This is a genomic window from Geomicrobium sp. JCM 19037, assembly GCF_000698105.1.
Taxonomy (GTDB): domain Bacteria; phylum Bacillota; class Bacilli; order Bacillales; family Marinococcaceae; genus Geomicrobium_A.
The window spans coordinates 56476-114146 of the sequence record NZ_BAWZ01000003.1 but is presented as its reverse complement, the minus strand read 5'-3'; the positions used below and the strand labels follow the sequence as shown (position 1 = coordinate 114146).

The 57671-nt window shown below is 43.7% G+C and carries 51 protein-coding genes, 20 pseudogenes and 1 riboswitch (2 of these 72 only partly in view); of the genes and pseudogenes, 5 read left to right on the top strand and 66 right to left on the bottom strand.

All coding sequences use genetic code 11. The features are described from left to right. The 44 genes and pseudogenes from JCM19037_RS02815 to JCM19037_RS02630 form a co-directional block, all read right to left on the bottom strand. Positions 1-112 carry the beginning of a protein-glutamate O-methyltransferase CheR gene (locus JCM19037_RS02815; RefSeq protein ID WP_042397608.1) on the bottom strand. Its footprint begins 674 nt before the window's first position, so the window shows 112 of its 786 coding nt (coding positions 1-112); its start codon is at positions 110-112; its stop codon lies beyond the left edge, outside the window. Positions 113-169: 57 nt separating this feature from the next. Next, a pseudogene (gene ndk / locus JCM19037_RS02810) lies at positions 170-570 on the bottom strand (nucleoside-diphosphate kinase). Positions 571-652: 82 nt separating this feature from the next. Next, positions 653-1534, bottom strand: a complete 882-nt coding sequence (gene hepT / locus JCM19037_RS02805; RefSeq protein ID WP_307189710.1) for a heptaprenyl diphosphate synthase component II — start codon at positions 1532-1534, stop codon at positions 653-655. Positions 1535-1639: 105 nt separating this feature from the next. Continuing rightward, complete coding sequence (locus tag JCM19037_RS02800) at positions 1640-2497, bottom strand: menaquinone biosynthesis protein (RefSeq protein WP_052363479.1); 858 nt, start codon at positions 2495-2497, stop codon at positions 1640-1642. Beyond that, complete coding sequence (locus JCM19037_RS02795) at positions 2494-3090, bottom strand: UbiX family flavin prenyltransferase (RefSeq protein WP_042397602.1); 597 nt, start codon at positions 3088-3090, stop codon at positions 2494-2496. The genes JCM19037_RS02800 and JCM19037_RS02795 overlap by 4 nt, the downstream gene beginning before the upstream one ends. Then, positions 3087-3944 (bottom strand): annotated as a pseudogene (locus tag JCM19037_RS02790) (UbiA-like polyprenyltransferase). The gene JCM19037_RS02795 and the pseudogene JCM19037_RS02790 overlap by 4 nt, the downstream one beginning before the upstream one ends. Then, positions 3937-4666, bottom strand: a pseudogene (locus tag JCM19037_RS02785) (demethylmenaquinone methyltransferase). The pseudogenes JCM19037_RS02790 and JCM19037_RS02785 overlap by 8 nt, the downstream one beginning before the upstream one ends. 5 nt (positions 4667-4671) lie before the next feature. Next, positions 4672-4809 (bottom strand): hypothetical protein, encoded by a 138-nt coding sequence (locus JCM19037_RS25480; RefSeq protein ID WP_193744638.1) that lies wholly within the window; start codon positions 4807-4809, stop codon positions 4672-4674. Continuing rightward, complete coding sequence (locus JCM19037_RS02780; RefSeq protein WP_042397599.1) at positions 4806-5474, bottom strand: heptaprenyl diphosphate synthase component 1; 669 nt, start codon at positions 5472-5474, stop codon at positions 4806-4808. The genes JCM19037_RS25480 and JCM19037_RS02780 overlap by 4 nt, the downstream gene beginning before the upstream one ends. 55 nt (positions 5475-5529) lie before the next feature. Next, complete coding sequence (gene mtrB, locus JCM19037_RS02775) at positions 5530-5751, bottom strand: trp RNA-binding attenuation protein MtrB (RefSeq protein WP_042397597.1); 222 nt, start codon at positions 5749-5751, stop codon at positions 5530-5532. Between the two features lie 28 nt (positions 5752-5779). Beyond that, positions 5780-6346: a GTP cyclohydrolase I FolE gene (gene folE, locus JCM19037_RS02770; RefSeq protein WP_042397592.1), complete on the bottom strand. Its 567-nt coding sequence runs from the start codon at positions 6344-6346 to the stop codon at positions 5780-5782. A 154-nt stretch (positions 6347-6500) separates the two neighbouring features. Beyond that, a pseudogene (gene spoIVA, locus JCM19037_RS02765) lies at positions 6501-7981 on the bottom strand (stage IV sporulation protein A). A 184-nt stretch (positions 7982-8165) separates the two neighbouring features. Further along, on the bottom strand, positions 8166-8891 hold the full coding sequence (locus tag JCM19037_RS02760; protein ID WP_052363478.1) for a hypothetical protein: 726 nt from the start codon (positions 8889-8891) through the stop codon (positions 8166-8168). A 20-nt stretch (positions 8892-8911) separates the two neighbouring features. After that, positions 8912-9112, bottom strand: a complete 201-nt coding sequence (locus JCM19037_RS02755; protein WP_042397589.1) for a DUF2768 domain-containing protein — start codon at positions 9110-9112, stop codon at positions 8912-8914. Positions 9113-9379: 267 nt separating this feature from the next. Beyond that, positions 9380-9637, bottom strand: a complete 258-nt coding sequence (locus tag JCM19037_RS02750; protein ID WP_042397587.1) for a stage VI sporulation protein F — start codon at positions 9635-9637, stop codon at positions 9380-9382. Between the two features lie 83 nt (positions 9638-9720). Then, positions 9721-10760: pseudogene (locus JCM19037_RS02745) on the bottom strand (NAD(P)H-dependent glycerol-3-phosphate dehydrogenase). A gap of 31 nt (positions 10761-10791) precedes the next feature. After that, complete coding sequence (gene plsY / locus JCM19037_RS02740; RefSeq protein ID WP_042397583.1) at positions 10792-11430, bottom strand: glycerol-3-phosphate 1-O-acyltransferase PlsY; 639 nt, start codon at positions 11428-11430, stop codon at positions 10792-10794. 23 nt (positions 11431-11453) lie between these two features. Beyond that, positions 11454-12772: pseudogene (gene der, locus JCM19037_RS02735) on the bottom strand (ribosome biogenesis GTPase Der). A gap of 67 nt (positions 12773-12839) precedes the next feature. Then, positions 12840-13448: a hypothetical protein gene (locus JCM19037_RS02730; RefSeq protein WP_042397580.1), complete on the bottom strand. Its 609-nt coding sequence runs from the start codon at positions 13446-13448 to the stop codon at positions 12840-12842. Positions 13449-13581: 133 nt separating this feature from the next. After that, a pseudogene (gene rpsA / locus JCM19037_RS02725) lies at positions 13582-14737 on the bottom strand (30S ribosomal protein S1). A gap of 77 nt (positions 14738-14814) precedes the next feature. Next, positions 14815-15399, bottom strand: a complete 585-nt coding sequence (locus tag JCM19037_RS02720) for a 1-acyl-sn-glycerol-3-phosphate acyltransferase (RefSeq protein ID WP_042397578.1) — start codon at positions 15397-15399, stop codon at positions 14815-14817. Beyond that, on the bottom strand, positions 15396-16070 hold the full coding sequence (gene cmk / locus JCM19037_RS02715) for a (d)CMP kinase (protein WP_373900266.1): 675 nt from the start codon (positions 16068-16070) through the stop codon (positions 15396-15398). The genes JCM19037_RS02720 and cmk overlap by 4 nt, the downstream gene beginning before the upstream one ends. A 138-nt stretch (positions 16071-16208) precedes the next feature. Further along, positions 16209-17462, bottom strand: coding sequence for a YeeE/YedE family protein (locus JCM19037_RS02710; protein WP_042397574.1), 1254 nt, complete (start codon positions 17460-17462; stop codon positions 16209-16211). 1696 nt (positions 17463-19158) lie between these two features. Beyond that, positions 19159-19482 (bottom strand): PepSY domain-containing protein, encoded by a 324-nt coding sequence (locus tag JCM19037_RS21930; RefSeq protein WP_052363477.1) that lies wholly within the window; start codon positions 19480-19482, stop codon positions 19159-19161. Next, positions 19475-20236, bottom strand: a complete 762-nt coding sequence (locus JCM19037_RS21925; RefSeq protein ID WP_255357834.1) for a PepSY1/2 domain-containing protein — start codon at positions 20234-20236, stop codon at positions 19475-19477. Before JCM19037_RS21925 ends, JCM19037_RS21930 begins: the two co-directional genes overlap by 8 nt. After that, positions 20220-20513: a PepSY1/2 domain-containing protein gene (locus JCM19037_RS21920; protein ID WP_052363475.1), complete on the bottom strand. Its 294-nt coding sequence runs from the start codon at positions 20511-20513 to the stop codon at positions 20220-20222. Before JCM19037_RS21920 ends, JCM19037_RS21925 begins: the two co-directional genes overlap by 17 nt. 11 nt (positions 20514-20524) lie before the next feature. Continuing rightward, positions 20525-21310, bottom strand: coding sequence for a cell wall hydrolase (locus tag JCM19037_RS21915; protein WP_373900263.1), 786 nt, complete (start codon positions 21308-21310; stop codon positions 20525-20527). Beyond that, a complete protein-coding gene (locus JCM19037_RS29820) occupies positions 21258-21518 on the bottom strand; it encodes a peptidoglycan-binding protein (RefSeq protein WP_373900261.1) in 261 nt (86 codons plus the stop codon). Before JCM19037_RS29820 ends, JCM19037_RS21915 begins: the two co-directional genes overlap by 53 nt. 190 nt (positions 21519-21708) lie before the next feature. After that, the gene (locus tag JCM19037_RS26160; RefSeq protein ID WP_238544511.1) at positions 21709-22689 is read right to left on the bottom strand and encodes a hypothetical protein; all 981 of its coding nucleotides are present in this window, start codon (positions 22687-22689) and stop codon (positions 21709-21711) included. 11 nt (positions 22690-22700) lie between these two features. Then, positions 22701-24620: a pullulanase-associated domain-containing protein gene (locus tag JCM19037_RS26155; protein WP_202963211.1), complete on the bottom strand. Its 1920-nt coding sequence runs from the start codon at positions 24618-24620 to the stop codon at positions 22701-22703. 291 nt (positions 24621-24911) lie between these two features. Then, positions 24912-25262 carry a hypothetical protein gene (locus JCM19037_RS21910; RefSeq protein ID WP_052363474.1) on the bottom strand — a complete coding sequence of 117 codons (351 nt, stop codon included), beginning with the start codon at positions 25260-25262 and terminating at the stop codon, positions 24912-24914. A 46-nt stretch (positions 25263-25308) separates the two neighbouring features. Continuing rightward, on the bottom strand, positions 25309-26616 hold the full coding sequence (locus JCM19037_RS21905; RefSeq protein ID WP_052363473.1) for an alpha-amylase family glycosyl hydrolase: 1308 nt from the start codon (positions 26614-26616) through the stop codon (positions 25309-25311). Further along, positions 26607-26828, bottom strand: a complete 222-nt coding sequence (locus tag JCM19037_RS21900) for a hypothetical protein (RefSeq protein WP_052363472.1) — start codon at positions 26826-26828, stop codon at positions 26607-26609. Before JCM19037_RS21900 ends, JCM19037_RS21905 begins: the two co-directional genes overlap by 10 nt. 26 nt (positions 26829-26854) lie before the next feature. Further along, positions 26855-27499 carry a pullulanase-associated domain-containing protein gene (locus tag JCM19037_RS21895; protein ID WP_052363471.1) on the bottom strand — a complete coding sequence of 215 codons (645 nt, stop codon included), beginning with the start codon at positions 27497-27499 and terminating at the stop codon, positions 26855-26857. A gap of 848 nt (positions 27500-28347) precedes the next feature. Continuing rightward, positions 28348-30188: pseudogene (locus JCM19037_RS29815) on the bottom strand (bifunctional homocysteine S-methyltransferase/methylenetetrahydrofolate reductase). Between the two features lie 10 nt (positions 30189-30198). After that, entirely contained in the window at positions 30199-31320 is a 1122-nt protein-coding gene (locus JCM19037_RS02665; protein WP_042397571.1) for a methionine biosynthesis PLP-dependent protein, read from the bottom strand. Positions 31321-31402: 82 nt separating this feature from the next. Continuing rightward, positions 31403-31505, bottom strand: a riboswitch (SAM riboswitch). Between the two features lie 62 nt (positions 31506-31567). Then, entirely contained in the window at positions 31568-31732 is a 165-nt protein-coding gene (locus JCM19037_RS25475; protein WP_193744228.1) for a hypothetical protein, read from the bottom strand. A gap of 12 nt (positions 31733-31744) precedes the next feature. Beyond that, complete coding sequence (gene prsW, locus JCM19037_RS02660; protein WP_042397569.1) at positions 31745-32410, bottom strand: glutamic-type intramembrane protease PrsW; 666 nt, start codon at positions 32408-32410, stop codon at positions 31745-31747. Between the two features lie 19 nt (positions 32411-32429). Beyond that, positions 32430-33403: pseudogene (locus JCM19037_RS02655) on the bottom strand (asparaginase). 11 nt (positions 33404-33414) lie between these two features. Next, positions 33415-34407: a YpdA family putative bacillithiol disulfide reductase gene (locus tag JCM19037_RS02650; RefSeq protein ID WP_042397568.1), complete on the bottom strand. Its 993-nt coding sequence runs from the start codon at positions 34405-34407 to the stop codon at positions 33415-33417. Positions 34408-34419: 12 nt separating this feature from the next. After that, on the bottom strand, positions 34420-35727 hold the full coding sequence (locus tag JCM19037_RS02645) for a Glu/Leu/Phe/Val dehydrogenase (protein ID WP_042397566.1): 1308 nt from the start codon (positions 35725-35727) through the stop codon (positions 34420-34422). 102 nt (positions 35728-35829) lie between these two features. After that, positions 35830-36450, bottom strand: coding sequence for a genetic competence negative regulator (locus JCM19037_RS02640; RefSeq protein ID WP_042397564.1), 621 nt, complete (start codon positions 36448-36450; stop codon positions 35830-35832). A gap of 110 nt (positions 36451-36560) precedes the next feature. Continuing rightward, a complete protein-coding gene (locus tag JCM19037_RS02635; protein WP_052363470.1) occupies positions 36561-37310 on the bottom strand; it encodes a metallophosphoesterase in 750 nt (249 codons plus the stop codon). A 6-nt stretch (positions 37311-37316) separates the two neighbouring features. After that, positions 37317-37951, bottom strand: a pseudogene (locus JCM19037_RS02630) (NAD-dependent deacetylase). Positions 37952-38107: 156 nt separating this feature from the next. Between JCM19037_RS02630 and JCM19037_RS25470 the strand changes: the two are divergent. Both JCM19037_RS25470 and JCM19037_RS02625 read left to right on the top strand, forming a co-directional pair. Then, positions 38108-38281: a hypothetical protein gene (locus JCM19037_RS25470; RefSeq protein ID WP_193744637.1), complete on the top strand. Its 174-nt coding sequence runs from the start codon at positions 38108-38110 to the stop codon at positions 38279-38281. 123 nt (positions 38282-38404) lie between these two features. After that, positions 38405-38605: a hypothetical protein gene (locus JCM19037_RS02625; protein ID WP_042397562.1), complete on the top strand. Its 201-nt coding sequence runs from the start codon at positions 38405-38407 to the stop codon at positions 38603-38605. Here the strand turns inward: JCM19037_RS02625 and JCM19037_RS02620 are convergent, their stop codons facing one another. Together JCM19037_RS02620 and JCM19037_RS02615 are read right to left on the bottom strand one after the other, a co-directional pair. After that, on the bottom strand, positions 38606-39037 hold the full coding sequence (locus JCM19037_RS02620; RefSeq protein ID WP_042397559.1) for a DUF2663 family protein: 432 nt from the start codon (positions 39035-39037) through the stop codon (positions 38606-38608). It lies immediately after the preceding gene. 50 nt (positions 39038-39087) lie between these two features. Further along, the gene (locus JCM19037_RS02615; RefSeq protein ID WP_042397557.1) at positions 39088-39342 is read right to left on the bottom strand and encodes a hypothetical protein; all 255 of its coding nucleotides are present in this window, start codon (positions 39340-39342) and stop codon (positions 39088-39090) included. 155 nt (positions 39343-39497) lie between these two features. On the opposite strand from JCM19037_RS02615, the pseudogene JCM19037_RS02610 reads away from it, so the two are divergent. Both JCM19037_RS02610 and serA read left to right on the top strand, forming a co-directional pair. Beyond that, a pseudogene (locus JCM19037_RS02610) lies at positions 39498-39745 on the top strand (ferredoxin). 95 nt (positions 39746-39840) lie between these two features. Then, positions 39841-41429 (top strand): annotated as a pseudogene (serA, locus tag JCM19037_RS02605) (phosphoglycerate dehydrogenase). A gap of 65 nt (positions 41430-41494) precedes the next feature. Here serA and JCM19037_RS02600 read toward each other — a convergent pair. From JCM19037_RS02600 to JCM19037_RS02550, 11 genes and pseudogenes are all read right to left on the bottom strand, one after another. Further along, positions 41495-41881 (bottom strand): hypothetical protein, encoded by a 387-nt coding sequence (locus JCM19037_RS02600; RefSeq protein WP_042397554.1) that lies wholly within the window; start codon positions 41879-41881, stop codon positions 41495-41497. A 23-nt stretch (positions 41882-41904) separates the two neighbouring features. Next, positions 41905-42087 carry a hypothetical protein gene (locus JCM19037_RS02595; RefSeq protein WP_042397551.1) on the bottom strand — a complete coding sequence of 61 codons (183 nt, stop codon included), beginning with the start codon at positions 42085-42087 and terminating at the stop codon, positions 41905-41907. A gap of 64 nt (positions 42088-42151) precedes the next feature. Then, positions 42152-42714 (bottom strand): annotated as a pseudogene (locus JCM19037_RS02590) (cob(I)yrinic acid a,c-diamide adenosyltransferase). Positions 42715-42738: 24 nt separating this feature from the next. After that, positions 42739-44503 (bottom strand): annotated as a pseudogene (locus JCM19037_RS02585) (ATP-binding protein). Further along, positions 44500-45221 (bottom strand): annotated as a pseudogene (locus JCM19037_RS02580) (response regulator transcription factor). Before JCM19037_RS02580 ends, JCM19037_RS02585 begins: the two co-directional pseudogenes overlap by 4 nt. Positions 45222-45322: 101 nt before the next feature. Next, positions 45323-46527: pseudogene (gene ccsB / locus JCM19037_RS02575) on the bottom strand (c-type cytochrome biogenesis protein CcsB). A gap of 44 nt (positions 46528-46571) precedes the next feature. Continuing rightward, complete coding sequence (locus tag JCM19037_RS02570; RefSeq protein WP_307189712.1) at positions 46572-48215, bottom strand: cytochrome c biogenesis protein ResB; 1644 nt, start codon at positions 48213-48215, stop codon at positions 46572-46574. A gap of 109 nt (positions 48216-48324) precedes the next feature. After that, positions 48325-49044 (bottom strand): pseudouridine synthase, encoded by a 720-nt coding sequence (locus JCM19037_RS02565; RefSeq protein ID WP_042397545.1) that lies wholly within the window; start codon positions 49042-49044, stop codon positions 48325-48327. Between the two features lie 149 nt (positions 49045-49193). Next, positions 49194-49729, bottom strand: a pseudogene (locus JCM19037_RS02560) (spore maturation protein). An 8-nt stretch (positions 49730-49737) separates the two neighbouring features. Next, positions 49738-50327 (bottom strand): annotated as a pseudogene (locus tag JCM19037_RS02555) (nucleoside recognition domain-containing protein). Between the two features lie 4 nt (positions 50328-50331). Then, on the bottom strand, positions 50332-51456 hold the full coding sequence (locus tag JCM19037_RS02550; RefSeq protein WP_042397542.1) for a D-alanyl-D-alanine carboxypeptidase family protein: 1125 nt from the start codon (positions 51454-51456) through the stop codon (positions 50332-50334). Between the two features lie 139 nt (positions 51457-51595). Here JCM19037_RS02550 and JCM19037_RS02545 point away from each other — a divergent pair, with 139 nt between their 5' ends. Beyond that, positions 51596-52318 carry a DUF421 domain-containing protein gene (locus JCM19037_RS02545; protein ID WP_042397540.1) on the top strand — a complete coding sequence of 241 codons (723 nt, stop codon included), beginning with the start codon at positions 51596-51598 and terminating at the stop codon, positions 52316-52318. Positions 52319-52814: 496 nt separating this feature from the next. Here the strand turns inward: JCM19037_RS02545 and spoVAE are convergent, their stop codons facing one another. From spoVAE to lysA, 9 genes and pseudogenes are all read right to left on the bottom strand, one after another. Then, positions 52815-53165 (bottom strand): stage V sporulation protein AE, encoded by a 351-nt coding sequence (gene spoVAE, locus JCM19037_RS02540; RefSeq protein ID WP_042397537.1) that lies wholly within the window; start codon positions 53163-53165, stop codon positions 52815-52817. 3 nt (positions 53166-53168) lie between these two features. Next, on the bottom strand, positions 53169-54044 hold the full coding sequence (locus JCM19037_RS02535; protein ID WP_307189706.1) for a stage V sporulation protein AD: 876 nt from the start codon (positions 54042-54044) through the stop codon (positions 53169-53171). Positions 54045-54174: 130 nt separating this feature from the next. After that, complete coding sequence (gene spoVAC, locus JCM19037_RS02530) at positions 54175-54654, bottom strand: stage V sporulation protein AC (RefSeq protein WP_042397534.1); 480 nt, start codon at positions 54652-54654, stop codon at positions 54175-54177. A 16-nt stretch (positions 54655-54670) separates the two neighbouring features. Continuing rightward, the gene (locus JCM19037_RS02525) at positions 54671-55171 is read right to left on the bottom strand and encodes a YhcN/YlaJ family sporulation lipoprotein (RefSeq protein WP_042397530.1); all 501 of its coding nucleotides are present in this window, start codon (positions 55169-55171) and stop codon (positions 54671-54673) included. Positions 55172-55274: 103 nt separating this feature from the next. Continuing rightward, positions 55275-55448: pseudogene (locus tag JCM19037_RS28120) on the bottom strand (SMC-Scp complex subunit ScpB); the annotation flags it as partial. Between the two features lie 37 nt (positions 55449-55485). Then, entirely contained in the window at positions 55486-55860 is a 375-nt protein-coding gene (locus JCM19037_RS21890) for an SMC-Scp complex subunit ScpB (RefSeq protein WP_052363469.1), read from the bottom strand. Between the two features lies 1 nt (position 55861). Next, positions 55862-56611, bottom strand: coding sequence for a segregation/condensation protein A (locus JCM19037_RS02515; RefSeq protein ID WP_042397528.1), 750 nt, complete (start codon positions 56609-56611; stop codon positions 55862-55864). Positions 56612-56669: 58 nt separating this feature from the next. Further along, positions 56670-57035 carry a GNAT family N-acetyltransferase gene (locus tag JCM19037_RS02510; RefSeq protein WP_042397525.1) on the bottom strand — a complete coding sequence of 122 codons (366 nt, stop codon included), beginning with the start codon at positions 57033-57035 and terminating at the stop codon, positions 56670-56672. 164 nt (positions 57036-57199) lie between these two features. Continuing rightward, positions 57200-57671: pseudogene (gene lysA, locus JCM19037_RS02505) on the bottom strand (diaminopimelate decarboxylase) (it continues 814 nt past the right edge of the window).

The window sequence follows — 57671 nt, the reverse complement described above, 5'->3', positions numbered from 1 at the left end:
GCTCATAAAAGTTTTGTAGGCGTCGCTTCATTTGCTTCTCTTTGTATAGGGTTAGGTCCAACCCTGTCTTTTGTTTCACAACGTATTGGAAACGCGCATAATCCTCCGTCATGTTTGGCCCCTTATGTAAAAACCGGCCAATTCCCATTGACCGGTTTTCTTGCTTTCTTTACTTGCCAAAAAATAGTTCAATTTCGCGCGTTGCGCTTTCTGGTGAATCTGAACCGTGAATAACGTTTTGGCCGACGTTCACTGCGAAGTCACCACGGATCGTCCCAGGTGTTGCATCTTTCGGATTCGTAGCACCCATCATCGTGCGGGCATTAAGAATAACATTCTCGCTTCCCAAATCATCGCGAACGCAGGACCAGAAGTGATAAAGTCAACGAGTTCACCAAAGAATGGCTTATCGCTATGCTCACCGTAGTGTGATTCTGCTGTTTCTTTAGAGATGTTCATGAGCTTCGCTTCTTTTAAAACGTAGCCACGAGCTTCAAAGCGGCTGACAATTTCACCGATAAGTTGACGCTTTACGCCATCCGGCTTAACCATAATAAATGATTGTTCCATGTTGTATTGCACTCCTCTTTTTCTTCTGTACAGGCTTTCATACCCGTTCTAGTATACCATCAGTTGTTGACAGATTAAACCTCTAAAAACGCCTGGAACCAATGTATGTAGCAATTTCGGAGAGAGAATGTACAGCAGGTATTTGCGGCAAGGTTTCAAGTGTCTGATACGCTTTGTTTAAGTAACGCTCACTTAGTTCTTTAGCGTATTCAATACCTCCGCTGTTTTTAACGAGCGTTAGCAGTTCAGCGAGCGTTTGTTCATCAGGTTCTCCATCCATAAATGCACGCGTAATACGTTCTTTTACACTCGGATCATGATGCATCGCGTAGAGCGCAGGCAACGTGACATTCCCTTGAAGTAGATCCCCTCCTGCTGGCTTACCGAGCTCTTCTTCCGTACCTGTGAAGTCGAGCACATCATCAATAATTTGATAAGCCATGCCCACTTCATAGCCATAACGATAGAGTGCGCGCTGAGAGGATTCAGGTGCACCGACGGCGATCGCACCAAGCTCACAGCTACCGGCAATGAGCAGTGCTGTTTTTCGCTTAATTCGGCGAAAGTACGTCTTTATATCTTGGTCCCATTCATACTGATAGCGGATCTGTTCAATTTCGCCAACGACCATTTCGTGGATGACACGAGACATTGCTTGATGAAGTTTCGGCTCATCGAAAAATGCCGCACTCTCAACCGCTTTCGCAAAAATATAGTCTCCTGTATACATTGCCACTCGGTTGTCATATTTCGCTTTAACCGTTTCTTGGCCTCTTCTCAACTCAGCGTCATCGATCACATCATCATGGACGAGCGAAGCCATGTGAATGAGTTCTAACGACACCCCAATATGCTTGAGTCGATGAATATCATAAGCGCCAAACTTGCCAGCAAGCAATACAAACACCGGTCGAATTCGTTTTCCACCTGCTTGCAACAGCTGAAGCGTCGCATCTTCTAGCACAGGATGAGCGCTTCAACCGCTTGTTTCATTTCTTGTTCAATTTTGTGTATATCCGCTCGTAAATACATATAAAGGTCTGCAAGCTTCATGACCATCAGGTCCCCTTCAAGTTATGGAGTGTATCCCAACACCGACATCCCAAACTTTTAGTTCGTCGGCTTTATCGTGCAAATATCCTTCTTCGTAAAGAAGTGTGTAGAAATGAAGCAGACCCTTTTGGTCTTCTTCTTGAAATTGGTAACGGAGATTCGTAAAGTATTGCTTCCAAAACGATGGAGGTCCACCATATTCTTTCGAAACGTGGGCTGCGAGCTCTTCATAGCCATCACGTCTCGTTTTTGCCTCACTGGATTTCCATTCCTGTAAAAGTTGCTCCATGCCTTCCGGCTCTTCGGCGAGCTTGTCTTTTCTCATGGCAAAAACAGCAAACGTCATCGGCAAAGACGTGTTAGCCGTCCATAGATTGGCAAGATCATATACGTACACTTGGTGTTCTTCTCTTCTCTTTGCTTCAATGGCATCATCACCGATCAATAAACACGCATCATGATTTGACATCATCTCATCATAAATGGGCGGGACCGTATGATACGTATTCCCACGATGCTCGTAGAACCTACGCATAATAACCTTAAGCAAGTGGATAGACGTAGCTGAACTATGCGTAAGCGCAATGCTTTTATCGTTTAATTGTTCAATCGGGACCTTTGAGAAAAGAAAAATTGAACCGACCTCTCCTTTTGCCGCTACGGCAAGGTCAGGCATTAGCACGTAATCTTCGTGATTTTGTGCATAGGCGAATGACGAAATCGCTCCTACGTCTATCTTACCTTGTGCCATCGCTTCGTTCAACTTCGCTGGAATACTCGGCACAAAAGACACATCATGCTGGAATTGATTACGATTTAAATGATAGAAGAACGGGTGGACATTTGTGTACAAAATCTCTCCAACGTTAATCATGTCATCTCTCCCCATCGTTGAAATAAACTATGGTTTACATCGAGTCGGTCGAGAATTTTACCGACCACAAAATCAATGAGGTCATCCATCGTCTCCGGCTTATGGTAAAAGCCAGGCATTGCAGGGATGACCGTTCCACCGGCATCAGCAACGCGCTTCATATTCTCCAAATGCGTACTCGTAAGCGGCGTTTCTCTAGGTACAATAATTAATGGCCGTTGTTCTTTAAGCGCAACATCAACACTTCGCTCGAGCAAGCTTCCTGAATGACCGTAAGCGATCTTTGCGAGTGTTCCCATTGAACATGGCACGACGATCACTCCGTCGTTCTTGTAAGAACCACTCGCAATCGGTGCCCGAAAGTCTTGCAACCCATGAACGTGCAAATCTCCTGTTGGAAATAGTCGCTCTAAACAGGCTTCACGATCCGTAACGTCAAGCCCTTCCTCCAAATCAAATACTTGCCAAGCAGCTTCAGACATGACGAAGTGTACTTTATGCTCACTAGAGAGTAGCTGTTGTACTAAGCGAATACCGTAAATGGCCCCACTCGCTCCAGACATAGCAACCGTAAAGATTCGTTTTTCACTCATAAAAGAAAATCTCCAATCGTGAAGAAAAGCATTAAAAGACTAATGATGCCATTCATCGTAAAAAACGCAACATTTACTTTTGATAAATCGTTAGGACTAACAAGACTATGTTCGTAAATCATAATGCCCGCACAAATGACCGCCCCAACGAAAAACACCACCCGAGCGGAGAAATGAAGGAGAGCGTAAGTAGCGCTGTTACACTAATAATATGACTACCCCGAGCAATGATTAACGCTCGTTTAATGCCAAAGCGTGCAGGGACCGAATGCAAACCATTTCTTCGGTCATAATCCGCATCTTGCGTGGCATATATAATATCAAACCCTGCTGTCCAAAACATCACGACTAAAAATAGCAACACCGCAACCGGACTGATTGTGCCAGTCGCACCGACCAGCACCTAGTGGTGCAATTGCAATCGTCATCCCTAAAATAAAGTGACACGCCCATGTGAACCGCTTCGTATAGGAGTAGATGACTAAAAAGAAAACCGCAAGTGGCAACAAGTAAACCGCTAACATGTTTAATTGAAACGCAGCTACAAATAGCAACACAAACGACACCGAAATAAAAATGCCCACTTCTTTGAACGAAATCTCACCTGCAGGAATCGCACGGTTGCTCGTTCTCGGATTTCGTTTATCAATGGTTGCATCAATCACCCGGTTTAAACTCATCGCAGCACTTCGTGCACCTATCATGGCAACAGTAATCCAAAAGACTTGTAAAAGCGTTGGCCACGTACCGTTCTCAACAAAGCTTCCGAGAATCGCACCTAAAAAAGCAAAAGGAAGTGCAAAAACGGTATGCTCAAACTTGATCATTTCGAGAATCGTTTTTAGTTTATTCATAGATTGCATCCTCAAGAACTGATCGCTTAAAACCCCAATGACCAGCAGCTGCACCACCAGCATAGCTGCGGAAGTTCACATCAACAAAACCAGAATCAACAAACCACTCAGCGAGTTCCTTCTTCTTCGGAAACGTTGCGGTCGAATCATACAACCACTGATACTCTTTTCCGCTTCCAGCGACCCAGCGACCGAGCTTGGCATGACTTGTTTAAAATACACAGAATAAAACGCTTAAACAACACATTCTCTGGGTGGGACGTCTCTAGGCAGAGTACTTGTCCTCCGGGTTTAAGAACACGAAGAATTTCTTGTAACGCCTTTTTCGGATCCGGTACATTGCGGAGCCCAAAGCCGATTGTGACAACGTGAAACGACTCATCGGCAAATGGCAGTTCCGTCGCATCTCCATGAAGAAGCTCCACATTTGTTAGTTTCTCATCATCGACTTTTTTTTGGCCGACTTCGAGCATATTTTCACTAAAGTCAAGACCGTGCACTTTTCCTTTGCCTTCAAGCTGATTGGCGATGGCAATCGTCCAATCTCCTGTGCCACAACACACATCAAGCACTTGAGCGTGAACGGGCAATGACATCTGCCTCATAATGTCTCGGCGCCATTGCTTATGCATGTTCAGGCTGATGACACCGTTCATTTTGTCATACTTCGTTGATATGGATTGAAACACTTCATGAACGTGTTTTTCATTCGTTCTCCCCACAGTTGTTACCCCTCCCGATTATGCGCTAAGAGTTCTCCGATGCGATTGGATAGATGATCTGTTAGTTGGCTTTGATGCGTGTTATACGCTTCTTCAAGCTTAACGTATACACGTTCAGCGACAATTCGAAGTTGCTGGATCATCCCTTCAGCCGATACATCCCCAACTTCCCCACTCGGTTCCATGGCAAATAACGGTGATAGCCTCGCTGAACCGAAGGGTTCTCTTTTTCTTCTGCGTGCTCAATCATGTCAAGTAGTCTTCGATACGTTAGAAAAGGAGGCGCGATGTGTTGCACAGCCTCGTGATTATAAAAGACACCGACGTTTTTAATAAGTGTAGATTCCATAATCGTGACAAGACTTTCCAATTCATCTACGCCTGACCAGTCATGCTCATGAAGTCGAATCTTCGCGTCGTTCGTTTTTTGGATGGAGCCGCTGAACACACGTACGAGTTTCACGTCTTCAAGCTTAGCGAGCTCTGAATAGTAAAGACTACTAAACCAATCTCCAGCAAGCACCGTCAATTGCTTTTCAATTTCCCGGTCCCTTGCTTCATTATGTAATGGGACGTATTGATGAGTCGTAAGCGCTGCGTCTACTAGCATTGCTGCTGTAGTCCTCTTCAGCTTACCTTCTTCAGCCAATTCAGGGGCGTCAATACAATTCGTGAAAAGCATCATTTTGTCAAGGTCGATGCTCACTTTCGAAACGTGTTGGTTTAAATACCGATGAGCGCTTAATCGATCGAATCGATCTTGAATCCATTGAAACCGCTCTTCTTCTTTCCATTCTGCTTGTTGCATACTCTTCCCTCCGGAAACCCATGATCCTGAATAGAAAGAAAGTAGCTAGATTTTGCTACTCTCTTTCTGTCAACATTTCTCCGTGACTCGTTTGAATAAGCGCCTTGCCGCGAATTTTAACCGCAGACGTATGCTCTGTAAATTGACCAATCATCACTTCGCCTTTATCCAGCTTTTCAGAGTGATGAAAGCGCGTCGTATTTCCACGTGTTAAACCAATCACATTCACACCGTCTTCTTCTGCCCGAACGACAAAGAAGTCATTGTTACTACTCATGAGAATCCCTCCTCTACGCATTTACTGTCTAATACTTAATGAGAGACAATACTTCTTGACGCGAAGACTCCTCTTCTTCGAATACGCCACGAACCGCAGACGTCACCGTCGAGCTGCCAGGCTTTTGAATACCCCGCATCGTCATACACATATGTTCAGCCTCAACAACGACCATCACACCGTGCGGATCTAACGTCTCTACCAAAGCATCGGCTACGGTTGATGTAATTCTTTCTTGAAGTTGTGGCCTTCTCGTTACGGTTTCAACAACACGTGCCAATTTACTAAGCCCTGTAACTGTACCATTCTTAGGAATATAACCTACGTGTACTTTTCCGAAAAAAGGAAGTAGGTGGTGTTCACACATCGAATAAAACGTAATGTCTTTGACGAGCACAAGCTCTTCATGCTCTTCTCCAAATACTGTCTTCAGATGCTCAGCAGGATCTTCACCAATGCCACCGAATACTTCTTCATACATTCTTGCTACCCGGGCAGGTGTATCTATAATTCCTTCTCGACCAGGATCATCTCCGATCGCTTCAAGGATTTGACGGACCGCAGATTCAATTTTTTCTTTGTCGAATTTCGTCATGGCGTATGGCCCCTATATCGCATGTTAATCGCTAGAAATTTTAGCACAGGGCCTTTTATAAAGCAATTATGACCTCTTATCCTATTGTAACACTTCGTCAAGCCTCATCAAATAAAAACAAAATAAACCCCCGTTATATAACGGGAGTTTGTTCTTACAAGATAATCGCAATCAGACCGCCGCTTCCTTCATTAATGATTCTCTCCAGCGTTTCTTTTAACTTATACCGTGCATTTTCAGGCATGAGAGAGAGCTTCGCTTGAATGCCTTCGCGGACGATGCTGTTTAAAGAGCGACCGAATATATCTGAATTCCAAATGGAAAGCGGGTTTTCTTCAAAATCTTGCATCAAGTAGCGCACGAGCTCTTCGCTCTGCTTTTCTGTCCCGATAATCGGGGCAAACTCTGACTCGACATCAACTTTAATCATATGAATGGACGGAGCAACCGCTCGTAAGCGCACCCCAAACCTTGACCCTTGTCGGATGATTTCTGGTTCATCCAAACTCATATCCGTAATGGCCGGTGCGGCAATACCATAGCCTGTTTGTTTAACCATTTTCAACGCTTCGGATACTTGATCATACTCTGATTTTGCATGGGAGAAATCTTGCATAAGTTGTAAAAGGTGGTCTTTCCCTCGAATCTCTACACCGACCACTTCTTTTAAGATCTCATCATACAAATCATCAGGCGCATACAAATCAATATCGGCGACCCCTTGCCCCATTTCGATACCTGATAACGAGGCGGTATCAATAAACTCAAACTCGTCTGCAAAGTGACCGACGACGCGATCGACGTCTCGCAACCGTTTAATATCTTGAACCGTCTCTTTCACAGATCGCTCATAATCTTTTCTTAACCAGTGATCATCGCGTAACACCATGACCCAACTCGGTAAATTGACGTTCACTTCGTGCACCGGAAACTCAAAGAGCACTTCTCTTAGTACACGATTAATATCGTGCTCTGTCATGCTTTCTACACTCATTGAAAGTACAGGTACGTCATGCAACTGCTCCAAATCACTTCGGAGTTCTTCTGTTTCTGGTGCGTACGGTCGAACGGAGTTGACGATAACGATAAACGGCTTGCCAACTTCCTTTAGCTCTTCAATGACGCGCTCTTCTGCTTCCAAGTATTCATGTCTCGGCAATTCCCCGATGCTACCATCAGAAGTGACAACAACACCAAGCGTCGAGTGTTCTTGAATGACTTTTCGTGTTCCAATCTCTGCAGCTTCTTGGAACGGAATCGGTTCTTCGTACCAAGGCGTATTAATCATTCTCGGTCCGTGCTCATCTTCATACCCTTTCGCTCCCGAAACGGCATAGCCCACACAATCAACGAGTCTTATATTTACATCGAGCCTTCATCGACATGTAGCTCAACAGCCGTATTCGGTACAAATTTAGGTTCTGTCGTCATAATCGTTTTTCCGGCTGCACTTTGCGGCAATTCATCTTGTGTGCGGGCGCGCTCTACCTCACTGTCCATGTATGGCAATACGACCAATTCCATGAACTTCTTGATAAAGGTTGATTTACCTGTTCGCACCGCACCGACGACGCCTAAGTAAATATCACCTCCTGTACGCTCCGCGATATCTTTAAAGATATCCACTTTCTCCACGAGATCCCCTCCGATCTAAAATTAACTCCACCGTTTCAAAATATGTGTCATTGCATTCTATGATGTTGTCCACTTCTTTATGACAAGGATTGAACAGGCGGATCGTTTTCTCGAAATATTTACAAAAACAAAAAACCTCTTCTACTCTATATATAGATAGAGAGGAGAGGTTTAGAACATTTCCTTATTCGTTTTTGCCTGTAATTTTTGGTTCTCCGTTATCCAGTTCATAAGGAACAGAATAGACAGGCGCAATCGGAAACTCATCAGTAAGTATAGAGCGGATGTCTGATTCATCTTCAGGAACACCGTCATATTCTTGCAATACTCGGTTTAAATCAATCGCGTAATCGATCACCACTTGACCTGTACGATCCAAATACAATGGTAACGTCGTGGAGAAATACGGGCTGGATACAACCGGTTGCTCATCTAAACCCATAGCTTCATAATCAAGGGCAAAAATGCCAGGTGCAACCATTTCGTCTAGCGGTGGATAACCGTGTGTTCTCGTGTAGTCATTTACTTCTCGTTCAAATTGGTTCGCTTCATGCATAACAAGTACTGGAATGACTCGAACTTCGGGATCGTTTTCGACATCAATTAACGTGTAGTAGAAGTTGCCCCCATTTTCATATGCACTCGCAGGAGCATCATGCATATAGCCAGGCACAAGTTGGCGAAAATCGACTTGATACCGTTCATAGTCGGTCATCGTTTCATCAAACGTCTTAATCGGGAGCACCCCGTTTTGTTCTTGAAACTGATCAACCCCAGCTTGTACAGATTGCAATTGCTCTTCGTATGGAAAGCCCCCTGTATTCGTTCCTGATGACGGTTCAGGATCACCACAAGCTACGAGTAAAACGAGCAGCGATATGGGAACTAGCTGTTTTATAATACGCACCATGCTTCACTCCAAAGATATATTCAAAGGGTTGCGCGCGATCCTGGAACGACCACGACCAACACGATTAATCCTGCGATGAGAATGCACACAAATGAAAAGCTGAGCACGATAAAACGTAGTACACCACTTAATTTTTCTCTTCCAAACAGCGCACCCGCTGCAGCCACAAACATTAAAAACAACCCGATAAAAGACAGCCACATTGATTGTAACGGGGTCATAACGTACCCTCCTTCAAATTCACTCGTCCATTATAGCATACCGGTGATTGATCTCGCAGTAACCGTTCATAGCAACAGTTGTCCATTTTTCAAAAATCTTTCGCTATAGGTAGGAGGCATGATCCAGTCCACAAAAAATCGAAGAGCATCCGCTCTTCGATTGACTAAACCTTTCTTCCAATAGGTGGAGCCTTGTTGGATGTGGTTCACTGGTATCCTATGCACAGTATCCGTCTCTGCACTATACGAACGCCTAGCTAAACGCAATTATCCTCTGAAAAGTTGACTCAATGAATTAAAATCTAAAGGAATATCGTTATTTGTGATCGCGCGAACGAGCTGGTCTTCTTTTTCTTTTGAAACCGGAACACCTGCCATTTTTGATACATCATGAATGAGTTGACGAACGGTCGCTTCATCTTGCAAGTTAGCCCCGCTAACTGAGTTTGCCATGTTGTATACATCGTTTTGGTTCATGTTTGACTCCTTTTGAATCCGATCGAAAATGGAATCAAATTGATTCATATCTACACCCACTTTCCTATTCTTATTGAATAGTGTATGTAGATCGAATTGAGGTGTGATTTCTAGGCAGAAGTTTAGATCAATTATTCTTTTAGATGCTTAAAAAAGTCTTCAGACTCATGCTTTTTTAGGCGGCCCATTAATTGTTCACTGGCGCTTTCTGGATGCTCTCCATTAAAGATTACGTCATACAACGCCGTTGTAATTGGCACCTCAATCTCATGTGATGCCGCCAGTTGGTGCATGGCACGTGTCGTTTTTACACCCTCTACGACCATGCCATATCGTCCAAAACGGTTTGAAGCGGCGTGCCTTGACCGAGCTGAAAACCCGCTCTCCAGTTCCGACTATGCTTGCTCGTACACGTCGCAATCAAATCCCCGAGACCAGAAAGACCGGCAAATGTTAACGGATCCGCGCCTAACCGTGTGCCAAGTCTTGTAATCTCCGCAAGCCCTCTCGTCATAATCGCCGCTTTTGCGTTATCACCAAAGCCAAGACCTTCTGCCAGTCCAACAGCGAGTGCAATCACATTTTTGAGAGACCCGCCAAGTTCAACTCCAGTCAAATCTTCATTCGTATACACGCGAAAGTTTTGGTTAATAAACAAGTCTTGAGCCCTTTTTGTCGCATGAACATCATCCGATGAAACCGTAACGGTCGTCGGCTGTCTTCGGGCCACCTCTTCGGCATGGCTCGGTCCTGACAGACAGACGATTGAGTCCGTCACTTTTTCTATACCCTCATCTTTCATTAACTCTGAAACTCTAAGTAATGTGTCCGGCTCAATGCCTTTAGAGGCATGAATGACGTATGGAATGGTTTTATTGAATGCGACGATTTCTCGAACAGCTTCTCTCATTCCGGATGTTGGGACGCTAATTAATAGCGCTTCCCCATGCGCCAAAACTTCTCCCATATTTGTAGACGCCCTCAATTGTTTAGGGAGCGTCACACCGGAAAGATACTTCTCATTCGTATGATGATCGTTCATTTCATTCACTTGGTCTTCTCTTCTCGCCCACATTAAAACATCATGGCCATTGTCGGCGAGAACGATCGCGAGCGCCGTCCCCCAACTTCCCGCACCAAGAACTGCTACACGTTGTTTCATCCCCATCATCCCTTTCCAGCTTTCAAGCGAATACCGCACACTACTTTTCTCCGATTTTACTTTCATTCCCTTTGACTAAACGTTGAATGTTCGTTCGATGCCGCCAAATAGACATGATCCCAACAACACAAGTAAGCGCAAAGTATGATATTGGATAACCATAATGATCAAGCGTAAACAACACCGTAAACGGGGTGAAAAAAGCAAAGATCAGTGATCCAAGCGACACATATCTCGTGATGACGATCGCCAAAATCGCAACAATCCCAACATAGATTGCCGGAAAGAAAACGAGCGTTGCAATGACACCAATTGTTGTCGCGACACCTTTTCCACCCTTGAATTGATAATAAACCGGATAATTGTGACCGAGTATTGCGAGCAACCCGCAGATCGCAGGTGTCCAACCCGAGTACTGATCAAAAAATGACAGACCGCTTGATAAGAACAACAATTCCATTAAAAAACCGAGAAGCACGGCGACGATCCCTTTCACCGCATCAAGGAGCAATACAAGTATTGCAGGACCTTTCCCCAATATACGTAATGTGTTGGTCGCCCCTGCGTTTCCACTGCCGTGTTTTCGAATGTCTACTTTCTTGATTTTCTTTACGAAAATGTAACTAAAGCTAATTGAACCGATAAGATACGCAATAATCCCTGCAAGAATAACATCCATCGTCTCCCCACTCCCCCCAAAGCTTAAGACTCGTTTTTCTTACGCGCAATAATTTTCAGTGGTGTACCAACAAAAGAAAACGCTTCTCGCAATTGATTCTCCAAATACCTGCGATAGGAAAAGTGCATTAAATCTGGATCATTCACAAACACAACGAATGTCGGTGGACCGATGGCAACTTGAGTAGCATAATTAATTCGCAAACGCTTAATCCCACCAGCTGTAGGTGCAGGGTTTCGGGAAACTGCATCCATAATGACGTCATTAATCACGTGTGTTGGCATCCGCATTTGGTGACTGTCCATCACTTCATTTACAACAGGAAGCAATTTATGAATCCGCTGATTCTTCGTTGCTGAAACGAACACGATTGGCGCATACGACAAGTAGCTAAACGTCTCACGAATGTTCTCGGTGTACGCTTTCATCGTGCGATCATCCTTTTCCACCGCATCCCACTTATTCACTACAATCACAACGGCCCTGCCCGATTCATGCGCATAGCCTGCAATTTTCTTATCTTGTTCAATGACGCCTTCTTCACCGTCTAAGACGACAAGCACGACATTCGCCCTCTCAAGAGCACGCATCGCCCGAAGAACACTGTACTTCTCTGTGTTTTCATATACTTTCCCGCGCTTTCTCATACCAGCTGTGTCGACAATTTTGTAGTCTTGTCCCTCGCGGGTAAAGTTCGTATCAATGGCATCTCTTGTCGTACCGGCTATGTTACTCGTAATGACACGCTCTTCGCCTAAGATTGCATTGACGAGTGAAGACTTCCCGACATTTGGTCTACCAATAACGGCGATTTTAATGAGTGATTCTTCCTCAGCGTCCTCTAAATGAACAGGGAAGTTGGCAAACACTTCATCAAGCATATCTCCGATTCCAATGCCGTGTGATCCTGATATTGGAAATGGTTGACCGAACCCAAATTCATAAAAATCATAGATTAAGTCTTGCATGTCAGGGTTATCAACCTTGTTAACGCCTACAACAACAGGCTTTTTGGACCTTTTCAAGATCATCGCAACCTCTTCATCTTGAGGGGTGATGCCTTCCCTACCATTAACGATGAAAATAATGCTATCTGCTTCCTCAATCGCAATCTCTGCTTGCATTCTCATCTGGTCTATGAGTGGTTCTTCACCGATGTCAATTCCACCGGTGTCAATGACATTAAACGTACGATTCAACACTCTCCTTGTCCATATAGGCGGTCTCTCGTTACACCCGGTTTATCTTCGACGATCGCTAACCTTTCGCCGACCATCCGATTAAAAATTGTTGACTTCCCAACGTTAGGTCTACCAACGATGGCTACTGTTGCTTTTGACATGAGATATTCATGCCCCCTGTTCTTCTATGTAAATCACGAATCCAAAGATTGAACTCGCGACACTCCTCTATGCTGAAAGTGTCACTTTCTTTCTGCGGGAGTGGTGTTGATACTGACCTGCTCGCTGTACAAGGCTTTCAATCATATGCCATACGACAAACAAAACGAGTACTGCAGTTAAACGATTGAAAAAGAGAGCGTCTGCAATGAACAGCCCTTCTCTTAATGGAACGAGCACCCATCCAGTAAGCAATTCCCCAAAGCATAGCGCTAACATTGCTAGTGGATAGCGGCTATCACGGTAGCGATAAACGAACACCGTTAAAAAGAAAATTGCCGCTGCAGGCACCCATACGTCATGCGCATAAAAAATGACAGGACTAAACCAGTACGCCAGTTCAATTGCCGCATACATAAACATTAGCGATAACGCACATACGATTAGCGCTAGCCACCTTTTCTTCGGAACGTTACCCGCCCACACGATTGCAGTGATGAGTGCGACCCCAAATGCGAACGGAACCGTGTACGATTCCCCCGACCAAGATAATGGGTAGACGATCATGCCGACCAAAACAGCAGCGGCTAAATAAAATCTGGCAAGGCTTTTTTCATAAAAAAAAGAAATGAGTACCCAAAGTATCCATGAAAACCAAAAAAATAACAAGCTCTCCATTTGCATCCTCCCTTTTCTTGTTCAGTATAGACAAGAAATGGCAGAAAGAACCGTACGGGTTACGAATGGAGAGCTCTATTTCTCAAAACAATCGGCGAATCCACTGTTGGTATTCGCCGATCGTTTGCGGTAATTAATCGTTACGGTATTTTTTTAGTTGGTCTCCAATCATGTCGCCAAGGGAGAACCCAGAATGATCTTCTTCAGGTGCTTCATACTCACGCTGAACTTTATGATCAGACGTCTCTTTTTCTTCCAACTCGCGAATGCTCAATGAGATGCGCTGTTCAGAAGGACTGATATCTAAGATCTTCGCTTGAACAGCTTGACCTTCTTCCAATACTTCTCCAGGCGTTCCGATATGGCGGTTCGCAATTTGTGAAATGTGAACGAGACTTCCACTCCAGGAGCCACTTCAACGAACGCTCCAAATGAAACGAGGCGCTTCACTTGACCATCAATGACGTCACCTGGTTGAAATTGGCCTTCAATCGTCGTCCAAGGTCCTGGCAACGTATCCTTAATCGACAATGAGATTCTCTCTTTGTCTGCATCTACTGCCAAGATTTTCACTTCGATTTCTTCCCCTTCTTTTACAATCTCTCCAGGGGATTCAACGCGATGGTGAGCCATTTGTGAAATGTGAACGAGGCCGTCAACGCCTCCAACATCTACAAACGCACCAAAGTCAGTGAGACGCTGTACCGATCCTTTTACCGTATCTCCAATTGTTAAGTTCTCAAGAACTTGCTTTTTCTTTTCATCCGCTTCTTCGTCGAGAACGGCTCTGCGAGACAGAATCAATTTGTTCTCTTCTGCATCCAACTCAACGATTTTTAACGTAACGGTTTGCCCTTTGTAGTCTGAGAAGTCTTCTACAAAATGACGCTCAACGAGTGAAGCTGGAATGAAACCACGTACACCAACATCAACAACAAGCCCACCTTTGACAACTTCTGCAACTTCAGCTTCAATAGGCGTTCCTGCCTCAAACGTTGCTTTAAGTTCATCCATGCCTTCTCCGCCCGCGCGCCGCGAACAGAAAGGACAAGCTCATCGTCTTCGATCTTGATGACTTTAAGATCTAACTCGTCACCCGTATTAACTACATCACTTACCTTTTCTACGTGCAAACTGGATAGTTCGCTTATAGGAACAATCCCGTCTACTTTGTAGCCAGCGTCAACGAATGCTTGCTTCTCTTCAACCTTCGTCACCTTACCTGTAACGATGTCATTCACTTGAAGATCTTTCATTCCTTCTAATTCATTGTTCATTTCTTCAGCCATTGTCTTTTGCCTCCTTACTTCCCTTTAAAAACATTGCTATACAAAATTCTCCATTTCTTGGAAGAATGTTGCAGACATTAGTTCGAATTCTGTTCTTCTTTCAGCTGCTTAATATGATCCATGATCCGGTCGGTCACTTGCCTCGCAGAAGCTTTCTCTTCTCGCAAATCATCAAGTGGAACGGCTTGTCCATACGTGAGCTCAACCTTTTTAAATGGCTTGTACTTGCCTTTTACGTAGGCTGGAATAACAACTGCATCACTTTTCAGTGCGAAAAAGCCTGCACCCGCTAAGCCTTCACCAATCTCATCGGTTTTGGAGCGATTCCCTTCCGGAAATAACAGCAACATGTCTCCTTGTTTCAATACAGCAAGCGCCGTCCGCAGCGAAGCTCGATCACCTGCCCCTCGTTTTACAGGGAAAGCACCGAGATTCTTAATCAACGTGCCGAATCCTTTTTTCTCGAATAATTCTTCTTTCGCCATAAACCGAAGTGGTCGTTTAATGTAGGATCCAAGCAACGGAGGATCGAAGTTGCTTTTATGATTAGAACAGATAATCACCGGACCATTCGCCGGTATATTTTCTTTTCCCTGAATTGATGCAAAGAAAACACCAGAAAGCAGAATTCTACAAGCAAATTGTCCAATTCGATAGATCATGACGATGTGTGCTCCTTCTCGCGGGCATGTTCATAGATAAACCGAACGACATCCTCAATCGAAAGTTGTGTCGTGTCAAGTGGAATCGCATCGTCTGCTTGCCTTAAAGGAGCGAATTCCCTAGTCGTATCTAAATGGTCTCTTCGTTCGATCTCTTGTCGGATCGTCTCAAAATCTGATGGTTGTTCATTTTGGATATTCTCCATATGACGCCTTGATGCACGTTCATCAACCGATGCAAACAAATAAACCTTAAGTTCAGCATCTGGTAATACGTGGGTGCCAATGTCCCTTCCATCCAAAACGACACCTCTTTGTTTAGCGAGCTCTTGTTGGCGCTCGAGCATCTGAAGTCGTACGCTATGGTGACTAGACACTTCAGAAACCGCATGAGTCACACTAGCACTGCGAATTTCTTGCCCTAAATGCTCGTTATTAACGAGCATATGGCGCCCATCACCAGACAAAGTGAAGCTCATATCTTTTAGTACATAATCAATAGTTTTTTCATCACTCGGGGAAATGTTATTCAAAAGTACGCGGTAGGCGAGCGCACGGTACATTGCTCCTGTATCAATATACAAATATTGCAATTCGTTCGCCACCTTCAATGCGACCGTACTTTTGCCAGAGCCCGCAGGTCCGTCAATTGCGATATTAATCTTTGGCATACGTCTCTCCATATGTAAATTTCATTCGTTGTTTATTGTTGTCCAACATTGCCTAAAGTTTACCATAATAAGCGGTGTAAGACAAATCGCTCATTAGGAAAGCCCTTTAGTTCCAGCAATGGAACTAAAGGGCGATCGTCAGCAAAAGCTGTCTTTTTGTTTGGGGACTCCAAGTCCGAATAACGGTCGTAAATATAACGCTAAAAATGTTCCACCGAGTGCCATAATTCCCCAAATATATCCGTGAGCACTAAAGGATGCAATACCGCTGAAATATGCGCCGATGTTACACCCAAATGCTAGCCTTGCGCCATATCCCATCATCAAACCACCGATAACAGACGCTAAAGCATTCCCTTTCGTGATCTTGTTGAAGCGAAACAGTCCACCTGCAGCGGATGCAAGAAACGCCCCAAGAATGACACCGAAGTTTAGTACCGACGTCGTATCCGCAAAAATAGAGGCATCTAGTGCTGCTGTATCTCCTTGCCAAAATCCCCACTCACGCACATCAAATCCTAGAAATTCGGCAGCTTTTGAGCCCCAAAGTGTAAATGCATACGTAACACCCCAAGGTGTTTCACGAACGAGCAGTGTAATCGCGTTTAAGACTGCGAGCACAATCGCCGCTGCAAACAACGGCCATGATCCTCGAAAAATTCTTTTCCAACCACTTTCAGTTGGCACTTGTGCCATCTTTGGTGGGTTTTTCTTTTTTTCAATGATTATCGTCACAGCCGCTACCGCACCAAAAATGAGCATCGAGACGAGCCAAGCTCCACCATATCCAAGACCTGTTGATGTCGCCAAGGAAAATGATTCAAATGCGGGCATGTCTTCCATCCAAAAGTTAAAGTGACTCGCCCCAATGGTTGATCCGATGATGAAAAATAGGAGCGTGATGAACATTACGCTTCGTCCGCCACCTACTGCATATAAAGTTCCAGACGCACAACCTCCGCCAAGTTGCATACCAATTCCGAAGATAAACGCTCCAACGAGTAAGCTGACGCCTACTGGAGAGATGTTCCCGGTAGCTTCACCACCAAAAAACGTAAAGCCTGTAGCGAGAATCGGGGCAAAAAGTGTACACGCGATGGCCAGCATGACCATATGAGCGCGAAGCGCTTGTCCATTTCCGACCGATGCGAGTCGTCGAAATGCAGATGTGAAGCCAAATCTAGCGTGAAAGAGCGTATACCCAAGTAAAATTCCAATAACGAGAAGAATTGGTTGCACGAAATGCTGGGTGAATATGAGATACAAAGCAAGTATAAAAGATGCGATAAGACCAAAAGTGACGAGATTCAACTGCGGTTTTTTTAAACCAATCGTATGTTTAGCAACTGAATGTTGTTCTGATATAGGTTGAACATGTGTAGACAAATTCATTTCACCTCTTTATCTGATGGATTTACTCAGGAATTAATCTTCTAACAGCCTATGCCTGAATGAACAAAATGTCAATACTAAATAATGATTCTCCTGTGTAAGCAAATGTTGTTCTTTGAAGACTATATAAGTTGAGGGAAAGAATTTCACTGAATCCGCTGACAGAGATCGGTCTTGATCGACTGTTGAAATTGATTTCACTTCGATGTCGATCGTTGTTCGTTACTGCAAGAGTTGTGGGAAACACAGAAGACGTTTGTTGTATGGTAAAAAGACGTGACCAATGGTCACCACCTCGCGCAAGTGTGTACATCTCCTGGCACGTTTGTGACAATCGAGCCTTTAAACCGGGCACTTTCGGCCTCCAACGGTCACATATCTCGCGATTTGTGACCGTTGACTCCGTTTATGTGCACATCCACGTCTAAAATGATGATTTTTCTATCCCAAGTGTCACAAAAATGACTATATGGGGCATTTGGCTTCTTTCCGCACACCGAAGCGGCGAGGGAATGTGGGCCTTATACTCTGGGGTTAATAGAAAACGTCACCGATGTTGCCTTGTGCTATGGAGTACGACCGTCCGACATCAGTGGAAAGCAACAACAAACTGTGCAATTAAGAAAATGCTAAAATCATCCTATATAGCGTGCTGACCTTGTTATATAAGTGAAATGAACCATACTGCAGTTATTCGTTAACTCAAACGATGTGGGATGTGAATAAGGTGGTGATTTGCTATGGTAGGATTTTATCAAATCTGCTAGCGTTTTCAGGTGAGATCTTACCATTGGTCATTCTATCGTAAGATTTCTCGCCCCGATGGGAGGATTCTTATTAAAACGCCTCGTATAACAAGTAAAATCTTACCTTATAACCATCTATGGTAAGATTTTACTCCCACGCCCTCTCCAATGCTCAGTTTTCGGACGCAGCAAGTCTATGTGGAGTGTGATTGAATTTGACGCTAAATTCCATTGTAAATCCCGGCCTTGTCGCTGAATGAGTTTCTATAAATCAACTCGTATAGATCGCTTTTATTGAGCTCAGCCACTCTTTTCGGCTTCTTCGTCCGTACATCATGGTATATATTCAATTGTGGCGGCCTATGTTGCTGCCACACCCTTACTTTCATACAAAGCAATACCCCTATACAAACGAGTCAAGTACCGTAGATGCTGACATTCACGGTAGCGAAGAAACGTGCGTTAGTCCCACGTTCAATGATTGGTGGGCGCTGAAAAATTAACGTCCCTCTTCTTAAGTTACTCGTTAACTCGACGTATTGTTCAGATCTATGTGGGGATATCAACAACTTAGCGCGTTACGATCGTTAAGAATCCCATCATAGAACCGTCTATGTGGGAATATAGCCTTTCTATGTGGGGATTCCTGCTGAAATTTGTTCTTAAAGGAAGAAAATTCCATCATAGGCAGGGCCTTTGATGGAATTTTCTTATTATATCAAGCGAAACACTGTTGTATGATTTTAAACTTCTCTTTTTCAGTGACCTCAATGATTGCGGCGGCGGATTTTGGTTACATACAGCCACCACGAACGTGTTGTACACATTTACCGATTTCAGGTACCTTACAACGGATCATAGGCAGCGCCTCCCACACACAAACCTCAACGTCAATAACCAATAAAAAGGTCGTCAAAAGCCTGTTACAGACTTTTGACGACCTTTTCTGTTTACATTACATCCACATCGTAGACGGGTTCGGCAGCTTGCATTCGTTTCACATCTTCTTCAAAACCGTTGTTTGCATTAATGTACACTCGGTACGTATCGTTGTTCATCGTTCCGTAAATCTCATAGACGAGAACTTCTTCTCCACTTTGATTTTCAATGACCGCCAAATGTTCTTCACGTGATTGGACATTTGGGTGAATTTCATCCAATGCCTCTTCTAGCGTAAGGTCTGGAGAGAGGTCATGGCGTTCACGGTGGTTTGCAAAGTAGTTGCTTCCTTTAAAACCAATCACATCTCCGTCGTCCAGTGCAACTTCAAGCAACAACCCATCTGGTAGAGACGAACATCGTCAGCCACGGTACAAATTCAAAAACACCCATCGTATCATACTGCTTACCATCCACAAGTTGCACGTTCTCAATTCCGTTATCTTCAAGAAACTCTTTCGCAATTTCGGAGGCTTCATTCAGACTGATTTTTGGTTCTGTAATCGTTCGCGATTGCATCATCCAAAGGGGTAAGCCGCCTTTTTTTGTCATATCTAGCATGTAATTTCTTTCACCATCTGGGTCTTCGATCGTAATTTGGTACCCTTCATAAGGTACCCCTTCTCCTAGTGGTTCAACGTTAGCATCGGTATTCTCTGGCAAGCCAAGAAAAGCGCGAGCGCGGTCTTTCGCATCTTCTTCACTTACTTCTTGTTTGCCTTTTAACGTTTTCACAAGTCGTTTGTTTACATCTTTTTCAAACTGACTGTCGTCATTCCAGTTGTTTTCTGAAAAGCCTTTTGCTTTATTGTCAATCGTTTTTAGACTGTGTACCATCGTTCCTTCAGCAGGTTCACGCTCATTAATGAGATCATCCTCAACATCACTCCAGCGGATATCATTAGATAGCGCTTGGGCTTGAACGGTTCTCAAGTCATGCTTCATTTCCCCTGCCTGTTCATAAAAATGCTCCAGCTTTTCATATTCCTCGTCAGTTAGCGGTTCATCATTTCGATCACGAATCGCAGTTTCATACGTGAACTCAGCGACATTCGCTAAATACTCTCCTGTTTCATTTACAGGAATCATCAAGCGGCAGTTCACCCATCTCATTATGAGCGAGTGACGAGATTCGCCAAACTTCTGCGAGTGAGCCCGTAAAGTGGGAAGATCCATTGGTCGCAAGTGAGGCTCCTAACTCGTCTTCTAGCTGATCCATATGATAACTTAGCTGATGAAAAGCACGTTGATAGTTGTTCTCATGACTAATGGCTAGCGCTTCTTTTTCTTGATGCTCTTGATAGGCAAAAATTCCTGTACCAAGCAGAGCAACCGCTAACACGGCAATCGTAATGGCTCGAAACATTGTTTTCCTCCTTAATCAGCAAACACGTGCTTGCCAATTTGTTTAATCGTCGGTCGACCGAAAATCCATTGCGATGTTGCAGTTTGTGGGTTGTAATAATACGTCGCACCATCTGACGGGTCTTGGCCATTTATCGCATCTAGCACTGCTTTCCTTGCTTGTTCATTTGGCGTGAGATAGATTTGACCGTCGGCTACGGCAGTAAATGCCCGTGGCTCAAATATGACACCGCTTGCTGTATTCGGAAAGTCAGAATCATTCATTCGGTTAATAATAACAGCGGCAACTGCCACTTGCCCTTGATAAGGTTCACCACGTGCTTCTCCGTATACGGCATTTGCCATAATTTGAATATCATTTTCTGAGAAGCCATCTGGGACATTCGTTGCTTTATGAATGTTTGCTTCATTACCTTGTTTTTCCTGTTGTTCTTCACCTGTCTCTAGTTGCTCACCATTACCATCACCTTCGCCACCTTGATTGTTACCAGTATTTGGCGGCGGGCTCTCTTGGTTACCTCCATCTTGATTATCTCCTGAACGTTCAGGAGCTTGAGAGGTGCCTCCACCTTCTTGTTGACGATCGCCCTCACTTTGGCTTTGACCGCCTTTACTTCCTTTCGGCCCTTTTTGAATGTCCAAAGGCGTCGAACCATAATGGGTGAAATTCCGACCATTCTCCAACGCTTCTTTCACGAAAGCTTCATCATAGTTCGTCGTCTTATCTAACCTTGCTTTAAGATCATCACCGACAAGCCATCCACTTCCATCCAAATGCTTCTTGGTATTCTTTGACACTCCAATACGTGCCCCAACCGAAAACACCATCAATGGTGTCATTATAATAGCCAATGTATTGAAGCCTTGCTTGAAGTTCGATGACGTCGTCTCCAGTCGCTCCTTTTTGGATAATCTGATCAGAAAACGCTTCGCTCGTTTGAGGAATCGCACTGATCATCGTAATCGTAAGTACAGCGACGCTAACCGCCTTGCTCCATTTGAACATTTCCATTCCTCCTTCTACACTCACTTCACTGTCTGTGATGTACATAGTTTCTAAAATGTAGAAGAAAATTATTCATGCGTTTCTAAAACATTGATGCTGAGTTGTTTCACAGATAGAGACTGTGTCGCCTTCACAAAGGCAGAACAAAAAACAAGGATGGATAACCCACCCTTGATCTTTTAAAAGAATGCTATTCGGATTCATTTTGCAAAGCTTTGATCGTCTGCTCTGACAAGTGTAATAGTTCCTCTTTTGTTTCTTCGTCAATCTGTCTAGCATGAGCGCTCAATGTAATGTAATGGACATACTTGTTCATATAATGTGTTGCTAACTCGTCTCGCTCGATCGCTTCATAAAGAAGCGCGAGTCGTGTGTACAATGATAGTAATGAAGACAGTGACCCACGAACATTTCCTGATTGGATATGTTCTCGCGTTTTGTCATGAAGCTCATTAAGCAGTTCTTTTGCTGATTGTTCAGGATGTTCTTCACCGACACGCAGCACAATAGCGGTAAGCGGTTCGATCGTTAACGTGTTGTCAACGTACGTCATACCCGTTGGTGAATCAATGACGTTCACTCCTGCCTTTTCACGGTCAACAATGACACGAGCATCCTCAATGCGAACATCATTTAACGAAAGTGTTCTCGTTGTTTCGTCTGCATTGATGAATACGTAGTAGTCTCCTGTATCATCGGTCGAACGTGCTTCATAACCGATGACGAGATCTTCTTCTCCAATTTCTGGAATATCAATAAGTGACACATTTTCTTCGATCGCTTCCATGGAATGATGCGAGAACGCATTCGTCGACCGACGGAGTTCAATTAGCCCTTTCGTATACTCGCTCGTTTTCACATGGTCTGGGTATTGCTCTTCGTCGTTCACTTTTTCCCACTCGAATTTGTTAATCGCATCACTAGAGTCATACGAATCGTGAATGAAATATGGATAGTGGAAAGGCTCACCTTGTTCATCTGTCATATACGTCGATTTGTATGGAGCTTCATCGGTCTCCTCTCGGAATTGTTTCGTTCTGCCGTACTCTTGACCTGCATGAAGGAATGACGTGCCTTGAGCGGTTAACACCATCGTATTTCCAAGTCGAATTCGCTCTTGAATTTCTTGTTGATGCTCGTCTGGATCTTTTTGAATCGACAGCGCAATCACATCATGCAACGTTAAATTATCGTGTGCTTCAATGTATGGAACGACGTCGCCGGATTCGTAGCGGTATAGTTGTGAGGTTGTGCCGTTACGTTATCAAAAATTCTTTGAATGTTACGCTCGCCACCAGTAAGAAATCTCGGCTCCCCTTCACTGCCAAACCCAGATTTCAATTCATTACGAAAATCATCTGAGAATGAGCCAACAGCTGTTGTATGTTGCATCCAATCTTGATCAGCTGGCATCACATCTGGATCGCTTTCATCCCCGACAAACGTTCTCCAACCTTCTCCAATCATTAAGATGTTCGGATTCAGTGCTTTTGCTTCGTCATATGCCATTTGAATCGTTTCCGCATCATGGTCACCCATCATGTCAAATCGAAACCCATCAATGTTAAATTCTTCAACCCAATACGTAATGGAATCGACGAGAATTCGATGGGCCATTTCGTGTGTTGTACCTAATCTACCACCACCAAAACTCGTGCGCGGGCTGCCATTAGCATCCATAAAGTGATAATAGTGGGGTTCTAAATCTTCGAATATTTCCACGCGAGCTGTATGATTATAAACAACATCCAACACGACACCCATATCACGCTCATGAATCTCATGAATCAAGTTTTTAAATTCTTCAATCCTCTTTTCAGGGTCAGTAGGGTCTTCCGAATACATCCCCGTCAACGAAAAATAACTATGAGGGTCATAGCCCCAGTTATAGTTCGTATTGTTCGCTTCATACTCGGGCATCCGCTCAGAAGCACCGAGTTCATCAGCAAAAAAGTAGCTCATGACGGGTAGTAATTGAATGTGAGTCACACCAAGGTCTTCAATATAGTCGAGCTTTTCAACAAAAGAAGCAAACGTTCCAAACCTCGCTTGCAACTCATCAGAAATCGAAGGATCTGAAGTGAAATCACGTACATGAATTTCATAAATAATCGCGTCCTCTCGATTCTCATACCCTGGAATGTCCGCAAATTCTAACTCTGGTCCAATCGTTGATGGATCAACAATTGCTGCTTTTCCAATCGGTACTTGTGGATCCGTATGGTCCCAAGCAGCCATTGACTTCGCATATGGATCTAGTGCGAGCACTGTTTCGCCCGCTCTCTCGATTTCAAAGTGATAATAATACCCTCGCAAATCTGAAATACCGGTGTTTTCTTCTGTAAGTTCAACTTCAAACACGCCACGGTCTTGACGACTCATTGAAATGTCACTACGCACTACAGTATGATGGTCGTCTTTATCGTAGAGAACGACCCGAACCTCATCTGCAGATGGAGACCATACGCTAAGCGTCGCTGTCCCATCTTCATGAAGATCAACCCCTAAATCCCCATCGTAGGAAAGTTTCTCATCTTTAAGTTGCCACGTCGGATAGACCAACATCTCCTCCTCATATACGTGAACCGTATAAGGAGCGTCTTCTGCTGAAAAATCTCCTGTTAATTCAACCGTTTGACCATCATCTGTTTTCGTTACTCCTCCGATAGTCTCGGACTGCCCCATACGATTTACAAGCTCGATATTTTCTAGCAAATCTTCCTCTGCAAAAACTTCCGTCGATGAAAATACAACGTCAATGGTTGATTCGTCTACTAACCAGCCGTACTCCATCCCTTCACCGAATACATAATAAGGGTTTGTGTACACGTTTGTATCACCAGCTTGTAAAAATATTTGACGATGCTCACTCAAGTTGGCGAAGTTCATGTTCCCAGATTGCTCTCCCGTCTCTCGGTTTACGAGTAAAAATTCAACGATCTCGGCCCCGTCCTCGATTTCAACATCGACATAATGGCCGTACTTATTCTCCTCTGCGAAACGATGCGCACCTTCTGGCCAGTTTTCAGTTGGGTAACGCACATCGCCCCACGTCCATAACCCCCAGTCGTCAAGTTCATCACTCTTATAATGGACGCGCAAAATGTCATCTTCGCTATGAGCTCGTATAAATACACTCGCCCGTCTTCAGTTAACCAAACTTCATTCAAGTCGTCAGAAATGAGCTCCACGAACACATCACCAGTAATGTTCTCCCCCGTCGTCGTATTAACGAGCATACCGACCGTCTCAGCTTCTGGCAAAAGTTTAACATCCGTGTAAATCGAAAAATCTTCATGAGTTCCTTCTGTAAAAGGTTGTGCTGCATTAGGCAGGCACCTTGTTGTTCTGAAGGCTCTGCAACATCTTCCCACACCCATAAACCTAGATCGTCTACGGCATACTCCCCTGGTTGATAATGAACCCGAAGGTATCTTCTGGAATGTCACTCGATTCATCCGTTACGAGTTGTCCTCCTTCCACAGTGAGTAACACCGTACCGCCATCACTCATACTCGGAATCGAAAGCGTTATGATCCCTTCCTCACTTGCTTCATAAGTTTCACCTTGGTACGCATCAACAACGACTGCATCTGCAGAATCCACTTGTAACGTAAGTAGTCTTTCTTCCTCACTGACATTCAACCCAACGTAAACAGCATCTTCATCAATAGATCGCTCAAAGACGATGTGCCCTTCTTCGTTTGACCCTGCAACTGTTTTACGCTCACCAGACGCAAACACTTCTCGATGTTCATCTCGAAATGCGAGAATGGATCGATAATGTTCCTTACTGCATTTCCTGCAAAATTGTCATCCTCAATCTTTTCCCAAGCATATCGTATCGGTTATCATAGTAAGGATAATTATCCATACCGCTCAAACCAAGCTCTTCTCCGTAATAGATCACGGGTTGACCGATTGCCGTCATTTGTAGCGAAGAGGCTACGAGCAGCTTCCCAACATTGCCATCAACTCGCTCTAAAAATCCTTCTTCGTCGTGACTACCAAGAAATTGCCCGAGCAAAGCCGTGTTGTCCATCTGTTCATTTCGCTCAACCAACTGTTGATTCGCTTGTTGAAGATTCCCATTTACGAAATCAAGGGCAGTATACTTGAACTCAAAATCTAATAATGAATCCATCATGCCTGACCGTAAATAGCCGTGGTCATTATTCTGACCCGCTCCCCAAGACTCCCCAATTAACTGAAATTGTGGGGCTCGTTTTGTTAATTCATTTCGAAATGCTTGCCACGACGTATCCTCGACATGCTTTACCGTGTCAACGCGAAAATAATCAATCGAGTTGCCCGCATCCGTCGTCGACTTCTCAATCCAATCAGATTGCCATTCAATCACTTGTTCTCTTACAGCCGGGTCCTCGGTAATGAAGTCTGGCAACCCAGCAAGTTCGCCTGTCACTTCATCTTCTCCGACATTTCCACCTTGCCTAATTAAATCAGCGAAACGCTCACGGTCTGCATCCGTTGGAAATCCAGGCGGGCGTTCTTCATCCGGAATCTCTCCATCGATTTCTTTAAGCCCATAACCCGTATGATTTAAAACCACATCAACCATAATTTTCATGTCGCGTGCTGCCGCTTCATCGATCATCTCATGGTATTCTTCCATCGTTCCAAAATGAGGATTTAATTTGGTGAAATCGCTTGCCCAATACCCATGGTACCCAAAATAAGGATGTCCTGCAGGCTCATCTTCATCGGTAAATCGAACATCATGAGCGACATTTTCAACAATAGGACTGATCCAAATCGTATTCACACCGAAATCTTCAAGATAATCAAGGTTTTTCGTAATCCCTTTAAAATCACCACCTTGATACGTTCCGCGAGGGTGTTGCCCATAATTTTCATAACCTAAATCGTAAGGGTCATTGTTTGTTTCATTGCCATCAAAGAAGCGATCGGTTAATAAGAAATAAATGACAGCTTCATCCCAATCAAAATCATTTTCATCTTCATATTCCCGTTTTGTCACTTCAATTTCAGCATTCTCTGTGGAAGAATTTCCGTACTCATCAATGGCTGTCACCGGGATTTCTTTAACTCCGGCACTCGTCGCTCTCGTTACCGACAACGTGACTCCATGAGATCGAGGTCGACTTCTAATTCTGACGGACCGCCTAGAGACGTCGTATCCGCAAATAGTTGATTTACACCCGCTCCTTCTATATCAATAGATAGAACAGCGTTTTCGTTGAAATTCATCTGTTCTGGATCGACAGACGTATCAAATATCATTTCTTCATTCACATAACGAATGACGGACTCTTCGGAAAATGGATCCACTGTTTCGTACGTATCGTCTCCAATCGTTACGATGTAAGAATACGGATGTTCTCCTTCAGGAAGGTTTTCATATAAAACTCATAGCGCTCTTCTTGATCGTTATACGTCATTTCAAACTGCTCACCTAAAATCGCCAGTTCCACTCGGTCAATGTCTTCCATTTTGTTTTGTGCAAACAACTTAGAATCACGGTAGTAAAACTGTGCATTCCCATCTCTTAACTGTGGTCCTGTCATCTCTTTAATCGTATGTACATCCATAACCCCTTCGGTAACATACGCTTTTGTTATCGGTTCATTGTGATTTATTCGTATTGACCGGTCAACGTCTTGACCATTTGGTTCCCGGTTCTCCCAGTCCCCTTTTTTTATGATAAAACCAATTTCTTTCACTGAAGGGGCAACCTCAATATATGCAACTGCGTTGCCGTCTTCAATATGTGAAAATTCAATCTGATCATCTTGCACCCCTGTCCCCCATACCCAGACGTCCCAATCATCATAGTTGTTATCAGTACGGTCGTACGTTAACTGGACGACGTGGTGGTCGTTTACCGGTTGTTCTGCTCCAACACTTGCCGGATAAGCGGTGAACAACGATTGCACCGTCGACACAAGCAACAGAAAAATCATAAAGCTTGCAAACGTATTTCTCCTTGTAAAATGGCTCATTAACCCTTCCTCCTCTTCAAATAATGTAACCGGTTGCACAAAAACACAAACATGTAGTAAGCGCTTTCAATTAAATCATACCTTATTTGTTCGTGTAAATCTCACATTCATATAAAACAAACAATATTCCTATAAATCACGAAGTACAAAAGACCTATTCATAACTTTCCTGCTTGAACCTAGTGTGCTATATGAGTTGAACGAAAAAAATTTCACTAAATTCGATGACCGAGATCTGTCTTTGCAGGCAAACGCCTACCAATCGTCTGTTGAAGTTCATCTCACTTCGATGTCGATCGTTGTTCTTTACTCCAAGGGTTGTGGAAAACACAGAAGCCGTTTGCTGAATTGCAAAAAGGTGTGACCGATGGGAACCACCTGGCGCAAGTGTGTGATGGTCTGGCACGTATGTGACAATCCAGCCTTCTAACCGAGTACTTTCGGTCCTCAACGGTCCCATATATCGCGATTTGTGACCGTTGACTTCGTTTATGTGCACATCCACGTACAAAATGATGATTTTTCTTTCCCAAATGTCACAAAAATGAATATATGGGGCATTTGGGCGTCTTTCCACACCGTGACCAGTAGGCAAAAACGCGAACCGTGTTGCTCTTATGATTGGGAGTGTCAAGAAAACACGATATGCGTACTTTGACCACCGATGTTGCACTTGTGCGCTGGAGTACGACCATGCGCCTGCAGTGGAAAACAACAACAAACTTTGCAATCAGGAAAATGGTAAGTTCATTCTATATAACGTATTTTGCTATATACATAACAAACCGCCCCGAAAAACGGGGGACGGCTCTTCATCTGCTGAAGTTCGTCTACAACAAACGGACAACTTAATGAAGCGTGTTTAATTGTTGCTTAGATAATTGTGCCTTTGCGTCTTGAACGAGGGAAGCCGTAATATGATAGCGCAAAAATGGGGTAACGAGATATACACGTTCAAATAACGATAAGCTATGTTGTTGCAACTCTTTCGCAATTTGTAACCCTTCTTCTTCCCCTCGTTGCACATCTTGACCACAAGACTGCATACGTTCTCTCACTTGTTTCGTAAGGGTAATTCCAGGCACTTCATTGTGAAGAAATTCTGCATTGCGACTATTAATGAGCGGCATAATGCCAACATAAATTGGCACGTTAATATGTGCAGTTGCTTTTTTCAATGCATATAGTGTATCTACGTCATAGACCGGTTGTGTCATGACAAAGTCCGCACCTAGTTTGATCTTCTTATCTAATCGTTTAACGGCTTTTTCCATCGAAGAGACGTTTGGATTAAATGCGGTTCCAACTCGGAAATTTGTTTTCACACCGAGTGAACGACCAGAATGGGAAAACCCTTCGTTCATTTCTTTTAGCATAGAGATCAGATCAAATGACGTGAGGTCATACACCGATGATGCTCCAGGGAAATCACCCACTTTCGTTGGATCTCCAGTGATTGCTAGCACATCGGTAATGCCGAGTGCATGCAAGCCAAGAAGGTGAGATTGCATGCCGATGAGATTTCGGTCCCGGCAAGCAATGTGAACAAGTGGGCTCGCACTCGTTCTTTGTTTAATAAGTGTAGCACTAGCGACATTGTCCACTCTCGATGTCGCTAACGAATTATCTGCGAGTGTAATTGTATCCGCACCTGCTTCGGTTAAAGCTTTTGCGCCGTCCACAAATATGTCCAATTTCGATAAAGACTTCGGTGGATCAAGTTCAACAATGACGCTCGGTACCTTTTGATTCGAAACAGGGTGATCTTTTGATTCCAGTCGTTTTGAACGAACATAATGGTTATTTGACGTTTGTCGTTTGATCGGCTCTTTACCTTTAAGCTGATCTTTTAACGCACGAATATGTTCGGGTGTCGTTCCGCAACAACCTCCGATGAGATTTACGCCTAAATTTCTAAAGGACACTGCCTGACTTTTGAAATAATTTGGGTTGGATTGATAGACAAGCCTTCCATCTCGGATGCCTGGTAAGCTTGCATTTGGATAGGCAGACAACAATAAATCCGTCGGAATATCACTCTCTTTAATGGATGTAATCGTTTGAGCAGGCCCATTCTGCAATTCAAACCGACAACATCTGCACCTTCACTTTGCAACCTTTGCAAAGCATCTTGAAGCAAAATGCCTCCGTGCAGCACACCCACATCTCCTAAGGACACATTGGCAACAATCGGGATGGATGCATCTTGCTCTTTAATGAGCCGGATGGCACGAATAAGCTCGTGCAAATCATAGTACGTTTCAAGTAGCATGACGTCGGGTGAACTCGCTAATAGTGCCTTTGTTTGTTCTAAAATTGCGTCATCAATTTCTTCATCGGTCCACTCACTTGACCGACCATCCCGAATACCGCCAATCGTACCGGCTACATACGTTCCGTCAGAATGTGCCGCTGCTCGTTTTGCAAGTTCCACACCGGCTTCATTAATTCGAGTAACTTGTGACTCTAGCCCGTAATTCTTCAACTTTAAGCGATTCGCAGCATATGTATTCGCCTGAATAAGATTGGCGCCTGCTTTTACATATTCCAAGTGGGCTTCGTATACTTGTTCCGCTGCATAAAGGTTCGCCTGTTCAATTGATCCGGTAATATCTTGGCTGTAAAGAAGGGTTCCCATTGCACCATCACCAATAATGATTGTCTTTTGTAAAGCTTCAATAAATTTCACCATGAGCCTCCTATACATTCACGAGTTTCGCCGCTTCTTCAAAAGCATAACGAAGATCATTAGTAAGGTCGTTTGCACTTTCAATTCCACAAGACATTCTCATAAGTGTTTCATCGATGCCAATTTCTAATCGGACGTGCTCTGGAACATCGGCATGGGTTTGAGATGACGGGTAAGTCATTAAACTTTCCACCCCACCGAGGCTTTCAGCAAACGTAATGAGTGATAGATTTCGTAAAAGTGGGTCAACGAGCTCTGGGTTTGTAACACGAAACGATAACATCCCACCTTTGCCAGGATAAAGGACTTCTTTCACGAGTGGGTGTTCGTCTAGATACACAGCCACTTCTTTCGCATTCTCTTCATGTTTCTTCATACGTAATGACAATGTTTTCATTCCTCGTACGAGCAGCCAACAGTCAAAAGCCCCAAGCGTCATTCCGATCCCATTTTGGATGTCGAACAATTTCTCCCCAATCGCTGGGTCTTTCACTGCAATTAATCCTGCTACGAGATCATTATGTCCGCCCAAATACTTGGTCGCGCTATGAATGACAATATCTGCACCTTCTTCTAAAGGTTTTTGCAATAGCGGGGTATAAAACGTATTGTCAACAATCAATAGAACGTTATTTCTTTTAGCAATCGCTTGAATTTGCTGAATATCCGCTTCCTGCATTTGCGGATTCGTCGGTGTCTCAATGAACAGTGCCCGCGTGTTATCTGTAATCGCTTCTTCGAGTAATTCTAGGTTTCTAGGGTCAACGTATTGAATGTTCACGCCCCACTTTGGCCAAAACTGTTGGAACAAACGATATGTCCCTCCATATAGATCGAGGGACGCAATAATTTCATCCCCTTGTTCAAACAATGAAAGAACCGTTTGAATTGCCGCCATTCCGGAACTACAAGCAAAACCTCTCGATCCCATTTCCAAATCAGCAATCGCTTCTTCAAGAACGTCTCGTGTTGGGTTTTTCGTTCGAGCGTAATCATACCCTGTAGACTCCCCAACACCAGAATGACGGTACGCAGTGCTCATATAAATCGGGGCATTAACCGCTCCGGTCGTTTCATCTCTTCGGTTTCCTGTCTGAACGAGCTTCGTTTCTTGTGAATATCCCTTTGCCATTCAAATCACCCTCTCTACGTGAACCAAAGATAAAAAATGCCCTCTTCAGAGTATGAAGAAGACACGATCGTTTCGATGTTTCTTCTTATCTCTCGGCATATCATGCCAGTAGGAATTAGCACCTGACTCCTTGAGCTGGTTGCTGAGACTTCTTAGGCCTATCCCTCAGTCTCTCACGATAAGATTCCTTGTTCATTTAGTTGTAGTGTTACGATACCTTATTCAGAAGCAGGTTGCAAGTATATTTCTATTCTGGTGATGCTTCAATGACGAGCTCTTCTTCATTTCCGCATACACATCGTTTGAATCCTGTCTCATATTCACCGTCATTCTTCTGCCTTCCGCGCAGAATATACTTTTCTCCACACTTCGGACAGCGGATGACGATTCGATACCTCGCATCTGTCGTCATGAAGCTCCCTCCTTAAACTGACTGTTTACTGTTTTCATTTGCTTTTTTTACCTTACTTAAGCCTAACCACCATAAAAAAATCATAAACGGAATGAGGACAAACGGCATCCAATTGTTGGAATAAGTGAGTACTAGATTAAAGATACCGTGAAAGACGACGGGAAGAATCAAGCTATACATGAGCCATTTCTTCCTTTGACCCCGTACTTGATAACGGGCAGAACCTAAATAATAACCCATAATCACACCGAAAAGTGCATGTCCACTCACTGGGAATAGCGCTCTTCCTATAACCGCGTCAGGGCCTTGACCTATAAGATAAAATATATTCTCCAGCGTCGCGAATCCTAATGAAAGTGCGACAGCATAAACAATTCCATCGAATTTCACAGTGAATTGTCCAAACTTATAGACCGTAAAAATCAAGAAAAACCATTTAAAGAATTCTTCCAGCAACGCTGATTTTAGAAATGTCTCTGCCAATCTAGATGTTAACAAACCTTCTTCTGTCAGCGCAAATTGTATGACCATTATCGGAAACACGATGAGCATTCCGATAATAAATGCCCGAATAACATCTCTCCACCCAGCGCTTCCATATTCATTTCTTAAGTAAAAATACGTGAGCAATGCCAAGGCAGGAGCAGATCCAACAGAAATGAGCGCCACAACATTCATGTCTACTTCCTTTACGTATTTATTGGTCGAATGCCGATTGAAGGTTCATTAGTTCTGCTGATAAGAGCACGTATAACTTTACTTTTGCTTTCTTACTACTATAGTCTTTGCCAAGAATCACACCTTGATTCAACAAGTCATACGTACTACCTTCATAATCGTATGAAGGGTATACTTCTCCTTCTTCTGCACTCGTCGTAATCACGATCGGTTTTTTGGCGTTACGTATGAGCGGCATGTACGCTTTTGGTACTTGACCTCGTCCGAGCCCTCAATTACGATCCCATCGATGCTCGATGAGTCAAGCATGAACTGTAACACTTCGGCAGAAGCACCTAGATGAACTTTCAAAATTTCAACGTGAAACTCCTTTTTCGGAGTAAACCGCGGCTCAGAAATAATAACCTCACGCACGAGTGGTTTTTGGAAGATGTGCGCTTGATCATTATCAACAATTCCAAAATACCCGTAACCAAAAGCATTAAAACCTTGAACATTACTTGCATGTTCTTTTCTAACATATTTAGCAGAGAACATTCTCTCATTAAAGATAACCACTACACCTAACTCTTTTACTCTGGCGTCAGATGCGGTAATGACCGCATTTCTTAAATTCACAGAAGCGTCGCTACCGACTTGTTCAGGCCCACGTTGTGAGCCAGTGACGACGACAGGTTTAGACACCGGTAACGTTAACTCTAAGAAGTAAGCAACTTCTTCTAACGTATCTGTTCCTGACGTGACGACCACACCGGTAATACTTGGATCTTTACAATAGTCCATCACCACTTCTCTTACGTTCCACAAGTCTGTAAATGTTAAGTGAATGGACGGCTTGGACACAGCGGAACAAATCTCTAAAGAAACGTCAAAAGGAGCATCCAATGAAGCGACTAACTCTTCACCGTCTAGCTCCCCAGCGACTAACTTGCCTTCTTTCGTTTCTTTACTGGCAATTGTCCCCCCCGTTGTTACGAGTGCAATGGATTGCATCTACTCACCTCTCATTGGCTGATTTCTCGATGTGCGATGACTTCAGCAATCGCATCTCCGTGATGTCTGCCTGTTTCAATAAAAATTTCATTTGCGTTGTTGCCAGCGGCTATGACCCCAGCAATGAATAAGTTTTTGACGTTTGTTTCCATGGAATCAGGTTTATAAAACGGTCGTCCAGACGTCGCATCCATTCTTACACCCATCTCTTCTAAAAACGCATGGTCAGGGTGGTAGCCAATCATGGCAAACACAAAGTCTGCAGGAAGGTCATGCTCCTCATCGTCTGTTGTGACATAACGGACGACGTCTTGTGTAATTTCGGTAATATTTGCTTCAAAAACCATTTGAATATGACCATTGTTCACGAGTGATGTGAATTGCGGAAGAATCCACGGTTTTACTTTAGGTGAATAATTCGCGCCACGATAAATAACCGTCACTTGAGCGCCTGCCTTTTCCAACTCCATCGCTGCATCGACGGCTGAATTCTTGCCACCAATGACAACCACTTGCTGACCTTGATACGGGTGTGCTTCTTTAAAATAGTGATACACATGAGAGAGCTCTTCTCCCGCCACCCCTAATGCATTTGGATGATCGTAATATCCGGTCGCAATAATGACATAATCGGCATGATACTCGCAATACTCACCTTTTTGTTTTCTCGTTTTCACATGAAAAGTTCCATCATCAAAAGGTTCAACAGACTGCACGGATTCATATCGATTGACGGACACACGCTTACGCTCTACAACTTCACGATAGTAGACGAGTGCCTCATTGCGTTTCGGCTTTTGGTTTGTCGAATAAAAAGGAACGTCACCAATTTCTAACTTTCTAGCCGTGCTAAAGAACGTTTGGTGTGTTGGATAACGAAAAATGGAAGAGACGATATTATCTTTCTCAATCACTCGCGCTTCTACACCTTTTTCTTGTAAACGAATGGCGGCAGCAAGCCCGCATGGACCTGCGCCGACAATAATCACTTTTTCTCGTTTCAAACTGTCACTTCCTTATGACCATCCTCGATGTACAAAAGCATCTGCGTGCTTTCTGATCCCGATCATATATGCTGCTTCGCGCATGTTGATTTGCTCGGTATTTGATAGATGATACGTATTCATAAAGGCATGTTTCATGGACGCTTTCAGACGTTCGTTCACTTCATCTTCTGTAAACGTCTCTTTTTTATAGTCTTGCTGTTGTTCCAAAGCAGAAAGAGCGAGATTCCCAAGACCAGATAGAATTTCAGGCACAATCAGTTTGCCATTTTTCCTTAAGATCTCTGTTGCCTCGTTGTTTAACGTTTGTTTTGCTGTTTCAACAATCACTTTTGCTTGTATACTGGAGACGGCTTTTTCCGTCATCGTGTCTTTATGAATCGACGCATCAATTAATATGTCGCACTCCGACGACAATAACCGTTCTTTTGATATCGACTTTCTGAACAAATTCGTCACCATCCCGAAACTATCTCTTCGGTCTAGTAGGTAATCAATGTCTAAACCGTCAGCATCATATAAAGCGCCATGACCGTCCGAAACGCCGACAACAATACCCCCAGCTGCTTCAATTCTCTTCGCCAAATATGCCCCCGTATCGCCAAAGCCGTGAACGATAACTTTAGAGCCGGACAAATCAACGTCTTTCACCTCAAGAGCGGCTTCAAGACTATAGTATGCACCTTTGGCAATCGCGTGGTCTCGTCCCTTAATGCCTCCTAAAGCTTCTGCACGTCCGGCAACAGGTTGTGTGGCATTGTCTGGTTTAATATTAAGCAGTTCGTCATACATCCACGACATAAGCTGAATGTTCGCCGTTGTTGGGATTTCAGGTGTAATAACATCTTTCGTTGCAGAAAGTAGCGGCAACACAGCCCGCACATAACCACGGCTGAGCTGTTCAAGTTCTTGATAGGACAGTTCCGAAGGGTTGCAAATGATTGCACCACTCGCTCCACTGTATGGGAGATCGAGCATGCCAGCTTGAAGAGACGTGCGAATCGCTAATGCTTGTACATCGGTTTCATGAAACGTGGGATGTAAAATTACACTTCCAATAGCTGATCCTGCAGCATCATTATGTTGCACACGATACCCGGTAAAGACTTCCGTGCTTCCATCGTCCATCTTTACAGGAATGGATACTTTATAAGTACGAAAAGGCGAGGTCAAAATCTTTGTAAGGTCACTGGAATAGCCAAAAGAAGAAAGAGCATTCGAGACAATCTGTTGAAAGGCTTCTAATCTAGAGTTCACAGCCTTTTTTTGACTCGAGTCTGGATCCAGAACTGCCTGTTCTTGTTTTTGTTTATTCCCCATTGCGGGCCACCTCCATATAGTTAAGCCGGAGTCAAGGCTACTCCTGTAACTCCGGACGAGCACACCAATACACATCAATAAAAACACTATAATCTTACTATATTAAAGATCGATCTTTTTTTCCACTTGTTTGTTTGGTTTATTATTAAAAAACACCATATTTAGCCGTTGAACTGCTCCTGTTTCTATAAGCTGTCTGCCGTGTTCCTCAACAGCTACATGAGAGTAAGCACATACATCTCCGTATTCAGATATGATGGCGATAAAGCGATCATATCCTAAAAATCTTGTCGCTGTTGATGGAAAGTATAGATAGTAACGATCTTGCATTGTGAGTAGCTTCCCGCTTTTTACGCCTAAACGATGCAGCTGTTTCACGAGCTGAAGTACCGCTTCAAAGTCTTGAAATTTATAAAATAAGTCACGTCGCTCGTCAACAGTAATATCCATTTCAATCATATCGTCTTCTTCTGAAATATCTTCTTCATTTTTTGATATGTGAATGACCATTCCTTGAGCAGGCAAAGAAAATACTTCTACCGATAATGCTCCATCTACTTTAAACCCAAAAGTCACATCTGCTTCAAGAATTAACTCTCGGAACAATTGATGAACTTTCGGTCGATCTAGCCATAGATCATCTTTTGTCAGGCCGCGTTCTTTAAGATCATCAAACGTTAAAAATACCTTTATTTTATTGGCGGCAATTCTTTCAAGACGCATCGCCGGCCCTCCTTTTCCCTGTAGGCAAATCGTGAAAGCAGTTCATTTCTATAAGCTATTCACGATGCCTTATCCGTGTTCTTTAACAGGAGGACATTGAAAGGCCCTTTTTACTCGGAAGGAGCGATGCGAATCAAGTGTACTTCAGCCGGAGCACCGAGTCGTAGAGGCAGTCTTCGTGTACCAAAGCCGTTACTAATTAACAACTGTCCAGCCCCAAACGGTTGCCATTTACCTGCCTCGCGAATGCCAAAACCAAAAATACGAATTTGCCCTCCGTGAGTATGCCCACTCAAAATCAAGTCATAGTCTTGACTGTCCCTATACATTCTTGGGACGTGAGGATTATGACTAATGAGGACATTGATCGACGCACGGTTAGAAATTGGCTGCACAACCGCTTGTGAAGAGGTATGATCTTTCGTCCCAAAAACATGCAAACTGCCTTCGTTCACCCACGCATGTTCATTCTCCAATGTGCGTACGCCATGCTTTTGAAAAAGACGTACGAGTGACGGCTTCGCAACATTCATGTCATGATTGCCATACACAAATAATACGTCGTCAGCAATTTGTGAAAGTACACGCAAGTTTTCATCTGTTCTTGATAATGGTGTCCCTCGCTCTAACAAGTCTCCACCAATAATTACGACGTCAACTTGTGACTCGATCACCTTGTTTACCCAATGCTCTTTAATGACTCGTCGATGCACATCACTGATGAATAACAACGTTACCGGTTGAGACTGACCAGCAACAATGAGTCGATGCGTGCGAACGCGGCAGCGCTTCGCTTCAACACCCATATATACGAGTAAACCGATCCCCATGACGAACAGTAGCGCCACTACGCCGATCATCTTCTGCTACGCCCAACGATCCATAAGTTGTTGCATTCCTTCACTAGCACTCATCTCCATCCACTTGTCAAAAGGGAACTCACTTGACTCGTGGTTTATATAAATTGTGTAACCGCGGGCATAACCTGGCAGTTGATTCACTGGACTTACTTGCATACTCGTTCCAATGACGATAAAACAATCTGCTTCTTCAATTTTTTGGATGGCTTCTCCCCATACGTCATGTGGGAGCATTTCCCCAAACAAAACGACATTCGGTCGCAACATTCCCCCGCACACCCGACAATGGTCACCTTGCATGAATGCTCCCTTGTCATGCGAGGTTTCACAATCATGACAGCGTGTCGTTTGGATGTTTCCGTGCAGCTCTAAAACGTTTTCATTTCCCGCTTGTTGATGAAGCCGTCGACGTTTTGCGTAGCAAGCATATGTAATTTCCCTTGTTCTTCTAACTGTTTTATCAACCGATGCCCGACATGAGGTTCGATCGTCTCTAATTTTTTCATCCGTTCTCGATAAAAAGATTGAAACACATCTGGATGGTTCGATAGTGCTTGAACACTCGCCACTTCTTCAGGGCGAAACGTTTGCCATAACCCTGTCTCGGATCGAAAATCTGGGATCCCCGACTCTGTAGACATTCCTGCACCGGTTAGAATTGCGACTCGTTTTACATCTGTTGGTATCATGGAATCTTCCTCCTTCGACCGTTCATGAAATTGCCATCACCTAACACTGGATGAGGTAGGTCATTTCTCTTATAATTAAATTATGACAGAGTCAGTTTGAGGTGTGAGATGGAATATTTAATTTTTATTGTCGGAACAGCTCTTTTTGGAATTGGATTTTTTTTATTGCTCTTATTATTATACATGAAAAAAAAGATGACAGTTCCATTCATTATGATGGGTGCCGGCGTACTCTTATGCTTTGCCGGTCTTATACTTGCCCAAGATTTTTCTGCTACATGACATAAAGCAACGAGGTTGGCAACTGTGCCACCTCGTTGCTTTAGAAAACCAGGCATATATCCGCTTTTAAAATATTGAATGTTCAGTTAGAATGAATGTATTGCACGGTAAGGAGGCGACACGATGAGACAGATGCTTATTTTTAATGAAGACTTACAATTTAATCAACGGGTCGGAATGCCAGTAAAAGTCTACTGCCGGACAAGGCAAAAGACACTTGCCCTTGGGAGGATTCAGGCGATCACTCCCCACTTCATTAACGTTTCAAAAACGTGGTTCATGCGCAGAGATTATCTAATTATCGGAATTGCGCCAACAGAGTGATTATTGATGAAAAAGGTTCACCCCATGCACACGCTCTAGCCATTCTAACGTTTCATAGCGACGATTCGCTTCAACGGTCGTTGGCCATAATTCATCGTACCGTTCAATGATTTCATTTCGCAATGATTTATAATCTTTCTCCGCTTCATCGTACCGTTTCTTCACAATGGTTAAGTAGAAAGTCAACCCTCCTGCTATGACGAAGAGCGGGAGCACATACGGAGAATTGATCATGTATTCAATAACCGTGTACTCTCCTTGATTTGCAGCGAGAAAAAAGATCCCGACCAAGATGATCCAAGCAGCAGTAGATACCCATCCACAGAAGATGACGCGCTTTTCTTGCTTCTTTTCTTCTTGTTTTCTCGAAATTAATTCTGTAAGTAAACGTCTAGCAAATGGTGACATCTGCTTGTTCACATCCACGATCACCCTAACCACCTCTTCCTACACTATATGCTGGCTAGGACAATGTATGAATGCTACTGAATGGCAAAAACGAGCGTGACAAAAACAAGCAGTACAAAAACAATCGTGAGAATTTGTATGAGTCTTGGACTCTTTTTTTGTACCCTTCTTGTCGTTTCGGGTTGTTCGTTCTCTTCTACGTCTTGGCCATCGTCAATTGATCTTCTTGATTGCCTGCGATACGTATCCATTCTTTTAGGGGTGAGCGTTGCCGAAACTTCTTGCTCACTTTGTTCATTATACTTTCGACTTCGGTACTTCTCCGCCAAGTGACCCACCCCTTTCGTTGCCATAAGTTACTTGTACAGTAACGTATTCCCGGTAATTTGACAAATATCCTGTTTCAACGTTCATGTGAACACGTTGAAAAAAAACGATAATCATCATAAAATAGAAAGGAGACCAATTGTGGAGGGATAGTGAAATGAACATATACTCGATCGTTGACAAGGATACATGTATCGCTTGCGGCGCTTGCAGTCTATCTGCTCCCAACCTTTATGATTACGATGAAGAAGGGCTCGCCAGCTTCACACCTGACGATAATCAAGGAACGACCCCTATCTCAGAAGCAGATGAAGATTGTTTCATGGACGCTTATGAAGGCTGCCCGTCAGATTCGATTAAATATGCGAATGAGCTTTTTTCGGAGACCCTCTCCGAAATGAATGAACGAAGCCCATCGAAACCCTACCTCGAAGACGAGGTATTTTCATTCCCATTTTACTTTCGTGCGTCAGTGAATTAAACACATAGATAAAAAGGAGATGGACCGATTGAGTCAGACCATTTACGTACTTGTAGCAGATCACATGAGCAAGGAAGGGTTAAAACCACTACATGATGAACCTTCCATAGAGGTCGTGGAAAGTTCCCCAGATCAAGTCGAATCACTAGAAAAGTTCACTGCTTTAATTGTACGCAGTGCCACTCAAGTTGATGAAGCACTACTCCAAAGATTGCCGAATTTAAAAATTGTAGCCAGAGCAGGTGTCGGGATTGATAATATCGATCTTGACGCTGCCACGAAACATGGCGTAATCGTCATTAATGCCCTGATGGTAACACCATTTCTACTGCTGAGCATACATTTGCGATGATGATTTCCTTGGCAAGAAATATACCGCAAGCCTATGTGTCTGTGAAAGATCGTGAATGGAATCGAAAAGCTTTTCAAGGAATGGAACTAAGAGGAAAAACACTCGGCATTATCGGCTTCGGCCGTATTGGTTCAGAACTTTCAAAACGAGCGTCCGCGTTCCAAATGAACGTCATCGTATTTGATCCTTTTTTAACGCCAGAACGAGCAAAAAAGGCCGGGGTGTCCCTCGTCACGTTTGATGACCTCTTGCAAGATGCCGATGTCATCACAGTACATACCCCTCTTACAAAAGAAACAAAAGGGTTACTTGGTGAGAAGAACCTCGCGAAAACGAAGAAAGGTGTGTTGCTTCTTAACTGTGCCCGGGGCGGCATCATTGATGAAGAAGCATTGCGTAAAGCGATTGAATCGGGTCATATTCGAGGGGCTGCACTCGATGTTTTTGAAAACGAGCCGACCGACCATTATGAATTAATTTCCTTGAAAGAGGTCGTGGCAACACCTCATATTGCGGCCTCTACAGTTGAAGCCCAAGAAAGCGTCGCCTCACAAGTTTCTGAGGAAATTGTACACGTCTTGCAAGGTGCGCCAGCCATTCATTCTTTGAACTTACCGGCAATTTCAGAAGACTTGTATGACAAAATTAAACCGTATTACAACCTTACAAAACTGATGGGACACTTCGCGTCACAATGTGTGAAAACAGCGGTGAAGCATATTGATGTAACATTTAGTGGAACGATTGCTAACGAAGAAACTTCGGTCCTCACGAGAAGCTTTATGGCTGGGTTCTTGTCGCCAAGAGTAGACGCAGGGGTCAATGAAGTGAACGCAGGGGTGATTGCAAAAGAGCGGGGAATTTCATATAGTGAAATCCACAGCTCAGATGCGCACGGTTATGCAAATATCGTAGAAGCTAACATTTCAGGCACAGCTGGAGAGTTTCTTGTTCGAGGAACACATATCGATGCATACGGACCACGAATCGTACGCATCAATGAATTTAACGTTGACTTGTTTCCTTCAGGTCATCTTCTCTATATTCGTCATAACGACCAGCCAGGTGTTATTGGGGAAATGGGACAATTGATTGGAGAACACGGGTTAAATATAGCAACGATGCAAGTAGGAAGAAAAGAAGAAGGCGGAGATGCAATTATGATGCTGTCTGTCGATAAAGAAGTCCCTGACGCCGCCCTTCGTGATTTATTATCAATCGATGCCATCCTAGCAGCTGACCTTATCGAGTTATGATTTTCTTTTTAACGATACAAAAAGGGCTCCTTTGCGGAGTCCTTTTTTGTTGAACATATACGTTTTTACGGTTCAGGAAAGAAGTGATACAGAATCACAGCCAGTTGTGTTTCCTTTTTCTGCGATAAAAACCGCTCCCCTTCTTCTGTCAAACAGGCATGCTCGCTTGTCAGGAGTAGCCACTTTTCTTGATCTGCGACGCGATGGAAAAATCGATATAAGTTTACAGCCTTTGGCTTTTTATGCTCGAGCAACGAATACTCTAATCGTGCTTCGATGTGTTTCCAAAAGGATGCAGTCAATAAGCCATCTGTGTCTAAACGAACCGGTTGTTGATGACGAATCATCGTGAGTACAGAACGGAATAGAATTAATAGCCACGCTTCTTCGCTGTTTTTCTCCTGATCATTTAACCAGCGAAGCATTGCAGCCGGCATGTTCTGGGCTTCCATCCACTCTGACTCCTCTCGTACTTTTACTCGTTTACTATACTTTTAACCAAACTTGCATCATTAATCGTCGTTTTCCCTACCGATACTTCAGTCGAGATGTGACTAAACTCTGGCTCTTCAATGAGTAGCACAAAGAAATTCAACAAAGACAAAAGTATTGATGCAAAAACAAACACTACACACATTCTTTTTACATAATCCAGCACCTCATGCAGCTCCTCTACAACACACTCTTCACCAGTGATGTATATGCAGCGCAGGCATGAATCATTAGTCTTTAAACACGATTGCACTTCTCTCATATGGAATATCGGCAACATCGAGTGAATGGTTAACGAATCTGGCAACAGTAAAGAAATAATCTGACAGTCGATTCATATAAGCAAGTACGGGCATATGAATCGTTTCGATTTCAGCAAGTGCAGCCACTTCACGTTCTGCTCTCCTCGTTTCCGTTCTGCAAACGTGTAAATCCGCTGACGCTTCACTGCCTCCAGGTAAAATAAATCGTTCAATTTCAGGGGAAAGACTCGTCCAATGGTCAATCCACTCTTCTAATTGAGCGGCATTTCTTTCTGTTACTTTATATGTCGGGTCGGCTTCACCGTTGCAAGATCACTCCCGCAATCAAAAAGTTCGTGTTGAATGACGAGGAGTTCGCTCTCTAGCTTATGAAGTTCCCTCTTTTTTGCAACGGAGTGGCGTGCCTTCGCAACAAAGCTGTTCACTTCATCGATGCTCCCATAAGCGACGATTCGTTGGTCGTGCTTTTTTCGACGTCCACCGATTACACTTGTTTTGCCTTCGTCTCCGCCTCGTGTGTAGATTCGCATCGATCATTGACCTCCTCTTTTTACTTATGGCTTGTATAGCGTCATCGTAAACGTCGTCCCTTTTCCTTCTTTACTTTGTACGACAATATCGCCACCGTGACCGTCCACAATGTTTTTCACAATCGCTAGACCTAACCCTGTTCCAGCGTTGCCTCTTGTTCTCGCTTTATCTGCTTTGTAAAAGCGTTCAAATACGAACGGAAGGTCGCTTTCAGGAATACCACTACCCGTATCAATCACTTCAAACCTTACCGCGCTGTCCACATCCGTAATCTTACACACGATCTCTCCACCTTCGGCTGTATGTCTTACTGCATTTGAGAGAAGGTTTGTTAACACTTGTTCTAGCCGATCGGGATCAGCATGCAATTGGATGGGTGGGTCAGGAGAGACAAATCGCAATGTTACATTTGCTTCCTCAGCCATTTTATTGAACTTGGCCATCACTTTTCTTGCCAATTCGACAATTTCAATGTCTTGTTTCTCCAACGTTAGATGCCCAGACTCCATTCGAGCAATATCTAAAAGTTCATTAACGAGTCGACCCATTCGCAAGGATTCATCGTAAATAATCTGAGTGATTTCATCTTTCTCTTTGTCTGTTTCAGCCACACCGTCCATTAACGCTTCGCTATACCCTTGAAGCATGGATATGGGTGTGCGTAGTTCATGAGAAACGTTGGCAATAAAGTCTTTTCGCAGTTTATCGTGTTGACGCTCTTCTGTCATATCACGAATGACGAGCACAACTCCGCGTACGTGAGATTGATCATATAAAGGCGTCATAAGAGACGCATACGTTCTGCCTTGAACCGTCACTTCTACCCATTGCTCTTGCTCTTGAGTGACGACTTTTTTTAAACAACGCATCCAAACGGTCTGGCAAACGTGTCGTCTTTTCGTGATCTTCATACATGAACGCTTCTAAAAACCGTTCTGCAGGCGGATTCGTCACCATCATATCCCCGCGACGGTTTAATGTTATGACCCCATCAGCCATACTGCTGAGAATTCTCGTAAGCTGCTCTTTTTCTTGATTGAGAGCATTGATATTATTATTTAACTGTCTACGCATCCGATTAAAAGCAATTGCCAATTGACCAATCTCATCGTGTGTGAGCATTGGCACAGACGTATCAAACTTGCCTTTCGCAACTTCTAATGTCACTTGCCGCATTTTTCGCAAAGGTGCCGTTACCCGACTTGAAAGGAAAAACGCAAAAAATGTAGTCAACACGAGTCCAATCGCTGCTGCTAATAAAATTAATCGTTTCGTTTCATCGGTTGACTCCTGCATCAACTCTAAAGAATTGTATAAGAAAATGGAATAGTTCTCAGACTCTGTAGATGCCGGGGCGCCGACGACGATGTATTCTGATGGGTCGCCACTGTATTGAGATTCGTAGGAAACGCGACTAATGACACGATCTTCTCCAGCAAAAACTGGCTGGAAACTGTCATGATTGGAAAAGAACAACGGAGGGATGTACTGCCCTTCAGCAAGCGTCGCATCCGTCGTCCAATACGGCACCTCATCCCTAAAAATGACAATCTTCATTCCGTGAGTTCGCTCTAGTTGCCTGACTGAGCGAAAAGATTGGGGCTGGCCTTCGCCTTGCTCAATTGTTGAAACAATATACGAAGCATGATTGCTTAGGCCATCTTCCATTTGTGAGAGGTGAAAGTTTTCGAAAAACTGATAAAGGAGTATACCTAAAATCCCTAGGACGACCGTAACAAGAAGGAGAATGGTCATCCACAGTTTTCCGACGATACTCCTCCAAATCATTGCTTTTGCTTCACGTTTTCAAATTTGTAACCGATTCCCCACACCGTCGTAATCATATCTCCCGCTTCTGTCGAGATGCTGTTGAGCTTCTCACGAAGACGCTTTACATGGGTATCCACCGTCCGAAGGTCCCCAAAGAATTCATATTTCCAAACGTCTTTGAGTAGCTTTTCTCTAGAAAACACTTTATCAGGGGAGCTTGCCAAATAATGCAACAACTCGTACTCTTTTGGGGTGAGCGATACTTCTTCATTTTGAACACTTACCCGGTGAGCATCGTGGTCAATCGTAATATGATCAAAAGCAAGAATGTTTTTCGTTTGTGTGTTCGTTTGTAAATACCGTGTTGATGACGTTCTACGCAATAGTGCTTTCACACGTAAAATGACTTCTCTAGGGCTGAATGGTTTGACGATATAATCATCCGTTCCTTCCTCAAACCCTTGCACACGGTTGGCTTCTTCGCCTTAGCGGTAAGAATGGCTACTGGCGTCGCCTTTTCTTTACGCAGTTGTTGCAACACTTCAATCCCATCCATGCCAGGCATCATTAAATCAAGCAATATTAGATCATAATCTTGTTCTTTTGCAAGTTGCAAAGCTATTTCACCATTTTCTGCTTCTTCAACGATGTAATGCTCTCTTTCAAGATACATCTTCAGTAACCTGCGAATGCGATCCTCGTCATCTACTACTAGAATTTTCACTTCATGGTCCATGTTACTTCCTCCTTCACACATCCAGTTAGAAACGTTATACAAGAAAGGGACGATCGATATGAACGCCCCTTCCATTTGATTCTTTTCTCATCCGATTCCCTCTACGCGTACGAGTGCAAACCTGCAATCACGAGGTTAACAAAGATGAGGTTAAACATAATGATGGCAAAACCGATAACGGCGAGCCAAGCAGAACGTTCTCCGTGCCAGTTTCTAGACAACCGCAAATGTAAGTACGCGGCATAGAAGAAGAACGTAATGAGCGCCCACACTTCTTTAGGGTCCCAGCCCCAGAACCTTGTCCATGCAATTTGTGCATAGATCATTGCAAATGCGAGTCCACCAAGAGCGAACAATGGAAAACCAATGGCAATGGCTCGGTAACTTAACTCGTCCACAGTTTGTGGCTTAACCCCTTTAAGTAATGGTTGCAGCATTGCACTAATGCGACGGTTTTTACCGATAAGTCGAATGATCCAATAAAGCACGAAACCACTACCGAATGCCAGATGACAGTGTTTAAATCTTCACTAATAATCCAATCTGGCATGTTTACAAGCGGTGACATACGATCTTCGGTGAGAAGTACCCCTTCGTTAGGGCCCACAATGGCAGGAAGCTCATACAATTTCTCTGCTTCTTCTCCATACTCGTTAATATACATAAACTCGGCTTCATAGTTAACTGCTTCAAACACATTCGTAACAATGACGAAAGCAAGTGCTGAGAGCAACGTATACATAATAAATTCTATACCGAACGTTCGCTTCGTCATCTTCTTGCCACTAAGGTCTAACGTACGAACGAGATATACTAGACCCGCACCAAAGCTGACAGCCAAAATTCCTTGAGCAACGGCCGTCGTGATGACGTGCAACGCAAGCCAGTTTGATTGTAAGGACGGAACTAGAGGCGCAATATCTGTAGAAAATACAGATGCATAGGCAATGATTAGCATAACGATCGGAATGGTGAACAGTCCGAGAACGTTAGACTTGTAAATGCCGTTAATGATAACAAACGCCAAACTAATGCAAATCGCTAGAAACGCTGTATATTCAAACATGTTACTTACAGGCGCATGTCCACCTGCAGCCCAGCGTGTAAAGAAATAACTAAAGGCAAATACAACCGCAATAATTGTCGCAATGTAACCCCATGTACCCCAGCGATTGTTTTTAAATTCACCTTCTTTATTGCGGAATTTTCTTCCTGTAACCGAAACCGCATAACAAATGGTCGCGATTAAGTAGAAGACAAACGCAATGTACAGCAGATTACTACTCAACTCTGCTAATGAATTCATACAGGTACCTCCTAGTCATTGACCTTATCGTCAATCACTGCCTTTTATAATCGATCTCTTTCCTCGTATTCCTCTTCATACTCTTTATCTGTTTGATCGAGTGGTTCTTCAAGTTCGGTCTCTTGTGCGAGTTCACGAATTTCTTTTTTAATGGACTCCCAGTTTTTATTCGTGTGAGCTGCGATCATAATGTTTTGATCAGCGTCACGTTGAAGCCAAATTCTTCGGTGCGGCCAATAAGACCCTTGAACTAAACCAATTAAGAAAATAGAACCTCCGACAATTAAGAACGGGAGCGTTAAATCTTTTCGCACTTTGAGTCCAGTGACGTGATTCGTGTCAATGCCTGCAAATGAAAAGGCGTACTGGTGGGGATCATCTTCTTCATCACGAATTTCGAAGTTCCGTTGAATCCGAATAAATGTTAGTTCTTCTTCGCCAGCGTCATTTTCTGTTTGGAAAATAAAGGCCGGATTATCAGGCACATTATTCTCGGTTGTCGGAACACCCTCGTCATTAATCATGAAGTTTGCAAAATAATCATAAATGTACACTTGATCACCGTTGTCGAGCTCATAATAGTCTTCGGGGTTATTCAAGTCTACCGTAAATGTCCCTGCCGCTTCACCACTCTCTTGATCTTCAACATCAAATGTCATCGCTTTGAGCTCATTCAATTTGTAATCCAGTTGGTAGATGGAGTAACTATCAAAATAGAGTGGTTGATTCACTTCAATCTCATCTTCAGAAAGCAAGTCTAGCTCACGTTCAGCACCAACAGTCGTATCTTCTTGTGCAAGATAGAGCGACGAGTGCGTTCGGAACGTCTCAATATGTTCTGCATCCGAGCCTTCCATTACACCTTGAAAACGCTCATCGGCTTCATCGTATAATTCCAAATCAAATTGTTTGTTCTCTAAGTAGTATTCTTCGGAAGTTCCTGGAATTGGCACCGTCTCTCCTTCACGAACCCACATGTTTTCGTCAATGTACATGCCTGGAAAGAACCGTAGCATTGCCCCGACAAGAAAGATGATAAGACCGATGTGATTGACATAAGGACCCCAACGTGCCCAACGGCTTTTTTCAGCTAGGATATTGCCATTTTCTTCGAAGATGTTGTAACGCTTCTTCTTTAGAAGCCCTTTTGCCTTGTTCATCGTTTCATCCGCATCTTCTACAGCGCTTGTACCAAATACTCTTTGACGTTTCATAAAATTATGATGCCGGGTTACCCGTTGTGACTTAAGCGCTTTGTATAATGGGAAAAAGCGATCAATACTTGCAATTAAAATCGATACACCGAGAGCGGCGATTAAAAGCATGTACCACCATGATCCATACAAGTTGTGGAAGCCGAGCATGTAATATAATTCCCCTGCCCAACCGTATTCATCATAATAGAACGTTGCTGCATCTTCCCCTGGTGGAATAAATAATTCTTGTGGGAAGATTGTACCGATCGCAGACGCAAACAGCAAAATGACAATAATGGATATCCCTACTTTTACTGAAGAAAAGAAATTCCATATCTTGTCAATCATTGAGCGGTTATACGTTTGCGACCTTCTGGCAGCGCCTTCATACCGCATGTTTAATAGTTCCTTGTTATCACCTGTAAGCGGTTTACCGCACGACGCACATACTTCTGTACCGTAAGGATTCGTGTGGCCGCATTCACATTTCACCTGTTCCAAATAATCACCTCGTTCAGACTCGAGATGGCGAATATCCCAAGGAATATTATACCTACAAAAACCCTGTCGTACCGCCTTTTTTCGCTAGTTTTTATGACGTTTATGTGACAGCCATTTCACGAAGTCTGGCGACTTCATATGGTTTTAATGGTCGGTAATCTCCGGGATTTAACTTATCTAATGTTAGAAAAGAATAGTGCTCTCTTTTTAACTTTAAAACGGGATGTCCGACAGCTTCAAGCATACGTCTAACTTGGTGATTTCTTCCTTCTGTAATGACTAGCTCAATGATGGACGTGTCGTTTTGCTTATTTCCAGACTTGAATGATGCTTTTGCCGGTAATGTTTTCCCATCTTCAAGTGTCACACCAGACGCTAGCTTTTTTAGCGTATCTTTAGAAGGCTTCCCTTGTACTTTAGCAATATACGTTTTTTTGATTTTGCTTTTTGGGTGCATCATTAAGTTTGAGAATTCACCATCATTAGTTAAGAGAAGGATGCCAGACGTATCGTAATCAAGTCGTCCGACAGGAAAAATTCGTTGTTCGACGTCGTTAATGAGATCGGTCACCACTTGCCGGTCTTTGTCATCACTTACTGCTGATATTACTTTTCTCGGTTTATAGAGCAGATAATAAACAGGTGCTTCTTTTGTAATGAGCACACCATCTACCTCTATTTCTGCTTTCGCAGATACTTTCGTTCCTAATTCTTTGACCACATCTCCGTTTACTTTTACGCGACCTTCCGTAATTAACGTTTCGGCTTTTCGCCTTGATGTGATGCCTGCTTGAGCGATTACTTTTTGCAAGCGTTCCATCTTTTCACCCCAAGTTCTAAAATCTTGCTTTACTAAAGCTAAAGTTCCATTTTATCATACGCCTCATTTCTTGTTTTCACAAGCGACGGCGTTGAATGGGAAACAGTGCAAATCTTCCGTAAAAAAGCCGACCCTAGGGTCGGCGACGATTACATATTACCAAACACGAGCATAACGAAGAAAATTGCTGCACATAGTCCACAAATATCAGCGAGTAAACCGACTTTTAATGCATCACCAATTTTCTTAATGCCGACTGCACCGAAATAAACAGTAATGACATAGAGGGTCGTGTCGGTGCTTCCTTGCATCGTGGAAGCTAAACGACCGATGAAAGAGTCAGGGCCGTGCACACGAATTAAATCGCTCATAATGCCTAAAGCTCCTGTGCCTGATAATGGACGCATAATCGCTAGCGGAACAATATCTGCAGGGACACCAACGAATGCAAGCACAGGTTGGATGCTGATAGCAAGAAATCTAATGCCCCTGACGCTCGAAACACAGAGATGGCAACTAACATGCCGACGAGAGGAGGAATGATGGAGATGGCAAGTTGGAAGCCATCTTTTGCGCCTTCTACGAATGTTTCATATGCTGGCACCTTCTTGTAAATGGCCACGACAAGGATTGTAAATAGTAAAGCGGGGATGAGATACATTGAAATGACTGAAAGGATATACATCTGTTACCTCACCCTCCTAGCCGTGTCCGACGCCAATGAAAATAACGGTCAATAAGGATCGCACTTGTTGCTCCTACAATGGTTGCGGCAATGGTCGTACCAATAATTTCACCGGGGTTTGCAGAACCGTACGTCATGCGAATAGCGATGACTGTCGTTGGAATGAGCGTAATGCTTGCCGTATTAATTGCAAGAAAAGTAATCATGGAACGACTTGCCTCGTCCGTGTTTCCATTTAACTTTTTTAGTTCTTCCATCGCTTTAATGCCCATCGGTGTCGCTGCATTGCCTAACCCAAAGAAATTGGCGGTCATGTTTGACAAAATATAGCCCATCGCTGGATGATCTTTTGGCACTTCAGGAAAAAGCTTACCGACGACGGGTGATAGTCGTTTTGAAAGAAATAAAAGCAATCCACCTTCTTCGGCAATTCGCATCATTCCAAGCCAAAATACGAGGATGCTTATGAGCCAAAACAGAGCGTCACCGCTTGTTCTGCCCCTTCAAAAACGGCCGCGTTCACTTCTTCCATCCTACCAGTGAACACCGCAAATACTAGGCCTATGATCAACATACTCATCCATATCCAATTAATCATCTGCTCACCTCAACATCTGTTGAATCCTCGACTTCAAGCGATCCCACCAAGAAGCAGCGGGCTCTTCTGCAAGCGGTCTAAAAAGCGGCGCTTGGGTAATGACTTCACCGTCGAGCATGAAGCGTATGTCCGCAGCATGAGGGTCTTCAGACGTTTGGTCGATCGGTTTAATTCTTGGTACAACTCTAGGTATCTCTTCATCTGTCAGAGGAAAATCAATTTGGTCGTGCACTTCATAATCCATCGATTCATCGGAAAGCTGATGTTGCCGACTTATTGGGCCTTCTTTTACGAGTGTTTTCATTTGATACGTATCAAAACCGTATTCAAACATCCGAATGTGATCGTCCCAATCAGAAGGGGCATTCAGTGTGACCGCAATCAGTTCCATTCCATCTTTTTCCGCTGAAGAAACGAGTGTTCGACGAGCGCGCTTCGTGAACCCGGTTTTTCCCCCCGTACTATATTCATATCTTTCAGTTAACAACCGGTTTTTGTTTTTCCATACACGGTCCCATGACTCATTCTCATTCGGCGCTCGGTGAACTTCTGTTCCCGATATATCACGAAACTCGTCCGATTGCATGGCGGCTTGCATAATGATTGCCATATCATGAGCACTTGAGTAATGCTCCTCATGATCATCCAAACCGTGGGGGTTTGCAAACGTTGTGTGCTGTAACCCGAGCCTTCTAACTTGGTCATTCATTAAATATACGAATCCTTCGACACTTCCCCCGATATGTTCAGCAATCGCAACGGCGCTATCATTGCCAGACCTTAACATAAGCCCATAAACCAAGTCACGAAGGGTTACTTTCTCCCCTGCACGAAGGTACAAAGACGACCCTTCAGTACCTTCAGCATTCGTTGATACAGTCACGACATCATCTAAGTTTCCTTGTTCTACCGCAATCATCGCTGTCATGATCTTTGTAATACTTGCAATCCGCTTTTCACTTTCAGCATCCTTTTCATATAACACGCGACCCGATTCAACCTCAATAAGAATTGCCCCTTCCGCGGATACTGAAAATGGGGCTTCTTCCGCTTGTTCAGCTGTCGCTTCTGCACTCACGAACAACATCCCTACACAAACTAAAATCACTTGGAATAACCGACGCTTCATGTTACGACCTCCTGCCGTCCTCACGACCGCTACTGTTAATGAAAATGTATGCAGGCTTGGCCAAAGTATGAACGAAGAATGAAAATGCAATTAAAAGGAACGATAGGATAGACATCGTTTTATAGAGAGGGAGTTTGAGATGGAAAATATATTTTCAGAAACGATCATCGTTCTTTCTCGAATTATTACGATCTTGCCGTTGCTTCTCATCATTACGCTATTCATGGGCAAACGATCCATCGGTGAACTTCCCGTATTCGATTATTTGATTATCATTACACTCGCTTCCGTTACCGGTGCTGATATAGCCGACCCTTCCGTTCCTCATTTCCATACCGTCTTTGCGATCATCGCTATCGCTGCTTTACAGAAAATATGGACAAACCTTTCCCTTCGCTATCCGAAGTTCGGTAAGAAAGTAACTTTTGCCCCAACAGTCGTGATGGTTCATGGGAAGTTTCTACCAAATAACATTCGCTCAATACAATATTCCATCGACAATGTGATTTGTATGCTTCGTGACAAAAATGTTTTCTACTTCCAAGAAGTGCAATACGCCATCATTGAAGCAAACGGTCAACTGAGCGTGATGAAAGAAGAACATGCGCAACCTGTGACGAAAGAAGACATGAATCTCCCAAACAACCCATCAAACCTTTCATATCCCTTAATCTTAGATGGCCAGTTCGAAGATGAAAATGCAATGCGCTTTTCAATGAACGAACGAGACTTGCTCGAGCTGCTCGCCCGTCGGGGCATTAAACGACTAAAGGACGTCTATTATGCGGAAATACATACAAATGGCAATGTCGTTATTACGACACAAAACGGGGAACTGACCCGAACGTCTATTCATCATTAACTTTTCTTTGATCTTTAAAAAGGTGATTTCCGCGCGTATTGAGGTGACAGGAAGACGGGAGGCAGGAGAAATGTTCGGTGTGTAAGCGTGCACAGATTTAAAAGATGCAACATCCACCGTGTTTTCTTTACACTCCAGAGTACAAGGGCGACATCCGGTGGCTAGTAGCCGCACCTCAGTTCGCTAAGGCTCTATAGAGAGGCTCCAATCGTCACAAAAACTGATTTTTGTGACGGTTGGTCAAGAAAAAGTCATTATTCTCCCCTAGCTCGTTACGTTTCCGCGCACGTGCACTATGGTGATCTACTAGGTTCGAGGGCTATTTCACTCCCAAACGTTCACTTTCAAAATATGAGCAGCGTCCGTGTAGAAACCAGGATTGAATGACGTCCACTCTTCTTCAGCAGCGCAGAAGACATTGCATTCACTAACCGTTCTCACCCATCAAAAACAACACGCCTTCCTGAAATCGGAACGCGTGTTATTCAGTGTGCTGTTATCCTTTCGGACGAAATACGAGTGCCGCTAAAAATGAAAAAATGATGGCGGCAGAAATACCTGCACTTGTAATCTGAAAGATCCCGGTCACGACACCAATGAGTCCTGTTCTATCGGCTTCGGCTAATGCACCGTGAACGAGCTGATTGCCAAAGCTTGTAATCGGAACGGTTGCCCCGGCACCAGCAAAGTCGATCAGTCGTTCGTAAACACCAATTCCATCGAGTATTGCTCCGACAACAACCAAAGTAGCCATCGTATGTGCTGGCGTAAGTTTCAGTCCGTCCATTAACAACTGACCACACACACAGATGATTCCACCAACGATAAACGCCCAGAGAAAGATCATGAGTTATCCCCCTCTCTTCTCAATTGCAACCGCATGAGCGATACAAGGGATCGATTCTTTTTGCTGGAACGTAAGCGGGGATAATAACGCACCTGTTGCACAAACAAGGATACGGTTATACACCCCTTTTTCCATGTCTTGAAGGATTTTGCCGAAAACGACTGAAGCTGAACATCCTGTACCACTCGCTCCAGACATCGCTTCAGGTTCGTCGTCATAGATCATCAATCCGCAATCTTGAAACTTGCTTTCAGCCAAATGTACACCTTGTTGCCGAAACCATTCGAGTGCGATTGAACGTCCTAGTTGACCGAGGTCGCCTGTCAATATTAAATCATAAGCACTCTCATCAATCCCAAAATCTTGGAAATGTGCTTGAATTGTATCAACCGCTGCAGGGGCCATCGCTGCCCCCATGTTAAAGGGGTCTTTAATGCCATTGTCCACGACTTTTCCGATCGTCGCTTTCGTGACGACAATGTCCGAGCCTTCAGAAGCGACAACAGCAGCTCCTCCTGCTGTAACAGTTCGTTGTGACGTTGGGGGGCGTTGCGCTCCGTATTCAATTGGATATCGAAACTGTTTTTCTATGGCGCCGTAATGACTTGCGGTACCGGCAAGAACCGGGGATGCCCCTTGCTCAACGGTGAGTGCCGCCAAAGCCAAAGCTTCCATTGATGTTGAACACGCACCAAACAATCCAAAGTACGGAATCCCAAGTGTTCTAGAAGCAAAACTTGTTCCGGTAATTTGATTAATCAAGTCCCCTCCAAAAAGAAAGGCAATGTCTTCGGGCGTTTTTCCAGCTTTTTTAATTGCTTGTTGGCACGCTTCCTCCATGAGCTTTTTTTGCGCTTGTTCGAAACTGTCTTCATTCATCCACAAGTCGTCGTACACTTTATCAAAGGTTTGACGAAGCGGCCTTTAGCCTCTGCAGGCCCCGCCACCACGCCTGTAGAGAGGATACAAGGAGATGTTGGATAGGAAAAACTTCTCTGTCCTGTAAACACTACATTCCCCCCCATTGCTGTGTGGCAATCGTATAAATTACACCAATAACGAAAGCGGCGACAGTACCAAACACAATGACTGAACCAGCAAGCTTAAACATATTACCACCCACACCGAGAACATATCCTTCAGTCTTATATTCAATGGCTGTTGAAGCCATCGAGTTTGCAAATCCTGTAACAGGAACGGCTGTACCCGCACCGGAAAATTGGGATAATTTGTCATACACACCAAACCCAGTTAATAACACTGAAATAAAAATCAATGTAGCGACTGTAGGTGCGCCAACGGTCGCTTCACTAAAATTGAAAAACGTCAAATAAAATAATGATATGCACTGACCGATTACACAAATGAACCCTCCTACGAAAAATGCTTTCACACAATTGAGGAAGATCGGGCGTTTAGGCTCCAACCGGCTGGCTACTTTTTGGTAGGCTTCCTTTTCCATTGATTCGTTCGTTTGCTTATCTTCCATATCATTTACGCCCCTTTCAAACCGGCTTCATGAATTCTTTTATTTTTAGTAACCGTTCATGCAAATGCCATCCGTCTACTTTCTGTTCAACAATGTCTTCTTCTAAGTTCTTAAGCTCCTTAAAAGCTTTCAGATCCGTAGAAAAGTGTACATCTGCATCAGGAGGCAACTGTTCTTCGAGCTCGGTTTCGGCTTGTTTTTGTACATCTTTTAAATTCCACCTTGCATGGTGCTCCACTGCTGCGGAAATGAATACATGATTCTCCAAAGAAACAGCGTGAACTTCCGTAATATGTTCCATTTCAGAAATTGCTTCTTTCGCTGCGTCAGCGAGCTGTTGCTCTTTTGCTGGTGTCGCATTTTCATGAGGGGAATTCGTCAAGTCGACGATGTGAGGGTGCTCGGTATGATGGGAGATTGCACTTTCCCCGCTTTCTTCACTGTCGTTTGTGCACGCACTCATCATGAGACACAGTGCAACGGCAACGGTTGTTGATAGCACGCGTGACACACGCATAACATCAAACCTTTCTATCACTCATTTCTGTTATTATTTGTGAACAAACTTCTTCAATACATAGCAAACATTTCCTCAAAAAAAAAGACTGACCAGGGTAGGTTCAGTCTTTTTCGTCATCAAGTTGTTCTTTATAGTTGGTAAGAAACAGATCCATCTGTTCTTCCCCTTCATCACTTGCCGATTCATCAATCTTTGGTAGCGACTCTAACGATTCGAGATGAAACACATCAAGAAAGCGCGTCGTCGTTTGATATAATATCGCCCTGCCTGCACCTTTTACTCTACCGCTTCCTCAATGAGCCCTCTGTTCACTAATGTATGTAATGCCCGGTCTGCTTTAACCCGCGCACCTCTTCTACATCAAGCCGGGTTACTGGTTGTCGATAAGCAACAATCGCCAACGACTCAAGCGCCGCTTGAGACAGTACGGATCGTTCTGGTGGCTTTGCGTATTTCTCAACATAAAGAGAAAATTCCGGTCGTGTCGTCAGCTTAAACGTTTCGCCTACTTGAACAATTTGTAGAGTTTTTGCTTGCTCTTCATATTCTTGTTGCAACCGTTTTAACTCGCTAACAATTCTCGATTGATTGGTTTCTAATGACTCAGCTAAACGGAGCGTATCTAGCCCTTCGTCACCACTGATGTAAAGAATCGTCTCTACAATACCTGTGAGATCTTGCTCCATGCTACACAATCCGCCTTTCAATATAAATATCGGAAAAATTATCGTCTTGGTAACAAGATACGCGTCCATCTTTCATGAGTTGTAATAGCGCAATAAAAGTTGTGACCTGTTCATTCACCGGTCCGTTTGTAAATGTCTCTTGAAAAGATACACGCATATGCACTTCAGAAATACGTGATACAATCGTGTTCATTTTCTCTTCAATCGTCCATTCTTCTGCCTGCATTGTTGTCTCTCTTGGCTTCTCAAATCGAATGCGTTGATTCATCCGTTGAAAGGCTTGAATGAGGTCGGTCATTGATACATCTAACGGGTCATTTGTTTGCTCGGTTTCAGACACGTCAATGTCAACATCTGTTGGCGACTTGCTATATAATTTGGCCCGTTCCATCTCTTTTTCTTTCAGATGTTGGGACGCTTCTTTATATTTTCGGTACAACACAAGTTGCTCTGCTAATTCTTCTCTTGGATCCTCTTCAAGCCACTCTTCGTCTTCGAATTGTTCGTCGTACAAGTCAGGTTTTGGCAATAACATCTTACTTTTGATCGCTAAGAGTGTTGAAGCCATAACAAGATATTCACTCGCAACATCCAACTCCAGCTGCCTCATAGCACGTATGTATTTCATATATTGAGCGGTAATTTCAGCGACCGGTATGTCATATAAATCAACTTCAGCTTGTTGGACAAGGTGCAACAACAGATCTAGGGGACCTTCAAATCCTTGCAGCTTCACATGATAAGGCTCCATGTGCATTCCTCCATCGGAAAAGCTCCTCGTTTACATACGCAACGGGGAGCTTTTATAGTTACGTTTCTAAATTTGTACGATGGCTTTGGCAATTGTTTAGAAATGGCTCTGTACTTTCGTTTCCGATGAACTTCGCATCTAAACGGTCTTCCAGGGTACACACCATTTTCACACCAATACCTTCGGAACGAAATGATGGGTTCACACACACGTGCTCCAGAAGTCGTGTTCCGTCTGCTTGTTCAGTGAACCCGATGACACCGACAAAGTCATCGTCTTTTTTCCATAAATACAACTTGCTCTTCTCATCTTCTTCATAGCGATGAATGGTTTCGGTTAGTGTTTTTATATCTTTAAGATCTGGCATATAGGATAATAACCCCATCGCGATCTTTTTAAAGGCTGATTTGTATTTGACTAGCATCGGCCTTACTCCCCCTCTTTACAAGAGATCACATTCAATACATTATTCCCGTTTCAAAAAAAACGAAAACATGGACACGCCATGTTTTTCGCAAATTAATCTCAGTCAATAATGTTCTATTATACAGATGCAAGGCTCGAACCTCAAGTTTTCTTCGTTTTGCCTTATAAATGCAAGTCGTATTGTGTTAGATCTTTGTAAGATTCTCTTCTCACGACAAGCTGATGTTTGCCGTCTTTAATGAACACAACAGGTGGTTTTGGCAAACGATTGTAGTTACTTGCCATCGAATATCCATAAGCCCCTGTAGAATATACAGCTAACACATCCCCAGGTTGCGCTTCTTTGAGTTGAATACGGTCAATGAGCATATCCCCACTCTCACAAGCTTTTCCAGCAATCGCATACGTCCGCATTTCTTCGGTATCGCGATGATGAAACAACGTCGCTTCGTATTTCGCATCATAAAGTGCTGGTCGAATGTTATCGCTCATCCCACCATCAACACTAATGTAATGTCGTACATCTTTAATGTGTTTCTCTGCACCGACCGTATATAAGGTTGTCCCTGCCTCTCCTACGAGAGAGCGCCCAGGCTCAATCCATATTTCAGGCATTGGAAGTTGCAAGCGTTCA

What these genes read in the sequence shown, in the direction of transcription:
- JCM19037_RS02800 (WP_052363479.1), bottom strand. Translation starts at nt 2,497, where the DNA reads ATGATTAACGTTGGAGAGATTTTGTACACAAATGTCCACCCGTTCTTC.
- JCM19037_RS02795 (WP_042397602.1), bottom strand. Translation starts at nt 3,090, where the DNA reads ATGAGTGAAAAACGAATCTTTACGGTTGCTATGTCTGGAGCGAGTGGG.
- JCM19037_RS25480 (WP_193744638.1), bottom strand. Translation starts at nt 4,809, where the DNA reads ATGATCCAGCAACTTCGAATTGTCGCTGAACGTGTATACGTTAAGCTT.
- JCM19037_RS02780 (WP_042397599.1), bottom strand. Translation starts at nt 5,474, where the DNA reads ATGCAACAAGCAGAATGGAAAGAAGAAGAGCGGTTTCAATGGATTCAA.
- mtrB (WP_042397597.1), bottom strand. Translation starts at nt 5,751, where the DNA reads ATGAGTAGTAACAATGACTTCTTTGTCGTTCGGGCAGAAGAAGACGGT.
- folE (WP_042397592.1), bottom strand. Translation starts at nt 6,346, where the DNA reads ATGACGAAATTCGACAAAGAAAAAATTGAATCTGCGGTCCGTCAAATC.
- JCM19037_RS02760 (WP_052363478.1), bottom strand. Translation starts at nt 8,891, where the DNA reads ATGGTGCGTATTATAAAACAGCTAGTTCCCATATCGCTGCTCGTTTTA.
- JCM19037_RS02755 (WP_042397589.1), bottom strand. Translation starts at nt 9,112, where the DNA reads ATGACCCCGTTACAATCAATGTGGCTGTCTTTTATCGGGTTGTTTTTA.
- JCM19037_RS02750 (WP_042397587.1), bottom strand. Translation starts at nt 9,637, where the DNA reads ATGAATCAATTTGATTCCATTTTCGATCGGATTCAAAAGGAGTCAAAC.
- plsY (WP_042397583.1), bottom strand. Translation starts at nt 11,430, where the DNA reads ATGGATGTTATTCTTGCAGGGATTATTGCGTATCTTATCGGTTCAATT.
- JCM19037_RS02730 (WP_042397580.1), bottom strand. Translation starts at nt 13,448, where the DNA reads ATGGAGAGCTTGTTATTTTTTTGGTTTTCATGGATACTTTGGGTACTC.
- JCM19037_RS02720 (WP_042397578.1), bottom strand. Translation starts at nt 15,399, where the DNA reads ATGATCTATCGAATTGGACAATTTGCTTGTAGAATTCTGCTTTCTGGT.
- cmk (WP_373900266.1), bottom strand. Translation starts at nt 16,070, where the DNA reads ATGCCAAAGATTAATATCGCAATTGACGGACCTGCGGGCTCTGGCAAA.
- JCM19037_RS02710 (WP_042397574.1), bottom strand. Translation starts at nt 17,462, where the DNA reads ATGAATTTGTCTACACATGTTCAACCTATATCAGAACAACATTCAGTT.
- JCM19037_RS21925 (WP_255357834.1), bottom strand. Translation starts at nt 20,236, where the DNA reads ATGATTCCTGTAAATGAAACAGGAGAGTATTTAGCGAATGTCGCTGAG.
- JCM19037_RS21920 (WP_052363475.1), bottom strand. Translation starts at nt 20,513, where the DNA reads ATGTTTCGAGCCATTACGATTGCCGTGTTAGCGGTTGCTCTGCTTGGT.
- JCM19037_RS29820 (WP_373900261.1), bottom strand. Translation starts at nt 21,518, where the DNA reads ATGTTCAAATGGAGCAAGGCGGTTAGCGTCGCTGTACTTACGATTACG.
- JCM19037_RS21895 (WP_052363471.1), bottom strand. Translation starts at nt 27,499, where the DNA reads ATGAGCCATTTTACAAGGAGAAATACGTTTGCAAGCTTTATGATTTTT.
- JCM19037_RS02665 (WP_042397571.1), bottom strand. Translation starts at nt 31,320, where the DNA reads ATGGCAAAGGGATATTCACAAGAAACGAAGCTCGTTCAGACAGGAAAC.
- JCM19037_RS25475 (WP_193744228.1), bottom strand. Translation starts at nt 31,732, where the DNA reads ATGACGACAGATGCGAGGTATCGAATCGTCATCCGCTGTCCGAAGTGT.
- prsW (WP_042397569.1), bottom strand. Translation starts at nt 32,410, where the DNA reads ATGAATGTTGTGGCGCTCATTTCTGTTGGATCTGCTCCTGCCTTGGCA.
- JCM19037_RS02645 (WP_042397566.1), bottom strand. Translation starts at nt 35,727, where the DNA reads ATGGGGAATAAACAAAAACAAGAACAGGCAGTTCTGGATCCAGACTCG.
- JCM19037_RS02640 (WP_042397564.1), bottom strand. Translation starts at nt 36,450, where the DNA reads ATGCGTCTTGAAAGAATTGCCGCCAATAAAATAAAGGTATTTTTAACG.
- JCM19037_RS02635 (WP_052363470.1), bottom strand. Translation starts at nt 37,310, where the DNA reads ATGATCGGCGTAGTGGCGCTACTGTTCGTCATGGGGATCGGTTTACTC.
- JCM19037_RS25470 (WP_193744637.1), top strand. Translation starts at nt 38,108, where the DNA reads ATGGAATATTTAATTTTTATTGTCGGAACAGCTCTTTTTGGAATTGGA.
- JCM19037_RS02625 (WP_042397562.1), top strand. Translation starts at nt 38,405, where the DNA reads ATGAGACAGATGCTTATTTTTAATGAAGACTTACAATTTAATCAACGG.
- JCM19037_RS02600 (WP_042397554.1), bottom strand. Translation starts at nt 41,881, where the DNA reads ATGGAAGCCCAGAACATGCCGGCTGCAATGCTTCGCTGGTTAAATGAT.
- JCM19037_RS02565 (WP_042397545.1), bottom strand. Translation starts at nt 49,044, where the DNA reads ATGGAACGCTTGCAAAAAGTAATCGCTCAAGCAGGCATCACATCAAGG.
- JCM19037_RS02550 (WP_042397542.1), bottom strand. Translation starts at nt 51,456, where the DNA reads ATGAAGCGTCGGTTATTCCAAGTGATTTTAGTTTGTGTAGGGATGTTG.
- JCM19037_RS02545 (WP_042397540.1), top strand. Translation starts at nt 51,596, where the DNA reads ATGGAAAATATATTTTCAGAAACGATCATCGTTCTTTCTCGAATTATT.
- spoVAE (WP_042397537.1), bottom strand. Translation starts at nt 53,165, where the DNA reads ATGATCTTTCTCTGGGCGTTTATCGTTGGTGGAATCATCTGTGTGTGT.
- JCM19037_RS02535 (WP_307189706.1), bottom strand. Translation starts at nt 54,044, where the DNA reads ATGAATGAAGACAGTTTCGAACAAGCGCAAAAAAAGCTCATGGAGGAA.
- spoVAC (WP_042397534.1), bottom strand. Translation starts at nt 54,654, where the DNA reads ATGGAAGATAAGCAAACGAACGAATCAATGGAAAAGGAAGCCTACCAA.
- JCM19037_RS02525 (WP_042397530.1), bottom strand. Translation starts at nt 55,171, where the DNA reads ATGCGTGTGTCACGCGTGCTATCAACAACCGTTGCCGTTGCACTGTGT.
- JCM19037_RS21890 (WP_052363469.1), bottom strand. Translation starts at nt 55,860, where the DNA reads ATGGAGCAAGATCTCACAGGTATTGTAGAGACGATTCTTTACATCAGT.
- JCM19037_RS02515 (WP_042397528.1), bottom strand. Translation starts at nt 56,611, where the DNA reads ATGGAGCCTTATCATGTGAAGCTGCAAGGATTTGAAGGTCCCCTAGAT.
- JCM19037_RS02510 (WP_042397525.1), bottom strand. Translation starts at nt 57,035, where the DNA reads ATGCTAGTCAAATACAAATCAGCCTTTAAAAAGATCGCGATGGGGTTA.